The organism is Oceanobacillus bengalensis (assembly GCF_003628445.1).
Taxonomy (GTDB): Bacteria; Bacillota; Bacilli; order Bacillales; family Amphibacillaceae; genus Oceanobacillus; species Oceanobacillus bengalensis.
Genome location: NZ_RBZO01000006.1, coordinates 1 through 57,671, shown reverse-complemented (window position 1 = coordinate 57,671; position 57,671 = coordinate 1). Strand labels below are relative to the sequence as shown.

Below are 57,671 nucleotides of genomic sequence, written 5' to 3'. Positions count from 1 at the left end.
TATATAATAGTATAATTGTGCCGTATAGCTTTCTTTTGCACAGTGTTATTGTATCCAATTGATAGCTATTTACTAACGGTATGATACTCAGTATACTGGGTATGTTACTAAATTAAAAGTATGCACTTTTTTATCATATAGTAACAAAAAGTATACTATGGGACATAATAAGGGTTGGAGGTGAAATGAATGCCGAATCTTGGGGAAAAAGTGTTTAATTGTGAAAAAGAATTGACTCTTTCGATTATTGGTGGAAAATGGAAAATGTTGGTATTGTGGCATCTAGGAAAAGAAGGAACCAAACGTTTTGGTGAACTAAAGGCCCTCATGCCGGGTATCACTCAAAGAATGCTTGTTAATCAATTGCGCGAACTTGAAGACCATTTGATTCTTCATCGTGAAGTCTATCCTGTCGTTCCACCAAAAGTTGAATACTCACTCACTGAGTATGGAAGAAGTCTGATGCCTATTCTGGATGCTATGTATGAATGGGGTAAAGATTATATTGAGAATGTATTGGAAAAAGAAACAGAAAACAAATCGTCTATTCAGTAGAAAAAAGAGTTTCTCCTAGGGGTTCGAAAAAGTGTTAAAAAGTTCATATACTAACAAACCACGGTTAGCTATCTTAATAAAGATGCTGTCCGTGTTTTTTTATATCTCTACGTATTTAAAAGGTTGAAAAAACACAACATTTAAACACAACATTTAATAAAAGAATCAGTTACTAAAAAGCCAAGGGCAGCGAATCTTGTATAATCGCTGTCCTTGGCTTTTCACTCTTGGTATTGGATTCAAGTTTATAGTATTATTTTTAACACTATGTTATACCAATGTATCTATATGTTAATAAAGTGCGTACTTTCAAAAGTATAACATACGTAATATACTGATTTTGCTCAAGTAATAGCGAGCTTAAAGAATACTACCAAACCTTAAGGGAATACTGCTACAAGCATGGTGAGATGAAGTGAAACTTCATTTAATAATTTATACATGTTGTTGCTTTTTACGAAAGGAGAGATCCGCATGGAAAGGTTCAAAACTAAGCAGCGAAAAGTTTGTGAAAGATGTCTAATCATCACCATAAATAATGAAACCTGTCCAAAATGTGGACATTCTCAATTAAGAGATATCATTATTACCGGACAAGCTGGGAGAAATAAACGAAACTTACATCCAAAAGTAGGATAACGCAATAGCGAAAATCCTTGTTGTTTTGTAGGGGAAACGAAGAAAATCAGACATTTTTCTATTTGAAAATGCTTTGAAAAAGTGGAGGAATGAAAAGTGGATTCTATGACGTTTGTCTTATTTGGGGCAACTGGGGATTTAGCTAAGCGAAAAATCTACCCTGCCTTGTTTAATTTATATTTGAATCAAAAATTACCAGATTCTTTTTTGATCATTGGTGTAGGAATAGACGAAATGTCTGATGTTGATTTTCAAAACCATGTAACAGACTCGCTATACACTTTTTCTAGACACTTGATAAATGATAAATCCGAAAAACAAGAGTTTGTAAAGGCATTTCGTTATTGCCAGTTAGATTTCACGAATGCTGAAGGGTATAAGAAGTTAGTTGAAGTCGTTCAACAAAATGAAAAAGACCAGAGTATTGAAGAGAATCGAATGTTTTATCTTTCTGTTGCTCCTGAATTCTTTGATGTAATTGCTTTAAACATAAAGGAGAGTGGCTTAGGTTCGACAAAGGGATGGAAACGATTGATTATCGAAAAACCATTTGGGTATGACTTAAAATCTGCTGAAGATTTAAACGAAAAATTAAGCAAAGCTTTTGAAGAAGATGAAATTTTCCGGATTGACCATTATCTCGGAAAACCAATGGTTCAAAACCTTGAAGCCTTGGAATTTGCCAATCCTGTGCTGCAATCACTTTGGAACAATCGGTTTATTGCCAATGTGCAAATTACGGCTAGTGAAACGGTTGGTGTAGAAGAGAGGGCTGGTTATTATGACCAAGCAGGCGCTATTCGTGATATGGTTCAAAATCATATGCTACAGCTGTTGATGATGACAGCCATGCATCTCCCAAAACAGATTAGTGCAAAAGATATCCGTAATGAGAAAAGAAAAGTTATGGAATCTCTGCGACCATTACAGAAAAATACTGTAGGTATCCACGTCGTTCGTGGCCAATATGGATCAGGTGAAATAAACGGTACACCAGTAGTCAGATACTTAGAAGAACCTGGCGTTGATGCTTCTTCTAAAAACGATACATTCGTCGCTGCTCGTCTATGGATTGATAATTCCTTCTGGGACGGGGTCCCATTCTATATCCGGACAGGAAAAAGAATGACGGAAAAATTAACGCGGATTGTGATTGAATTCAAAAACCCATTAAAGAATTTGTATACCAATGAAATCCAAAATGCTGAACCCAATCTATTAGTTATTAATGTAAGTCCTAATGAAGGTGTTTCGTTGCAGTTAAATAGTAAAAACCCGATAAATGGAAAATTAGAACCTATTGTTGTTGATTTTTCAGCGAGTAAAAAAGACGTGCCCGAAGCATATGAACTCTTAATATTTGATGCTCTGCGTGGAGATTCTACCTTCTTTGCTCATTGGAACGAAGTGAAATTATCTTGGAAATGGGTACAGCCTATTTTAGAGACATTTGAGGAAAATATTGTTCCACTTCATTCATATCAATCTGGCTCGATGGGACCAGAAGCTGCTCATCAATTATTGGAAGAGGATGGTTATAGATGGTGGTAAAAGAAAGATTATGATTATACTTTGAATCCAATACGCTATAGATGAAAAACTCAAAAAATATAGAAATACTCAAGGAGGATTAATGATGAAGGTCGGATTAATTGGATTAGGAAAAATGGGGCTAAACTTAGGAAAGAACTTAATTGACCATAAACATGATGTAGTAGCATTTGATCTAAATACAAATGCTGTTGAAGAAATAAAGAAATACGGGGCTGAAGGTACATCTAGCTTACAAGATCTTGTTCAATCAATAGAAAAGCCACGAGTTTTTTGGATTATGGTTCCACACTCCGTTGTTGATTCCGTTATTAGTGAGATAACACCATTTCTGAGTGAGGGAGATATCGTGGTTGAAGCTGGTAATTCTCACTATAAGGAATCCATTCGTCGATACAACCAGCTAAAGGAAGTGGGAGTGAGCTTTATGGATGCCGGCACATCCGGGGGTATGGAAGGTGCTCGGGATGGAGCTTGTTATATGATTGGGGGAGAGCCTGAAGCATGGAGCATTGTCGAGCCCATTTTTCGAGATACAGCTGTCGAAAATGGGTATTTATATGCTGGAAAAGCAGGTAGTGGTCACTTCCTAAAAATGATTCACAATGGAATTGAATACGGAATGATGGCTGCGATTGGAGAAGGATTTGAAGTATTAGAAAAAAGTGAATTCGATTTTGATTATGAAAAGGTAGCAAAAGTTTGGAATAATGGTTCGGTTATTCGTTCTTGGCTCATGGATTTAACAGAACGCGCGTTTTCTAAAGATGCAAAATTAGATGAAATTAAAGGCATTATGCATTCATCTGGTGAAGGGAAATGGACAGTTGAAACAGCATTGGATCTTCAAGCTGCTACCCCTGTTATCGCTATGTCTTTATTAATGCGTTATTGTTCCTTAGACAATGATACCTTTACAGGTAAAGTGGTTGCTGCTTTGCGAAACGAATTTGGTGGACATGCTGTGGAAAAAAAATAAGAATAGAAGCAAATATAAAGGAGAAATTTATATGACCATTTCATTTGACATTTCGAACGCATTATCATTTATGAAAGAGAGTGAAGTAGATCATTTAAGTGAATTTGTACGAGTTGCTCATGGTTATCTTCATGAAAAGAAAGGTCCCGGATCGAATTATCTTGGTTGGGTTGATTTACCGTTAAACTATGATAAAGATGAATTTGTGCGCATTAAGCAAGCTGCAAAGAGAATTCAAAATCAATCAGATGCTTTGATTGTCATTGGCATCGGTGGTTCGTATTTGGGTGCAAGATCAGCTATAGAAGCTTTGTCCCATAGCTTTCATAACCAAATGAACGATAAGACAAAAGTGTATTTTGCCGGTCACAATATCAGTTCTACTTATATATCTCATTTATTTGAACTATTAGAGGGGAAAGATATCTCTGTTAACGTCATTTCCAAATCAGGAACAACGACAGAGCCGGCCCTTGCTTTCCGTATTTTTCGTGACTATATGGAGAAAAAATACGGAAAAGAAGAGGCGAGAAAACGTATTTTTGCCACTACAGATCAGGAAAAAGGCGTATTAAAAAAGCTCGCGGACAAAGAAGGATATGAAACGTTTGTTATTCCGGATGATGTAGGTGGAAGGTATTCTGTGCTAACAGCAGTTGGTCTCTTACCAATTGCCGTAGCAGGACTTGATATTGATCATATGATGGAAGGGGCAGCAGCAGCAGCCCGTAAATACAACAATCCTGATTTATTGACAAATGAGAGCTATCAGTATGCTGCAGTCCGAAATGTACTCTACAATAAGGGAAAAGCAATTGAAGTGCTTGTTAACTATGAGCCCTCCCTTCACTACGTATCGGAATGGTGGAAGCAGCTGTTTGGGGAAAGTGAAGGAAAAGATCAAAAGGGGTTATTCCCTGCTTCCGTCGATTTTTCAACGGATTTGCATTCCATGGGGCAATATGTACAAGAAGGTCGACGTAACCTTTTAGAAACGGTTTTACAGATTAAGAAACCTCGAATTGAAGTGACTATTCAGGAGGATCCAGAAAATATTGATGGATTAAACTTCCTGGCCGGTAAGACGATGGATGAAGTCAACAAAAGTGCATTTCAGGGTACCCTTATGGCCCATATAGACGGAGAAGTACCTAATCTCGTGATTGAACTGGATGAAATGAATGAATACACTTACGGTGAGATGGTTTACTTTTTTGAGAAGGCATGTGGGATTAGTGGCCATCTATTAGGAGTTAACCCATTTGACCAGCCTGGAGTCGAAGCATACAAGAAGAATATGTTTGCTTTACTTGACAAACCTGGTTTTGAAGCAGAAAAAGCTACTCTCATGGAGCGTTTATCAAAATAATTATATCTGATTGGTTTTGTATTAATAAAAAGATTGTTACCAAAAACCATATTTTTTGTAACAACGTTAATTAGAAATTCTGATGCTTGATTTTATTAGTTTTATAGGTTACCAAAAATAATTACCAAAAGTTTTACCAAATACTTTTACAAAAATGAAGTCTCTTGTACAATAAGATTATTAAATTGTGCAGGGGGCTTCTTTATGATAATCGGTTATGCCCGAGTTTCTACAGTTGACCAAAATTTAGACCGACAAATTAGATTACTTTCTGAGTATGGTTGTGAAAAAATGGTTCAAGAGAAATTTACTGGGACTATAAAGGATAGAGATGGACTTAATTCATTGTTAGATGTAATAAGGGAAGGTGATACCGTTGTAGTAGAAAGTATTTCACGCTTAGGGAGAAGAACACTTGATATTCTTTCTATTATTCAGCAATTCGAGGATACAGATGTAAAGTTCGTTTCTATTAAAGAGAACATGGATACAAGAACATCAACGGGAAAAGCCATGTTTCAAATGATGTGTGTCATCGCAGAGTTAGAAAGAAATTTAATTGTAGAAAGAGTTAAAGAAGGATTAGAAGCAAGTAAGAAAAGAGGAAAAAAACTTGGAAGACCTAAAGTGGATCAAGGGAAAATTGAAATAGCTTTGAGGATGTATGACAGCAAAGAATACTCGGTAAAAGAAATTGTAGAAGGTACAGGACTTTCACAGGGATCATTATATCGAGCGATTAATAAAAGGAAACTAGAAAAAACGAATTAATAACTTGTTAGATTTTTAGGGAATAATGTGACGGACTAGGGCAGCTATCCTGTCACTGCCCTAACTTACTGTGAATGGAGTTGGTAATTTGGCATCTATAGAACGTACGGCTTACCCCAGATTTAAAAAACGTCCTACTTCAAAAGAACTTCGTGATGTTTACTCCCCTACATCCGAAGAAAATCAATTTGCACATAAAGCTGCCAGAGGACCAGTTTCAGTTCTAAGTTTACTAGTTATGTTAAAATCTTTCCAACGTCTTGGTTATTTCCCTCGGCCGAAAGATATTCCTGTAGAGATTGTGATTCATATTCGGACTTGTTTGAATCTATCTACTAGTGTTGAACCGAATTACAATAGTAAATCAATTTACCGACATCAAAAAGCAATAAGAGAATACCTCAATGTACGTCCTTATGGAAAAGAAGTATTACATATTGCAACTACTTCAATTTATAAGGCCACTCAGGTAATGGACAATCCAGCTGATCTTATAAACGTATCCATTGAAGTATTAATAAAAGAAAGATGTGAGTTACCTGCTTTTAGTACATTAGATCGATTGGCTCGCCGTATAAGAACCTTAGTGAATCACCAGCTGTTTAATTCATTATTTTCAAAACTGACTCCTGAAGTTAAGCAAAAATTAGACCAATTACTTGTTACTACAGATGATAAACGGACTTCTGAATATAACTTTTTAAAAGAAGTTCCAAAAAGCGCAACACTTTCTCATATGAAGGAAATACAAAATAAATTACACTGGTTAACTAATTTTATAGGAGAAATTGATAGCTTACTAGAGGATATTCCAAATTCAAAAATTAAGCACTTCGCTTTAGAAGCAAAAGCGCTTGATGTATCTGAATTAAAAGACTTTAATTTGCCTAAGAGATATACACTGTTACTTTGTATGACTTATCGCTCAAAAATTTCAGCTATTGATAGTCTGGTAGAGATGTTTCTCAAAAGAGTCAGAACTATACATAATAAAGGAAAAGAGGAGCTTGAACTTTTTCGAGAAAAACATAGGTCAAAAACTGAAAATCTCATCTCTGTTTTGGCAGAAGTCTTGGATATCACAAGTATAAATGAGGACGATACCTTGACCGGTCCAAAAATAAAGGAGATATTGGGAAAAAGAGGTGGTATCGACTCATTAAAAGAAGATTGCGAATCCATTTCATCATATAATGGCAATAACTACCTTCCTCTTTTATGGAAATTCTATAAAAGTCACAGGAAAACTCTTTTTAGATTGATTAGTATGATTGAAATTGATTCAACCACTCAGGATCAATCACTTTTAGAAGCCTTGCGATTTTTACGTGATCATGAGAACCGAAAAATTGAAAATCTACAAATAGATTTTGATCTTTCATTTGCTAGTGAACAGTGGAAAAAAACGATTTATGTTCCTAAAGAAAATAATTTAATACATCGTAAACACCTTGAGATCTGTATTTTTTCCTATCTTGCGAGCGAGTTAAAAACGGGGGATCTTTGTGTGAAGGGATCAGAAAATTTCGCCGATTACCGTGAACAGCTCCTTTCTTGGGATGAGTGTAAGCCTATGGTAGCTGAATACTGTAAAGAACTCGGTTTTTCTTCAAATTCAGAAGATTTTGTTCAACAATTAAAGCACTGGCTAGAAGATACTGCACAAAAAGTAGATATAAGCTACCCAGATAACGGCCAAGTAATCATTAATGAAAATGGAGAACCCACGTTGAGAAAAATAATGAGAAAAGAACAACCTCAGACAAGTAAGGCGTTAGAGGCAGTCATTTCTCAACGGTTACCTGAACGAAATGTTTTAGATATTCTTTGTAATGTTGCACATTGGACAAAATGGACAAGGCATTTCGGACCATTATCTGGTTCAGATCCTAAGCTTGAAAATGCAATGGAACGTTATATCATTACTTCTTTTGGGTACGGATGTAATTTAGGACCAACACAGACTTCTAAGCATATGAAAAAGTTAGTAACCCCACACATGATTTCATTTGTAAATCGGCGACATATTAATGCATCTAAAATCGACGAAGCTATTCGTGATATTTTAAATCAATACAATCAATTTAGTTTACCTAAACTATGGGGTGATGGAAAATCGGCTGCTGCGGATGGAACAAAATTTGATCTCTATGAAGAAAACTTAATCTCTGAATACCACATAAGATATGGAGGTTATGGGGGGATTGCGTATCACCATGTTTCAGATACTTATATTGCACTCTTTAGCCACTTCATTCCTTGTGGGGTGTGGGAAGCAGTTTATATTATTGATGGTTTGCTAAAAAATAAATCAGACATTCAGCCCAATACATTACATGCTGATACTCAGGGTCAATCGACGCCTGTTTTTGCACTTGCACATTTATTGGGGATTAATTTAATGCCTCGTATTCGAAATTGGAAGGATTTAAAATTTTACAAGGCTGATAAGGACACACAATATCACCACATTGACCAATTGTTTAGTGATACCGTTGACTGGGAACTAATTGAAACACACTGGCAAGATCTGCTCCAAGTAGTTCTTTCTATCAAAGCCGGGAAAATATTACCTTCTACACTACTTAGAAAACTAAGTAACTATAGTAGAAAAAACAGATTATATCAAGCTTTTAGGGAATTAGGAAGGATTATAAGAACTGTATTTTTGCTTAAATATATATCTGATATAAAACTAAGAGAGCAAATTGGTGCTAGTACAAACAAAGTCGAAGCATATAACGGATTTTCTAAGTGGTTATTTTTTGGTGGCGATGGCATCATTTCAGAAAATGATCCAGAAGAACAAGAAAAGCGAATTAAATATAATGATTTAGTTGCCAACGCAGTAATATTCCAAAATGTATGTGACATAACACTTATTTTGTGGGAACTTTCTAAGGAAGGCTATGTATTTTCAAAAGAAGATATTGTCATGCTTAGCCCATATTTGACTAGGCATATAAAACGTTTCGGAGACTATATGATCGATTTAGAAAATGTCCCACAACCAATCGAGGGAGATATTCCTGTATAGTATATAAACGGGAAAAAGCAAAAAGGGTTGCAGATGGGAATTTATTCCATACTATGACCCTTTTTTACACGTATCTCGGTCGTACCCCAAATATAAATTAAGCATATCACAGAATGAAATCGGAAATAGCCTAAAAAACACTTGCGACATTCTATGCGAATGCGCAAGTGCTTCCTACTCTACCTATGTAACTAAACATATTCTATCTTTATCCATCCACAATGGTAATTTCTACTGTTCTTCTTCCCCACTTGAAAGCTTCATCCTTCGTTGGAACATGGATATCTATTTTATTCCCATTTATAACACCACCAGTATCACCTGCAACGGCATATCCATAGCCTTCTACATACACTTTTGAACCAAGTGGGATTATATTTGGGTCAACAGCAATTACTTTTGCTTTCGGATTTTCTCTTAAATTAATACCTGTTGCAGTAATACCTGAACATCCCGCGCAATATGCTGTGTATGCAGTTGCTTCAACAGAAAACGTTCTACCATTAGGAACTTCTGCTTCCACTGCTACTTCATTTTCTTTCGTTTCCACAGATTCTAACACTTCCTGATTTTCTTTGCCTTCATTAGGTTTTGTACTTGCCAACGTTTTCAACGTTTCAGATTTTTCCTCAGAGTCTATATTGGTATTCGATATTTTCTTCTCTGTTGTTCCATTTACAACAAGTTCCTGACCAGGGTTTATTCTATTAGAGCTGAGATTGTCCCAGGCATTTAGATTCGCCACTGTTCCGTCATGAACCTGTGCTTTACTAATAACGTTTAATGTATCTCCCTGTTTAACAGCGTAATATTCTAATTCTTTCTCTTCATTGAGCTTCAAAATTTGTTCAGGAAAAATTAAATCAGAATCCAAATTATTTATATCCATTAACGACTCCACAGTCGTATGATTATTCTCTGCTATCGTCCAGAGGTTGTCTCCAGTTTTTACTTCATATTTATCTGCTGATACCGTTGTGGCAGAAATGCCTATAATAATTAATCCTACAATTAGAGCTACTAACTTTTTCATTATGTAGTCCCCCTTTAATTATTGACAAGCTAATCGTACCACGGTATCACTGGATTGTTTTTTACAGCTTGTTTAAGAGTGTATGTCCTATATTACAATTTAATCATAATTGGTTTAATCGGTTCTATTTACTTCATTTCGCGCATAGACTTATAATTAGAGGATTTTGGTTTCTACTAAAATCGACAAAATATCAAATAATTCTAGAATTGACTTTCATAGATAAATTATTTTGAAAAAGGAAAAACAACTTACCTTCTTTCCTATTATTAAATTTTCCTTGATTTTATCTTGTATGTCTTTTATAAATAGTATTTTATATGGCATTAAAATGAATTTTCGATGAATGATAGGCGACTTTTCAATTTAGTCAAGTTCATTTATAATGTCCTTAGGGAGGTGACAATATGGAACAGAAAACGATTTTAAATGAAATTCTAGGTGCATTAAATCAACATTCAGTTCATGTTGATAATAAATTCGATCAGTTGAGAAATGATTTAGAGTCAAAAATGGACAACATGAGAAATGACCTAGAATCGAAAATGGATAACATGAGAAATGATATGGGAAACTTAGAACAAAAAATGGACAAAGGTTTTAGTCGTTTAGGAAAAAAGGTTGATGGAATACGTGTGGAATTAACAGAAACCAAGGAAACCACCGATTATGTATTAAGTAGAACCCTACAGCACGATAAGAAGCTTCGCCAGCTTTCCGAGCAGCAAAAGTAATTCCCCAAGCTGCATTATCTCAAAATACTTCAATACAAAAAGAGATATGACCGGAAATCATATCTCTTTTTAATCTACAACTATATAATTACTGACCCTGGAACACGGGTTTTCTTTTCTCGGTAAAGGCTTGAATTCCTTCCTGAACGTCTTTCGTTCCAAAACAATTTTTAATGGAAGCATACTCTTGCTTTAGAATCGTCCTTAAATCTGATTCTGGGCTTGCGGCTAGCAATCTTTTAGATAATGTCATTGCAACTGGTGGTCCTTCCGCGAGTTCACTTGCAAAAGCCATCACCCGTTCCTGAAATTCTTCATCTGGGAATATTCCGTTAACTAAACCAATCTGTTCTGCTTCTTCTGGATATATGTCCCTGCCTGTATAGATCAATTCTGTTGCTTTACCCTGCCCTACTAAACGTGGTAAAAAATAGGACATTCCCGCATCAGGGCTTAAGCCACGGCGAATATACCCAGTTGTTACCCTTGTATCTGCTGACATAAAGCGTAAATCACAGGCAAGGGCAAGAGCAAGTCCTGCACCAGCAGCAATCCCATTGATTGCTGCAATGACTGGTTTATCACAATCAACAATGCCTAATGCTTGATGACCAACCCAACCGAGGTCGTCTAAGCTTTCGTGACGTGATAAAGTAGATGGATTTTTTTTCGCATAATCTGATAGGTCAAGACCTGCACAAAAACCTCGTCCACTCCCTGTAATTACAATGACACGAACCCCATCATCAGCCGAAGCCTCCGTAATTGCCTGAATGATCTCATTACTAAGTGTATCATTGACCGCATTGAGACGCTCAGGTCTATTAAGTGTCAACGTACGGACTCCATTCTGTGTATTTACAATAATATGTTCCATTTAAGTTCCTCCTCAACGGATTGCTTTTTGTATGTTACCTTTCAAATCCCTTCATGTTCTATCGTTACTAACGAATTGTTCACTGATTTGATATATATGAATTTGCCAGTCTACTTTTTGCTTCCGTATACTCTTCATAGAGCTTATCTATGTATTGTGCTGCACTAGTTACTTCTTTTATAGTACCAATACCTTGTCCACTTCCCCAAATGTCTTTCCACGGCTTCACAGACTTTTCTCCAAAATTCATCGTAGACGGATCGCTTTCTGGTAGATTATCCGGATCCAATCCAGCTGCTCTAATAGAGGATTTCAAATAATTTCCGTGGACACCAGTGAAAAGACTGCTATAAATAATATCATCTGAATTACTGTCAACGATTGCCTGCTTGTAAGTTTCAGAAGCACGTGCTTCATGTGTTGCAATAAAAGGTGAACCAATATATGCGAAATCAGCTCCCATCGCTTGGGCAGCTAAGACTGCTCCTCCTGTAGAAATGGATCCAGATAATGCAAGCGGACCGTTGAACCATTGTCTAATCTCTTGAATCAAAGCAAACGGACTCTTCACACCAGCGTGTCCACCTGCACCAGTTGCAACAGCAATTAAGCCATCTGCACCTTTGTCAATTGCTTTGTGTGCGAAAGTGTTATTAATGACGTCATGGAGAACCATTCCCCCATAGCTATGTGCTGCATCAAATATTTCTTCACGGGCACCTAAGGATGTAATGATTATCGGAACCTTGTACTTCACACATAATTCCATATCATGTTCCAATCGTTCATTTGACCTGTGTACAATTTGATTAATCGCAAATGGCGCTGCGGGACGGTCTGGATTTTTTTCATTGTAATCTGCAAGCGCTTCCGTAATTTCTGACAACCATTCGTCAAGTAAGGAGGCTGGTCTAGCATTAAGTGCAGGCATTGATCCAACAATTCCTGCCTTACATTGCTCAATCACTAGCTTCGGATTACTAACAATAAATAATGGTGAACCAATTACAGGCATACGTAAATTCTGAATTATTGACATTTGTTATTCCTCCATTCAATGTATGTTAGACGTATCATTCCTCCAAAAAGAGTAGACGAGCAGAGGAAGAAATAATGGTATCTAACTTTTTCATATCACTACTCTATTTAAAATTTTCCAATTAATTAAAATATAACATGTATAATATGATTTGTATACTCATGCTTATGTTCATACATTTTTATCGTTAAGCTTTTTCGTATTCTTCCGCTTTTTTGGACCTGACGGCGAGTTGCTCGGGAAACATCGGAATTTAAAACCAACTGCATCTGAAAGACTGATCTGGGGTGAAGGTGATGGAAGTACGATGCCAGTCATTGATACACCTTTTGGCAAAATTGGTGCACTGATTTGTTGGGAGAATTATATGCCTCTCGCTCGAGCAAATATGTATGCAAAAGGGGTTCAGATTTATCTAGCCCCAACAGCTGATGCAAGAGATTCCTAGCAATCTACGCTTCGCCACATTGCGATGGATGGTCGCTGTTCTGTTATTGGTGTTAACCAATATGTAACAAAGTCTATGTATCCGAGTGATTTGGCATGTTATACTGAACTTGAAACATCACCAGAAGAAATGTGCCGCGGGGGAAGTGCGATTGTGAACCCATTAGGAGAATATGAAGTCGAACCAAGTTAGGGAAAGGAAGACATTCTTATAACAGAACTCGATTTGGATCAGATCACATGTGCAAAGTTTGATTTTAACCCAGTTGGGCACTATGCTCGTAATGATGTGTTTACGCTTCAAGTAAATAAAAATAAACAAAAACCGAGGGTGGAAATATGATTTGGATTGCAACAATCGTCATTGTAATAACGCTTGTCATCGCATTAATAGCTACTATTTACATCTTGAGGAATGAAGAAAATAAAGCAAATAAGTATGCAGACCATGACAATTTAGCTGAAATTGAATTAAAGCGTTCACATGAATATGAAACAAAATCCTTAACGAAAAACGTAAAAAATTTACTATGGATTTATGCCATTGTAATCGTCTTGTCGTTCGTAGCTTTAGCTATTTACATTTATCAGTTATGAACATCTAGGGGGACGGCTGGGAGTCAGTCCCCTACTGAAGCTTCCATTCTTGCATTGCTATATACATTCCCTTGTTAATTCTTGCTACTTGTTATCTTCTCTAAGTAAGAATGAATCTCTTGTTTACTCTTTAAGACGATAATCTCTTTGTTTGTACCTCGTTTCTGGAAAGACTGGAATCGTTCCTCCATTTTTTTCTTACGCGGATAATAAGTCGTCCAAATAAATTTTATGAAAGCCCAATCTAACTTTTCCTTGCATCCTTTACCCATATCGGATCGTGTTCTCCCTCTATTTTTTACGTATCTCTTCACAACACGATATAAACAAACATGGAGTGGTAGTTCCAAATAGATTATCGTATCGGCATGTTCTGCACGTATCTCGAATGTATTATTGTAATTCCCTTCAATAATCCATTGATTTTGATTAACGATATTCTGTTGTGCTTTTGAGAATTCTTCTAATGAAGCTTCTACCCAATTTGGCTTCCAATATAAAGAATCTAAATGATAAACATTTAGATGTAATAGCTTCCCTAATTTCCGAGCAAAGGTTGACTTCCCCACACCTGCTGATATTCCAATAACCATAATTCGATTCATCTCTAACACCTTCCTACACTAATGTCTCTAGCCTGGTACCTTTCTTCTAATCTAGTCTTTTACAGTGAGCATTTTATAATAGGTAAAGACAATCGTAGTTAGACCAATCGTAAAAAGGATGCTACCTATAGCGAAGAAATTATTCGTATTTGCTTTTAACTTAAATTCGTATAAGGAAGAGTCTGCATAATCACCTTGTGCTACGAGCCAACTATCCGCTAGAGCTGTACCTAAATTGGGACTGAAAAAAAGCGATAGTAATCCCAATACACCTAGTAAAGAACCTAAAGTCAGTAACCCTTTTAACTTTTCGTTTTCCATACCTACTCTACCCCCATTGATTTATCTTTATCCTATTCTAACATAAAATTCCAACAATTTTATTCGAGTAATTCCTTTATTTAATGAAGCAACTTCATACACGAAGAAACCGATTGAGTTAATAAAATCAATCGGCTTTGCAATTAAGATTTCAATCTGACATGCGTTGAGGAAGTGATTAGTTAAGAAGTTTTCACACTCGGTTTATTTAAATCCAAACTATCTAAAATCTTTGCCTTGTACTCTACTAATTGTTTACTTCCTCTGTCACGCGGGTGGGGTTCCTTAATTTCTATTTCTTTATCTATTTTACCAGGTTGTCCCCGCAAGATAATGATTCGATTACATAAATAGATCGCTTCATCAATATCATGTGTAACCAAAATAATGGTTGATTGATATGTTTTCCATATATTAAGTAATAAATCCTGTAACTGCATTTTAGTGAATGCGTCAAGTGCACTGAATGGCTCATCTAATAAAAGGATTTCCGGAGATGTAACCAAAGCTCTAGCAATAGCTACTCGTTGGGCCATTCCACCAGAAAGTTGTCTTGGATAAAGCTCACCACACTCTTTCAATCCAACATGTTCTAAGTATTGCTTTGCACGGATAATCTTATCCTGTTTATTCCCTTTTAACCCAAAGGTGATATTATCCAATACGGTTAGCCAAGGAAATAATCTTGATTCTTGGAATATAAATCCTGTCGTGTCACGAATCTCTTTCGTCGTATTTCCATTAATTGCAATTTCACCGTTATAGCTACTATCCAATCCGGAAATGGCACGTAATAATGTACTTTTCCCACAACCACTTGTTCCAAGAATACCAATAATTTCACCAGGCTGGGCAGAAAAAGAGATATTGCTCACTGCTTGCTTCCCATCAAATGATCGACTTATGTTTCTTAATTCCAGGCTCATCTTACAGATCCTCCCTAATTATGATTTAATAAGACTGTCTTGCCATTGTAATGTTCGTTTTTCAACTAGTTTCAGAACCCAATCTGATAATTTTCCGATAATCGCAAATAAAATAATACTTGCTATGATTATTTCAGGAGAAAGTGTATTTTGACCAAGCACAAGCAGGTAACCTAATCCTTGACTGGCACCCATCAACTCAGCAGCAACAACAAACATCCAGCCTAAGCCAAGTCCACTACGTAAACCGACAAGAAAAGAAGGTAAGGAGGCTGGTAAAATTACTTTTCTTATTAAATGAAACGTATTTAAGCCATACATTTTACCAACTTCGATTAATTTTCGGTCTACGCCCATAATTCCACTAACAATATTTAAGTAAACTGGGAAGAACACTCCAACAGCAATCATCGTTATTTTTGATGGTTCTCCAATCCCCATCCATAGTATAAATAATGGAACCCAGGCAAGGGATGGAATCGACCTGAAGGCCTGTATCATCGGATCAAATATCTGTTCCGCCTTTTTATAAAATCCAACAAAAGAGCCTAGAATAATTGCAACAATTGTGCCTAAAGCAAATCCTGCAAAGACACGGAATGTCGTAACACCAATATGCGTCCACAATGTCCCATCCTGAGCCATTTCCCTAATTGTTTCTATAATGGTTGTTGGTGCAGGGAGCTGATAAGCAGGAAACACACCCATTCTACTTAAAATCTCCCAAACGATAACAAGTAAGATAGGCAACACGCTTCCTAAAATAATGACCTTCCCACCACTGAAGTCCGTCTTTACCTGTCTTATTTTCTTTCCACGTGTTCGATTTGTAACAAGAGCGGATGATGCGATTTCCCCTTCATGCTTTGCCATTTTACTCTCTCCTCCAAACGTAACTATTCATTCTCAATTGTTTCTTCCGCGAAAGACGCTTCAATAAGTTCCGAAGTAAGTTCCTCGATATCAACTTCCCTATCAATAACGTCACCTTCCTGCAAAACCTTACCAGCTTCTACTATTGCATCATGGTGAACGTTACTTGGGACTGGTTCAGAGAAGTCATTACGTTCCAATTGTTTCTTGGCAACGTCTAGTTCAATACTTGCTTCCTCTGATAAGAGTTCTGCTGCTTCTTCTGGATGTTCGATGATCCATTGTCTTGCTTTTTCATAAACTTCAATCACACGATTGACATAGTCAGGGTAATTTTCAGCAAATTCTTCCCTTACATTTAAAAATCCGTATGTATTAAAGTCTATATTACGATAAAATAAATTAGCATCTGACTCTAGCTCTAATCTTGCCATATGTGGATCAAGCCCTGCCCATGCATCAACAGATTCAGATGTTAATGCTGTTGCTCCGTCTCCGTGCTGTAGGTTTACAATCTCTACATCGTCAGGTGACACACCTTCTGCATGTAATGAACGAAGTAAAAAGATATATGGATCCGTACCTATTGTTGCTGCAATCTTTTTCCCTTCTAAATCTTTAACCGTTTCAATTCCGGAATCTGGATTTGCTACAAGTGCTGTCCATTCTGGCTTAGAATAGATATACACATTTTTAATTGGTGCACCATTTGCTTTTGACATGAATGCAGCTGCACCAGCAGATGAGCCAAAATCTACACTATCACTGTTCAAAAATTCCAAGGCTTTATTACTTCCTTGACTTAATACCCACTCTATTTCGATTCCATCCTCGCTAAATTCCTCTTCCACCCAACCAAATTTCTTTAAAACTAAACTTGTAGGCGAATAATATGCATAATCAAGTCTTATTTTTTCTGGCTTCCCATCTGAACTTTCTGAAGAGCAGCCTGCTAGTATTAACATAAATCCAATAATCCCAATTACTAAATACGTTAATCTTTTCATTTTTCAATCCTCCTAAAATCGATATTGTCATCATTCACATAGCCCTTTAATCCCTATCCATTCATCGTATTTACCTTCCTTCTTCATTTAATCATCCCCATACAAAAACCCCCTTCATAAGAAGAGGGTTTATATTTCTATCTCTTCTTATCTCTCAGGATATTCTCCTGCAGGAATTAGCACCTTATTAAGCAATTTGAAAACTGCTTAATAGGTTGCCGGGCATCATCGGACCAGTCCCTCCGCCACTCTTGATAAGAAAATATTAAATTATTTGTTATTTTCATAATATTATGTTGAATATTATCATGGTGTTTTATTATTGTCAATACTTTTTATGGAAAAACAAAAAAGGTTTGTAACTTTATTTATGGACAAGAAATACCTCCTATTACGCATCGATCAGTTATAATATTCAATCAACCAACAATCTCGATATTCTCCTTCATGAAGCTCGTGGTTTGGAAGTATTCTAACCTTTTTAAATCCACATTTTTCATAGCATCTTATGGCCCATGTATTCCAGGTTTGTGGGTCCATCACTACTCGTTCTGCTTCCTTATGCTCGATTAAAAATGTAACCATTGATGAAACAAGTAGTGTTCCAATCCCCTTATTCCAATAACTTACTTCACCTATAAATTGGTCCATACCATAAATCGTTGCATCCTGGTATCCGTATTCTTTTTTTGTTTCATCATCTAAAGGGTAAAATTGGATATACCCTATTTCTTTACCATCAAACTCTACTACACATTTAACTTCATCATCATCAGAATCATAAAAAGCTTTATTAACTTTGTCTAAATCAAAAGGGTTATCCCTTCCTTCATAAAACGCAAGAACGGAAGGATCGGAAAGCCACTTTACTAATAAATAGTTATCCTTCACTTGTAATCTCCGGACTTTCAACTGTCCATTTTGGAACAACATAGCATCCCCACTTTCAGAACAAATAACAGAATGAATGTACCACCTACCAATAACTTGATCTAACGCTTCTACTCAAGTTAATGCAATTTTAACATAATCCCATCACTTTCCTTCATGAAAAATAATCATTTACTGAAATATCTTTTAAATGCAAGGATTGTTACAACGGAGGATGAGAAGAAATTCCTTGGTGTCATGTTTTTCCTATCTATTTAAAAATTATTCTTGACAACAAAAAACATTAAGCGTATCTTAGATATAATTTAATATTTAAAAATTTCTTATCTAGAGAGGTGGAGGGACTGGCCCTTTGAAGCCTCGGCAGCGGACTTATATAGTACTGTGCCAATTCCAGGAGCAAGAGCTTAGAAGATAAGAAGAGCGGATGTGTACATCTAACCCTCTTCTTATCATTGAAGAGGTTTTTTTGTATTTACAAAACGATAAAGAGGTGGATTAAATGTCAAATGTACAAACAGCTAATGAACTAACTAAAGCAATTGAAGTATTGAAAGAAAAACAATGGGTCGATTTAACGCATACGTTTGGACCTGAATCTCCACATTTTTCAGCATTTGATGATGCGGAGTTCAAGACACTTTTCACACACGAGGATGGATTTTTTGCACAACGATTTACATTTCCTGGACAATACGGGACACATATCGATGCACCCATTCACTTTGTTCGTGATCAAAGGTATTTAGAGGAACTAGGTTTAAAAGAACTTGTATTACCACTTGTCGTTATTGATAAATCGAAGGAAGCAGATGCCAACAATGATTTCAGCATTTCTGTAGCTGATATTTTAGACTTTGAAACAGAGCATGGCAAAATTGAGTCCGGTACTTTTGTTGCCTTACGTACAGATTGGAGTAAACGTTGGGCTGATAAAGCGTCCTTTGAGAACAAGGATAAAAACGGAGATAGTCATGTACCTGGTTGGGGAATTGATGCGTTAACATTTTTATTCGAGGAAAGAAAGATTAAAGCCGTTGGTCATGAAACATTTGATACGGATTCGGCAAGTGATTTTCGTAAAAACGGGTCACTAATTGGTGAGTATTATGTTTTGGAACAAGATACATACCAAATTGAGTTGTTAACGAATTTAGATCAACTCCCACCAAAAGGTTCAGTAATTTTTAATATCGTTCCAAAACCAGAAAGAGCAACAGGATTTCCAGTAAGATCATTCGCAATATTACCTTGATAAAAAAATAAGAAAGAGGGATTTATAATGACAAAAACATTAGTTAAAGCACCATTTAAAGCTGATCATGTAGGAAGTTTACTCAGGCCAGACAATTTACATCAAGCGAGAAAAGATTTTAAGGAAGGGAAAATTACAGCTTTAGAATTACGAGAAGTAGAAACACAAGAAATTAAACGAATTGTTGATAAACAAATTGAAATCGGCCTCAGGGCAGTTACGGATGGGGAATTTAGACGCAGATTTTGGCATACTGATTTCATGGAGCATTTAAATGGTGTAGAAGGCTATATGCCAGAAAATGGTTATAAATTTGTGGGCGTTGAAACAGAAGCATATGATGTGCGTGTCACTGGTAAAATTTCTTTTAATCCTGACCATCCACACCTAAACGATTTTATCGAGTTAAAAGAAATCGTCGGTGACCGGGCAGTTGCAAAAATGACGATTCCTAGTCCAAATCAATTTTTCAATGCTGGCATCCGCAATGAGGAAATTTATCCCGACATTGAAGATTTTGCCAAAGATATTATCCAAGCCTATCGCGACGCAATCCTGGCATTCTATGATGCTGGTTGCCGTTATCTGCAGCTAGATGATGTGTATATTGCAGGACTTTGTGCACCAGAGCTACCATTTGCGAAAAGTGACTTAGAAAGAGATAAATTGATAGACCTTGCTTTACGTGTAGTCAACGGTGTGTTGGATGGGAAACCAGAAGACCTAACTGTTACGACACACCTTTGCCGTGGAAACTATCAATCTACTCATGCGTTTGAAGGGCCATATGACCGAATTGCTCCTAACTTCTTAGCGAAGGAAAAGGTAGACGGGTTTTTCTTAGAATATGATGATGAACGATCCGGTGGTTTCAAACCTTTAGAACATATCCCGGCTGATGGAGCCCAAGTAGTACTAGGTGTCTTCACATCTAAAAGTGGCGAAATAGAAGATAAAGAATCGATCAAAGCCCGTGTCGAGGAAGCTTCAAAATATGTAGCCTTAGACCAACTTTGCATTAGCCCCCAATGCGGTTTTGCTTCTACGCATCACGGAAATATTTTAACAGAAGAGGAGCAATGGGCAAAATTGAAATTTATTGTAGATGTATCGAAAGAAATTTGGGGATAAAGTTTTTTTTCGTAACGATAGACGGTGCAACTGAGCTGGACTCCTCCATCTGACAAGAGATAAAATAACTAGAAAGCGGACAGCACAACCAAATCTGCTGTTCGCTTGTTTATTTTGCTTAAGTCCTATACATCATTTTTAGATGGACTAAAGAAGCACTGCATCCGTTCACGTGCTTATTCATTAGTTATATCTGAAAGAACTTATCCCTACCTTTCATACAATCCCCTTTCCATCTTCCATTTTCGCTTCTCCAGCTCATTCCCTCCCGAATCTTCACTACGAATCGATTAACGTAGGTTCTATTTAATATTACAAGTATATTCATATCAATTGTTCCACTGGGAAACAGATCACTTCCCCATCATTTTAACAGTAAGCTGTTTTCTAAAAGATCGTTGTTTTTTAAGCTATTGTAAATTTGATTCACAGTTGATATAAAGTGTGGAATTACTTAATTCAGATTATCTTAATTTTGAGCAACTCTCGCCGTCCGGGATCGCTCCGGGCGGATGCTTTCCGCGGGCACGGCCTCAGCCCTCCTCGGAAGAAAAGCCCTTCCTGCGGGGTCTTCGGACTCGTGCTATTCCCGCAGGAGTCACCGCCCTCCACTCACCCGGCCTAGTAAGGTAGTACAATGCTTTTTGACTTTCCGTATTGCAGGAGATAATGGTTATAACTTAAACTCAGTGGAGGAAACACACGAAGACTCCTACGGGAGGAAAGGCCTAGATGAGACACCGTAGTGCGTCAGCACGAAGGAGGCTCATCAGCCGCCCGTGGAAAGCGAAGTGTGTTTCCGGAACGGTGTATTTAGGAAAACTCTGAATTAAAGAAATCAACAATTTATACAAAATGTCAATTATAAAAAAGGCAACAAATTATGCGAAAAGAGCCTTAGAGAAAAACAAAACGATGCATTTCATCAAAGACATGCATCGTTTTGTTTATGATCCATAACGAAGATGAACCAGATTAGAACGATTACATCTTCTCATAAACGAATTATTATATTTAAAAAACCGCTATATCTAACAGATACCTTTCTAACTTAAGTTTTATATATGGTGGTGTTTTCATTGATTTTCTTCTCGGCCACCAAATCAAACGCTCTTTTCCTTTCGCTGCAACAGTACAGCAACAATGACGATAATTCCTTTAAATGCTTCTCGTAAAAATGGTGGTACGCCGAATAGATTTAGCAAGTTATTCATCACGGCAATAATGAGCATGCCGTAAACGGTACCGAGGATGAAGCCTCTTCCTCCTAGCATATTGGTACCTCCGACAACAGCTGCAGCAATTGCATCCATTTCCATGCCTCGTCCAGCGTTCGAGAAGTCCATGGAACCGATCCGGGATACTTGAATAATTGCCGCAATTGAAACGAGAAGTCCCATCAATGCATACACACGAAGCTTTACCTTATTGACATTAACACCAGATAGCTTTGCAGCTCTTTCATTCGATCCAACCGCAATAATCTGTCTTCCAAAGGTCGTTCGCTTCGACACATAGTACAGAATGAGAGCAATAACTGCCCAATAAATGATAGGCATAATCATTAAATTTCCTATTTTAAAGCTCGATATCTGTAAAAATTCCATTGGAACCGTTGTGTTGTACCCTTGCGCAAAATGCTGGGTTACACTTCGGAAAATCATCATCGCACCTAATGTTGCAATAAATGGAGGTACCATCCCTTTGGTGACAGTAACACCGATAAGTGCACCTAATAGATAGCCAAATCCTAACACTAAAATGATTGTAAGAATAATAGCAGGAACCCCATCAATACCGATCGCACCTAGGATTCCTGCACTTCCTGTATCTAGGAGATACATCGCAAAGGCTCCTGTAATAACCATCGTGGAACCTACAGCTAGGTCAATTCCCCCTGTCATAATGACAAAGGTCATCCCTAATGCAACAATTCCGACACCAGCATTATTTCGTAAAATATTAATCCAATTATTGATCCAAGCCTGGAACCATTCACCAACGGATCCATAATCAAAACCTAGCGTTAAGGTCTGCAAAATAACCATCACAATAAGTGCAATTAAAATACTGAAAAGTGGGTCATTTGACCATTTATGTTTAAAGCTTTCTAACAACGATTTCTTCTGCTTTACGGGAGGTGTGTTCTGAAATTCGGCTTTCATAATGGTTGTTCTCTCCTTTCTACATCAAGCTCCCCACCGGTTGCTAACCTCATAATGGTATGTTCGTTCATCAACTCATCACGAACCTCACCTTGGATAACGCCATGATACATGACGAGTGCCAGGTCACATAAGCGAATAATTTCTTGTGCTTCACTGGAGAGCACGATGATGGCAATATTTTGTTCGGCAAGCTTTAAAATAATGTCGTAAATATCTTCCTTTGCCCCTACATCGACTCCTTGGGTAGGATTATCTAGAACGAGGATTCTTGGATTCACAGCTAACCATTTGGACAAGACGACTTTTTGTTGGTTCCCGCCAGAGAGACTTGTAATACGATCTTGTAAGTCTCCCATTTTTAACCTTAACGTATCCCGTTGCTCAAAAAACGTCTGGCGATGCCTCTCTATGTTAATTATCCCACGCCTTGAAAATAGCGGCCACGTTACAATTGAGGCGTTTTCGATTATATCCATATCCTTAATAATTCCATTCTCTTTACGGTTACGTGGAAGATAGGCTATTCCTTCTTTAATGGCCTGATACGTATGATTAATTTCTACTTCCTTACCGTTTAAGTAAATTTTTCCAGATAAAAGCTTCTCCGCACCAAAGATTGCTTGGAAAAGTTCGCTTCGACCATCCCCTAGTAGACCTGTCACACCAACAATCTCACCTGCTTTAACAGAAAAGGATATATCCCTGAATGAAGCCCCATCTGTCAGTCCTTCCACTCTTAATACTTCTTCCCCATCTTCATTATCGGGCGTTTTCTCTCTTCTTAACGATTCTGTTCGCACATCATAGCCAACCATGTGGCTAGCTAGTACTTTCGTGGTTACATCACTTACATTGCCTTCTGCCACCAAGTTTCCATCACGAAGTACGAGGTATCGATTGCAAATCTGCTTTACTTCATTTAATTTATGCGATATAAAGATGATTCCAACGTCTTGCTCCTTCATCGTTTCCATCATCTTAAACACGCGCTTAATCTCGGTATCTGTTAACGATGTGGTCGGCTCATCCATAATGATAATGGAAGCGTTCGTCATCATCGCTCGACAAATTTCAACAATTTGTTTATAGGATGCATCCAGATCTCGCACCATTTTCCCTGGATCCAAATCTACATTCATTCGTTCAAATATTTCTGCTGTCTGCTGATACATTTGTTTAAGGTCCAGACTTCCCCGTTTCGTCTTTATTTCCCGACCAAGAAACATATTTTCATAAATTGGTAGATCATTGATTAAATTAAGCTCCTGATGAATAAAAGCAATACCTGCTTCTAGTGAACCGGCTGGTGTTTCAAAGTCTACTTTCTCTCCATCTACTAAAATAGAGCCCCCGTCCATTTGAAGCACCCCACCAAGGATGTTCATTAAGGTGGATTTCCCTGCTCCATTTTCTCCGAGCAATGCGGTGATCTCGCCGCCCTTGACAGAAAAGGACACGTCCTTGATAACATCATTACTCCCAAAGGACTTTCGAATATTCTTCATTTCGATTAACATGCAATCACTTCCATTATTAAAAGTAGGCATACCTATTCATTAGGCCTGCTTTTTCATACATTTGATCAGTAAGAAACCAGCGTTAAAAAAGAAGAGGATATAGCAAGAATAGCCATAACCCCTCTTTCAATTGATTTAATGAGAACTGGTACTCCGTTACAGTACCTTCCTGGGTCTGCAACTTCCAGATTAGTACGGGGAGCCGTCGTCTAAGAATTCTTCGTAATTATCTCTATCAACGATTGTTGTAGGGATAACTGTTTCCTCTGCAACTTCTTCTCCCTCAAGTAAATCAACTGCGATGTCAACTGCATCTTTAACCATAGCTGGGCTGTATAGTGCGGATTGAATCCAAATGTCTTCATTTTCTGGCATCATTTTGAAATATTCTTGCATCCCTCCACCGCCAGTTACCACTTGAATGTCTGTTCTTCCTGCTTCATTAATGGCTTGCAGGACACCAACTGATGTTTCGTCATCCAATGATAATACGGCATCAATATGATCCATGCTTGTTAAAATATCAGCAAAATCAGTTAAACCATCTTCTCTAGTAAATTGTGTCGCAAAGGTGTGAAGGTTCATGTCTGGTGCAATTTCTTCAATCGTGTCAAGAAATCCACCTTTTCGGAGTTCAGAGACAGAACCTGCTGATGGCACTTCTAAAATAACAACTTCCCCTTCCGTACCAATCTTGTCAACAATATAATTCGCTCCTTGAACACCCATATCATAGTTATCACCTGCAACACGGTACACGCCGTCGACATCAATTGCGATATCGAAGTTTACGACTTCAATTCCTTCATCTAACGCACGCTGAATTGGAACTTCCATCCCTTCCCATTGTGGGAACGCAACGATTGCTTCTGCTCCCCATGTGATTAAGTCATCTAGCTGGGCAGTCATTTCGGAAGCATCACTACTCGTATGGATTTGATAATCGATTGTATCTGATAATTCCTCTGCACGAGATTCTGCATGATAAGCAACTGCAGCAACCCATCCATGTGTCACAGCTGGTGCTAAAATACCTACTTTGTACTTTTCAGCTGAGTCTCCTGAATCTCCAGAGTCGACACTGTCTCCAGTATTTTCAGTGTTTTCAGCATCACCAGTATCACCAGTATCACCAGCATCATCAGAAGTATCATTTGAAGCACATGCGGCAAGCAACGGTACCAGAATCAATGCAAGTAAAACAAACAATTTTACGAACCTTTTCAATTAAAAAACCCCCTTAATTTTTTAAAATCTATATGGAAAATATTGTGAAACCAATCGTTAGAAATTCTGGTCCTAAACATCAACCATCATTAACAGTGACTTTTTATCTGATAAAGCGCTTCCAAATATTGTCAAAAGTATCCTTTTGGATATACCAATTACAAAACCTGTACTTCTTGCCCTGTTTTCAGTGATTTTTCAATGTCTTGGAGGACTTTAATTATGTATAGAACATCATCTAATGGTACAATGTCATTCTTTTGATCGTGCTCCAGGCAATCAATAAAATAAGTTAACTCATTTTGAAACGCATCTGCTTGTTGGGTATCATGCAACTCTGATAGCTGATTTTCTTCGTAATAAACCAAGTGACTATCATTGATATGCTCAATGTTCTCCCCAGCTGTCAATGTAAAATCTAACACACTGCTTCTTGACTGTGCGCGTAGTGACATTGTAAACGGATAACCCTTTGGCATTCGATGAGATGCCTCAACAAATGCCTTTGCCTGATTTTTAAAGGTGAGTGTTGTCATAATATGTTCCCATGCCCCGTATTGATTTTGCTGTCCGACTGCATAAACACTAGCTATTTTACCTAGCAAATAAGACACAAAATCAATATCATGTATATGAAGATCAAACAAGGCGCCTCCACCTTTTTCCGGATATTGAAACCATTCGCTCCAATTTGGAATTTGACCTAACCTCTTTGCGTGAACGACGTCAATATTCTTTATTTTTCCTGTTTCACTATATGCTTTTATTGTTTGGTATTCCGGCCAAAATCGTAGCAAATGTCCGACAAACAGCCTTACTCCATGCTTGTTGATAACCTGTTTTATTCTATTTGCTGCTTGCACCGTTAATGTCAACGGTTTTTCACAAATGATATGTTTCCCTGCCTCAGCAGCCTTCGTTATATATTCCTCATGTAAAAATGTCGGAACACAAAGATCAACTACATCAATATCCTTACGACGCAATAGCTCATCATAGTCAGAAACGATTGTCCCAACGAAATTAACTTCATCCTTTCTGCCTTGTCGATTGCAAATGACTGTAACTGTAGCATATGGGACCTTCCGATAGGCTTCCAAATGTGTTTTACCAATAAAGCCTAACCCTACAATTGCTACTCGTTGCATAATCCATCCACACCCCCAACTCGTTTAACCATATCCCTTAATAGCATCCTCTAACGATAATCCTTGATAGGTCTTCGAATTAATTGTAAGCTGATCGAACATCTTGTTCCCTCTCCCTCACTTGTAATCCATTACAAACATTATAAAAGTAATCAAATTATTCAGAATATAATTCTTGTATAACCTCTTCTATTTATTCGGAGCGAAGGATTTTTTCAACTACTTGCAAAGAGGCAATCGCCTCCCGACTTGTTACTGGTGGCGTTTCGTCGGCCACGATACACTTAATAAAAGCATCAATCACACCAGTATTGGTTTGGTTGTCATTCGTTTGCATTTGCTCTATTTCATATTTGATTATCTTTCCATCAATTTTCTCAACGATAAGCGGTGCATCAAGTTGTTGATAGATTTTGATAATCCCCTTTTGGCAGTAAATTGTTGTCGCGTTATCCTCGGATCCGTAATAAGTCCAAGAGAAGGATGCTGTACCCAATCTCCCTTTTTTCGTTCTTAATGCACAAACGACATTGTCACAAACCTCAATCGAATTTCCTTGTTCATCTACCTTATCAAGTGCTGCCGTAAATGCATGCACATCCTCGATTACGTCGTTTAATAAGTAGTGGATTAAATCGATTTTATGAATACCTAAATCACCGGCAACACCGTAGTGTGAACGTTCCTTTTTAAAAAACCAAGTCGCATTTGATTTCGTAGCTCCCCAGCCTTCTGGTCCCTTGTGTCCAAATGTTGTCTTAAAGGTAAGCACCTCGCCTAGCTCTTTTTTATCTAAAATTTCCCTAGCTTTTTGATGCGCTTTTGTAAAACGTTGATTGTGGTCAACCATTAATTTCTTTCCAGATTGGCGTTCTGCAAGGGCAATTTCCTCCGCATGCTTTACACTTATCGCTAATGGTTTTTCACATAACACATGCTTCCCACTTAATAATGCTTTCGATGTATTGATATGATGGGCTTCATTAGAGGAGCAATCACTAATCGCAACAATGGTCGGATCGTCTAGTAAGTCTTCTAACTTTTTAGCGACTCTTCCACCAAATTCTTTAGCTAACCGCTCTGCTCTTTCGATATTTCGATCATAGAAGATGATTTCCTCTACATGTGGATTTGCTTTGTACTCTGGTGCATGACGGAATCGTGTAATCGATCCACAGCCAATAATCCCTACATTAAACTTCATGGAACGATACCTACCTCCTCTTTGTTTGATTTGAAATCCTCCTATCCCATCGTAGACTCGCGAATAATTAACTCATGATCTAGAACAATGTTTTCTACCTTCTCCCCCTTAATACTGCTCATTAGCATGTTTGCTGCAAGACAACCCATTTTATACATTGGCTGTGAGACGGTCGTAAGGGTAGGGTTTGTCATATTGGAGAAACTTATATTGTCAAAGCCCACAACCGCAATAGATTCAAAGGCTTGCACGCCACTGTTTAAAGCTTTTAACGCCCCAATTGCTAATGTATCAGAAACAGCAAACACAGCTTGTGGCCTCTCTTCTAGCTGAAGGAGCATTCTCATCGCCTGCACACCGTCTTGGAATTCCAAGTCTTTCGTGTGATAGATCCATTGATCACGGATAGGAAGATTAAATTCTTTTAATGCTCTTTCATACCCAGCCCGGCGAAGTCTAGCATAAAGAAACTTTTCATCTGAATTAATAAGTGCAATCTTTTCATTCCCGAGTTGTATTAAATACTTAACCGCTTGATAAGCCGCTAACTCACTATCCGTCGTAATGTACGGAATGCTTCCCCCTTCTTCATACTCACTACAGAGAATAACTGGGTGATTTTCTGCTAACTCATTCAGCTTTTCCATGTTGATGGTCGGGTCCATCGAGATAACACCATCAGCGAGTTTATTTTTAATCATATTCAGATAAATGTTTTCCCGTTCGGCCTTGGAGTCTGTTTCGCATAGGAGGATATTGTAGTTATTTGCAATTGCAGTGTTTTGGATGCCATTAATAATCTCGTTGTAAAAGGGATTAGAAATACTAGGAAGTAGCACAAGCATTAGACGACTTTCTGAGTTTCGTAAATTTCTACCAAGCATACTTGGTTCATAATTTAATTCTTTTATCGCACTCTCTACTTTACTTCTTGTCTGGGGAGTTACTAAGTTTGCATTATTTAATACTCTTGAAACCGTTGCAACAGACACCCCTGCCTTCCTAGCAATCTGTTGGATATTAGCCATGATGATTCCTTCTTTCAAATAAAGCCATTTGTAATCGATTACAATTTGATTTTAAAATCTAACAACCCCTTTGTCAACACAATTTTAATAAAATTTAGAAAACAATGAATAAATGTGTTGATTTTACAAAATTTTATGTATAATGGATGTAACGGATTACAAAGGAGGAGGTTATTTCATGAAATTAGGAGTTTTTACTGTTTTATTTTCTGATAAAAATCTGGAAGATATGCTTGATCATGTAGCCGCTAAAGGAATAGAGGCGGTTGAAATTGGTACGGGTGGCTATCCTGGAGATGCCCATTGTAAGGTAGATGAATTACTAGCAGATGAACAGAAGCAGATGGATTTTATGGAGAAAATTACGAGTAGAGGATTAATTGTTAGTGCCTTAAGTTGCCATTCCAACCCACTTCATCCACAAAAGAAAATTGCTGAAGAAGCGGATACCTTATTCACCAAAACGGTGAAGCTAGCGAACAAACTTGGAATTCCTGTCGTAAATACGTTCTCTGGTTGCCCAGGAGATCATGAGGATGCTATACATCCCAACTGGCCTGTCGCACCGTGGCCAAATGACTTTCAGGATATTTTAAAATGGCAATGGGAAGAGAAAATCATTCCATACTGGAAGGAAAAAGCCGCTTTTGCTGAATCGCACAATGTAAAAATAGGCCTTGAGCTTCATGGAGGTTTCTCGGTACATACCCCAGCAACTTTGCTACGATTACGAGAAGCATGTGGTCCAGCAATCGGAGCCAACCTAGATCCGAGCCATATGTGGTGGCAAGGCATTGATCCTGTTGAGTCAATAAAAATATTGGGTCGTGAAAATGCGATTCATCACTTCCATGCGAAGGATACCATTATCGACCAACCAAATGTAAATCGAAATGGTTTAATCGACATGACATCCTATTCTGATATGCAAAATCGTGCCTGGTATTTCCGCACGGTTGGATTTGGCCATGATTCTAAAGAATGGATTGATATGCTCAGTACACTACGGCTTTATGGATATGATTATGTCGTTAGCATCGAACATGAGGATGGACTGATGTCTATAGATGAGGGATTTACCAAAGCGGTTAGTACACTCAAACCTATTATGGTTAAAGAATCTGTTGGAGATATGTGGTGGGCTTGAGTGTTTAGGGAAAAGCACTCCAGTCTTGGAACGTACTCGTGACCCAAGGACGGAGTGCCTCCCCTCTGTTTCACTACGAATCCACCAAACATCGGTGCCTGTCACTTGTCGTATGTATTAATATTATAGTCTTGTCTTGCTCACACCCTAAAACTAGGATAGGTACGAAAAAAAACACCTGCGAAATTCGTAATAAATTTCACAGGTGGTTTCTCATTTCTGCTACTAACCTTTTAATAGGTAGCCTACCTTTAATTATTGATAAGCTAATCTTACTATGGTATCGCGAATAGGAAACGATATAAAAGAATTAGAATCCAACATGAAAAGAAACTTTGCCAACTTACTGAATAGCGATAATTAATCATGTAAGACAACCCCAATCGTGTTATACCCGAAAAGAGATATGTAAAGACTTTAGAATTACCACACAAAAATCATAACCCTAATAATCATGCTTATCCTCCGCTTTTATCTTTTAAAGGAGTGATAGGCTATTTCTCCATGTGAACCATTACGTTTTCCTATTCCTTCAAAATGATAGAAAGCCTTCCAGTTTAAATCATAAAAAGCTACATGAAACAATACAATATTACTATTCTGTAAAACTAGAAAGAGGTGAAACATCATCGATTCAAATTCTCAAACAAAAATTTATTTGCAGGCTACTTTTCGGGCGCTTACTGATTCTTTAGTCCCGTCAACACGCAGGATTGGATACGAATCACCTATCAATATTACAGATATGGGGGTTCATGAATACCTCATCTATGGTTTGGATCATTATATTGCTATTCAAGAACAGTTGCATCACATTACCCTCCCCCTCGCTTACCCTACAGCAATCATGTTAGATGAGGCAGCAACACAGCTTGTGAATACTGGGCGAGCCCAAGCCTCTCCGCAAATCCAATTTCCTGGGGGAGGAATGTTTTCTCGCCTTTCCCGGGAAGACCGAATTCAAACATTATCTGCATTGGAAAATCTAGCGTTCGACCTTTACTTGTTGCCGTCTCCATTTCAAAATAATGGCGGTTTGATCAAACACGTTATCGATGCTCTAAATCGCTTCGCCATGTTCGGTTATTATTCTGAGTGGCCAGCTTATGGAACTACACGTTTGTATCCACCAGATGACCGACGCCTAGAATTTTTCCCTTGGGGTTGGCAACAAGTTGGTTATCCTGGGGTGTCATTGGGCTACCGTGATTTCCGTGGCATGTTAATAGAATATGAAGAAGTAAAAGCGAAAGAAGTAGATTAAGTCCTAAGAAAAACATCGACTTTCGCTATCATTGGCGTAAAGTCGTGTTTTTCGAGAACAGACAGAAAAGAGGGTGAAAATGAAGACAGATCCTGATGTGATTGTTATTGGAGCTGGTGGCGGCGGACCAGTTATTGCCAAAGAGCTTGGTGAACTTGGAATCCGTGTATTAGTACTTGAAGCAGGTCCTTGGTATGGAAATAAAAACTGGCCCAACCCTAATGAAAATCGTGGTGAGGAAAAAGAAAGTTCCAATCCAAATGATTTGGATGGGGCGCTTTATCGTAAACAGATAACAAGACTTGAAAATGATATGAATGATTTCGTTAGTGGTAAATTCCGATGGGGATCAGCCGACCGGAGGCGCGGACCATGGTACAGGAACATTCCTGACCCGACCATCCTATGGCAGACTGCTGGTATCGGGGGTGGCACGATTCATTACTATGCAAACTCACTAAGGGCTTTTCCCCATGCAATCGATAATGAGTGGCCAATTAATTACGCTGACCTTATCCCCTATTATGAAAAGGTGGAAAAAACATTACCAGTCGAATTTGCGCCAACAACATCGAAAGAGGCACTTTTTTATTATGCAGCTGAACAGTCAGGTTTTTCCTTAAATAAAACATTGGATGTAACGAGTAGTGGTTATCGGCCACAACCAAATGCAATTCTGCCACCAAATGAGCATCTAATGGATCCAAATTATTCTATGGAAGAAATAAGTCATATGGAAGGTTGTACACTAAGTGGGCATTGTGGGCAAGGCTGTCCATATGGGCCGACGTACGAAAAGATGGCGAAACGTTCAACAAATGTCAGTTATGTTCCTCTTGCAATGAAGACCGGAAATGTGACGTTCAGACCAAATACGTTTGTCACAAAAGTATTAACTGAAAATGATGTCAAACGAGGCAAACGTGCAGTAGGCATTCAAGTTCGTGATACGTGGACTGGTGAAACGGAAGAATTGCGTGCAAAAGTGGTTGTGATGGCAGCTGGTTGTATCGAAACACCACGACTTTGGTTGAACTCTGAATTGCCTCATAATCCTTGGGTAGGTCGTGGTCTGACAAACCATTATATGGACATGGTTACAGGAACTTTTGATGAGGAAACATTAACGGAAATTATCGGAAGTCCATCCATTAATCCATTCGTTGGTCATACATCAGGAGCACGGCTTGATTATCCTGGTCTCGGTATGATTGAAAATATTGGGGAAAGCCCTGGTATTTCCGCTCAGACTCTTTTTGCTTTTAGCGAGTACGGTTATAATAGCCTCGGGGAGTCCAATCAAGAGATGTGGGAAAGTCGAGGTAGACTCGTTGGTTCTGAACTGGAAGAAGCAATGAAGGGTTACAGAAGAACGCTCACACTTTCAGTCATTACAGATGACGAGGTACAATTTCACAATAGAGTGGAGTTAGATCCACATGTTAAAGATGAACATGGTGCAATACCACTTGTACATTATACACCAAGTGAAAAATCAAAAATGAGAAGAGAACAATTAGTAAAAATCGCCACAGATATGTTACGGAAAGCTGGTGCGAAAGAGATTCACCGAAGTGACCTTCCACCAAATTACTATATTCATTTACAAAGCACGATGCGGATGGGTTACGTCGTTGATACATCATGCGAAGCTTATCAGGTCGAACGTCTCTATATAGCCGACAATAGCGCAGATTATAATTCCTTGGGCGGCCCCAATCCAACCTTAACTACACAAGCATTAGCCACTAGAACAGCCGAACACTTAGCAAACAAATATTTCTGAGACGTGGGGACGTAATCACTGTCTAATTGGAACGGAGAGCTTGTCTCCCTATCTTGCAAGCTCAAACTGGAAAGGAGGAATCTGGTTGTCAATTGATGCAGACGTAATATTAATTGGAGCTGGAGCTGGAGGTGCGGTTGTTGCTAAGGAGTTAGGCGAACTAGGAGTCAAGGTCACAGTCCTTGAAGCCGGTCCTTGGTATGGAAATAAACAATGGAAAGAACCTAATCAGCATCGTGGCTCCGTCAGCAGTTCAAATCCATCCGACTTAGATGTTAACCTCTTACGTCATCAATATAACAGACAAGAAAATACAATGAATGATGTTGTTTCTGGCCGCTTCCGCTTTGGGCCAGCAGATCGCCGCCAGTCAGTATGGTATCGAAATATCCCTGAACATGGAATGGCTTGGCAAGCCTCTGGTGTAGGAGGGTCAACACAACATTACTGGGCAAACTCACCGCGAGCTTTTGCCTCAGCGGTTGATGACTGGCCAATTTCCTACTCGGAATTAATTCCCTATTATGAAAAGGTTGAACATACACTGCCAGTTCAATTTGCCCCTACCACGTCAAAAGAGGAATTGTTTTACTATGGAGCTGAAAAGGCTGGATGGTCATTAATAGATACCTTAAACCCTACTTCTCCTGGTTACCGACCGCAACCGAATGCCATTTTACCTCCTAATGAACGGTTGATGGATCCAAATACTAGCCTTCATCAATTGTCCCATATGGAGGGATGTACACTAGCCGGTCATTGTATCAATGGCTGTCCATATGGGCCATCAGTTGATAAAGTAGCCAAACGTTCGACCAACGTTAGTTATATCCCTCTAGCACTTAAGACAGGGAATGTAGAAATTCGGCCAAACACTTTTACAACAAAAATTTTAACCGAGAATCATCCAGAGGAAGGCGTAAAGGCGATTGGAGTCAAGTTCAGAGATACATGGACAGGTGAAGTCGGGGAATTGTACGGAAAAGCCATTGTCATGGCGGCAGGTAGTATAGAAAATCCAAGACTTTGGCTAAATTCAGATCTACCTTCTAATGAATGGGTTGGTAGAGGTTTAACGAATAATTATTGGGATTGGATGACAGGGGTTTTTGATGAAAAGGATCTCATGCGTATATTGGGTAATCAGAACGTAAATCCATTTGTTGGCCATACATCAGCTGCCAGGTTGGATTATCCGGGACTGGGAAGTATTCAACCATCTGGACTCAGCCCTGGGTTAACTTCTTTCTTAACTTTTGGTTTCAGTCAAAGTGGCTATGCTTCTAAGCTAAAGCAATCTCCTGATGTACCTTGGGATTTACAAGGAAGAGTTGTAGGGAATGAATTAAAAGAGTGGATGGATAGTTACCGAAACACGTTAAGCTTCTTGATCCTAACTGATGATCAGCCCAATAAAAGGGATGGTGTTACCGTTGATCCTTTCGTTAAAGATGAGCATGGAGCCGCTCCTGTGATCCAGTACACGCCTAGCAAGCAAGATACGAAGAAGAGAAATGAGTTAGCCAAAATCACTGCAGATATTTTACGTAAAGCTGGAGCGAAGAAAATTATCCGTACTGATTGGCCCGCTAACTTATTTGCCCATATCCTAACCACCATGCGTATGGGTTTTGTTGTAGATACCAATTGTGAAGCATACCAAGTAAAACGGCTTTTCATCGCTGACTCTAGTGTCGAGCCTAATAGTGGTGGAGGAGTGAACCCAACGTTGACTGCTCAAGCGTTAGCAACACGAACGGCAGAAAAATTGGCAAAGAAATACTTTAGTTAAGGGACAAGGGGACGTGTTCACTGTGCCATTAGGAAGGAAAGAATAACGTCCCAATGGCACACGCCCAACTCTGGGACAGAGAACCCGCCCCCACGTTTCAGCCCAAATCCACAAACCTCCCATACTCCTTCTCAAACTGAAGCTCCACTGTCCCGGTAGGCCCGTTTCGATGCTTGGAAAGGATAACCTCCACTCTATTCCCTTTCAGTGTATCTTTTTTATAATAATCCTCTCGATATAGAAAGGAAATGATATCTGCATCTTGCTCGATGTTACCGGATTCTCTAAGGTCTGACATGAGTGGTCGTTTATCATTTCGAGATTCCACTCCTCTTGATAGCTGGGAAAGGAGAACAATCGGGATATTTAGTTCAACAGCTAGCTGTTTTAATTCACGCGTTATCTCCCCCACTTCTAAATCACGTCTTTCCCGTCTTGCTGTCGGATTGATTAACTGCAAATAATCAATCATAACGAGATGATTTCCCTCTGGTTTATCATGGATTCTTCTGCGCATCGCTGACCTAATTTCTAGTAAACTTCTTTTCGAATCATAAATGTCTATATCCCAATTCGAAATCACACCAATTGCTCGCATCGCATTTCTGAAATCAGTATCAGAGAAAGTATTCGATCTCCACTTCCTTCCGTTAATTCGCCCTTCAGAAGAAATCATTCGATGTAGCAGTTGCTTTGTCCCCATTTCTAGACTGAATAGGCTTGCTAAGCCGTTATTCTTACAGTGGCCTGCAGCTAAATTCAGTGCAAAGGCTGTTTTCCCAACAGATGGTCTTGCAGCAACAATAATTAAGTCTCCTTTTTGTAATCCTCCCGTTAATGCATCAAAGTCATGATAAGACGTTAGACATCCAGCTTTTTCTCTTGGATTGCTTATGTCTTGACTAATTTCTAGCAAATAGTCGTATGTAGTCTTTTCTTGTTTACTCGTAGATAAATCACGATAGTGTTGCACGTTTTTTACGAGATTATTCAAGGCGTCCTCACTCGCATCATTGATAAAATCGATGGCACACTCTCTCGCTTTCCGTAGCCGATAGGCATCGAGAATCAGACGTTCATGCTGTTTCATACTAGCTGTTGATGCTACAGATTCCGTCATTTGGAGTAAATACATTGTTCCCCCCACCTGAGAAATGTCATCTCCCAGGTAGGTTGTAACAACAACCACATCAATAAATTCTCCTTTATCTGAAGCTTTCTTCATGGCGTGAAAAATCTTTTTGTGCGCCATGTATGAAAAGTGCTCTGCATTAACTTCCAATTCTTTAAAAAGCGTTCCATCTAAGAGCACGGAACCGAGTACGGATGCTTCTGCTTCATAATTTTCCAGATTCATGATTTGCTTTTCTCCTCGACAAGTTTAGCGAGTTCTGCTTTAAAACAATCCTTCACCTCTTTTGGTACTTTAGCTGCTTCTTCTTCCCATTTTTTCAAGTCTTCTAGATGTTTATTTGGCTCTGGTAAGTAAGCGGCAATCTCGGCAATTGTTGGCGGATAAGCGTATGTTGCAACATGATTAGATAAATTGTTCATTACACCCTCAAAGTCCATCTGTTCAAATTGTGGCAGCAGTATTCTAACTTTCCGCTTGGTCACTTCAAATTTCGGATACAACTCAGCAATGGTTTCGAGTACTTCTAGACCTTCTTTAGGAGTCATATCTTCAACTCCTCTCTTAACTCATCAAAGAGTATTTTATTATTTGCTTTATCTCGTTTCAGGTATGGTACAATATTCTTCTTGTCCATAGCCTTTTGCTTTTCATATGCTTTTACTTGCTCTACCGTTTCAAGCTTGGCATTTGCCCATTCTCTTAAAATTTCCTCCAGATAGCTAAACGTTCTCCCCCCACGTTTTACAGCAAACGCAATCGCATATATGATGACATCATCACCGAAATCCTCACACCAGGCAATAAAGGATTCCCTAGCAATTGGTCTCAAGATGCCAAAATTCTGTTCATAGATTGTAAAAGGATTTTGTTTCTCGTGCGTTCTACTACTACTCTTTTGTTTTTGTTTCTGTTTAAGTATGTTCCTAGAATTGGTATCATTTTGTTTACTGGAATGTTCAACAGATTGGTCAACGGATTTGTCTTGCAATTGAGATTGTTCATCAGATTCGATATGTGATGGTGTATCAAATGAATCATCAATTTGGGATGAAGATTGGCTTTTGTATGTTTGATTAAGCGTGTAGAAACTATTCAATTGATAAACAGGTGCTACTCCTTTTTTCCCAGCTTCATACTGAAGAATTCCTTCTTCAACCAATGTCTTACGTGCTCTCGATAACTGCTGGTTCGATAATCCAGACATTTGCCGTACCGTTACACTTGGCACGTTAAATTTCGTTTTCCACCCTGTTGCATTGTTTATGGAAAGCAGTGTATGCCATAAACAGATCGCATTTGATGGGAGTTGATTTAGCATAATCCACTCCCTAAATGAATTAAGTTCTTTAATGTAGTTCACTTTTCATTTCCCCTTCCAATTTATTGTTCCGACTTCGTACGTACTTGTTCAAGAACCCAGTTGTCGATTGTTTCTTTTGTAAAAAGAATCTTGCGGCCGATGCGAAAATGCGGAATCTTATTTTCACGTACCAAATCATAAATGGTGTCCGTGTGAAGCCCAATATAATCCGCTACTTCCTTTACAGTCATTGTGTATCGTTCCATGAATTATCCCTCCTTTCACTACTACAATCGAAACGAAAATGTATTTGGGGGGAGTTGGGTTAGATATGTTTTAATTTTTTATTGGGATAGAAAAGCGGTTAGTCTACGAACGTAATTAGTTGGTAAATCGCAGTTTCTTCACCGTTCATAAGGAAGCAGATGAACCCATACGCTTGTAATTCAAATCGCGCATTTTCAAGTTCTGCCTGTGGTAGACGGGACAGGTTACGAAGTACGTGATTGTGAGCTTGGAAATTATCCAACCAGCCAACCTCACATCGCATTAACAATAGGGCATACATAAGATTTCTAGCAGCTTCTGTTAATGGAATCCTTTCCTTACGTTCGTTAAATGCCTCGACTTCTCTTTCAAATTCGATTAGTATTGCTTTTGACCTTTCATCAACTGTTGTGTTCATTGTTTCCATCCTTTCATTTTTTTGTAGGGATTTTGAAGTTAGGTAGTTTTTTAAAATTATTTTTGCTAGCAGGACTACGAGTGGAAGTTCATTGTCACTCTTGGGAAATTGAACCTGCGTATCTCTTGTAAAAAATCTTGCGGCCAACTCGTAAATGCAGAATATTATTCGCGCGAATCCTGTCAAGCCCAATATAGCTAGCCACTTCCTTTACATTCATAGCGCAACATTCCATGGTAATTCCCTCCCTTCACTACTACAATCGAAAAGAAATTGTATTTGGGGGGAGTTGGGTTGGGAAGGTTTTGTTTTTTTCTTTTGGGGGTGGTTTGTTGTTTATAAAATTTATCAGAATGTATAATTATCAATCATAGAAAACTGAAGTATGAATTTGCATCGAATTCAATGATAAGCATGGAGTAACGAAAAAGGAGCTGAAACGTTTATGGATATAAGATTGAAGGCTGAAAAGTTACTTGGAGAAATTGGATATTTCAATTTAGAATTTCAAAATGAATCAAAAATAGATGATGGAATTTTTTTCTATTGGAATATTGGTTATCTAGACGCAGCGATGATCATTCAAGTTACTATTAATAATAATATTGTTGAAATAATGGATTGTTACGCTTATGAAGAAAACACGTTACTGCATTGAAAATGGATTTGGGTGAATTTTTTAGGAAGTATTAAATAGTACCTGTGCTCATTGACTCATTTGAACTCTTGTAATAAAAAACACTTAGAATCCTAAAAGGATACTAAGTGCATTCTCTATTAAATAGTACTACTTGCTTCCATCATTTCAACCAATATCCGGAAGATACCTGAAGGATTCCTCTCTAACTGATCAACAGAAATGACATTCGTCTTTTGTGCTGATACAAACACTACTTCATGTTCCTGTCTTTTCATTTGCACAGTAATGTCTTTAATTCGGTATTCCTTTATTTGTGAAGCTTGGTTCAATTCCGTATCATCTAGGTCCAATTTTATTCTGTCGGACACCCTTCTAAGCATTCTCCATATTTTCATTTCATTCTCCGACTTCATAAATAATTCAGGGAGCTCTATTGCAGTATTTAAATTGTTCATCGTGGTGAGTATATAACTAGAAATCCCATAATTTACTGGTTTAATAATCTTGGGAAGGTTTATCCAGATTTCGACTTTAAATTTCATAAGCATATTCCCTGGCTTTAACTCTGTAATTTTTCCATAGACTTTAACACCATGTTCTGGTAGTACACCCTTTTTCAAATAGAGAGCAACATATTTAGCTTTCTGCCAACCATTTTTCAATTTCTCAGTAGGGATAGAAAAATATCTATCTTTGATAAACTCATCATATTCCTTTTTACTAGAAACAAGACCTACAAACACTGCCTCACCAAAACTGGAGGTCCATTCTTCTTGTTTACCTCGTGGTAGGATTCCTTCCGACTGAATCTCCTCTGGACTCTTATCAATTAATCGTTCAATAAATTTTTCTACTAACGCTGTAGCATTTGGAAGAAATGGTAAGCCACCAATGTTTACTTTATCAATGCTATTGTAAAAATGATGTTTTTCATAGGATTGTTCGTCAAACCATGGAAACAAGACATATGCTCCAAAAGCTATTCTTTCATATGGTCCGTCAATTGACGCTACAATAGAATCGCGATAACGATGCATTGTATTGATATCATCCTCCATTGGCCCAGGCGTTTTGTAACGTTTTTCGTAATAACTATCTCTTTGAGCATAATCAATTCGATATTTGGCATCAAAAATATAGTTAAAGGTATAGTCTTTTCCTTTTTTCTCAATACTTAGCATGGTATCTGGTTTTTGTGGAATCGTAGGTAATCTACCTTCATATTTTTGGTAAGTTAAGACAATCTCCTCTTTTGTAATTGGATGCCGATAAACCCTTTTTGCCATTCTATTTGCCTCTAAATTGACAAAAAGCCCTTCATGATTTACTTGCACGATGTCCTGACTCATTAACGTATATTTTCGGCCCATTATCTGCCCTAATTTAAGAAAAGTCCAATATTCATATAGAGTTGCAACATCCTTAACGGACATTTGATATACTTTTCCTTGAAGTACTAGCCCTTTAGACACGGTTAGGTATATCTGAAATGCATCACGATATCCTGGTGCCATTTCTAGTACTAAACTCATCACCGATCGATCCAATTTACCAATATTTTTCCAAAAGGTTTGCTTTAATTTTGTTTGAAGCTGGTTTAACATCTTTTCAATTCTTTTAACCAAATCGGGATCAATAGGAGATCGTTTATTTATACTTCGAATTGAATTTAACAAATCTGTGAGCTTATGAATTAATCTTTGCATCATCCATTTCACGTAACGGTTTTCGTTTGTATCGTAGGTAAGCTCTTTTTTAATACGTAAACCTTTCATTGGCATCAGTTGTTTCGATTCAAACTTAATTCCTTTTTCAACCTCTACAAATAAATTTGCTCTTTTTCGTAAATAATTACGACTCTTGGAATCAAGCTTTCTAATTTGATCTCCTCTTGCCTTTTTATATGTCTTTTCTAGTTTGTGGTGAGGCTGCCGTTCTAAACGAGAGATCGCTTGCAAGAACTGTTGAAAATGATGACTAATCAAACGATAGAATTCACTTCTTGAAGGCTTTCCTTCGAGCTTTACCCTAGCACCTAAATATGTTTTACGAATAAAATGATATGCCAAATTGTATATTTCATCATTGACTTCCTCTAATAACTTTTTATAGTCATTTTTATAATCTAGCTTAGATGGAAATATCTCTAAGGTTACTTCTAATAATTTTTCATTACCAAAACGAATTTCAAATGTTGTAAAACCTACCTCATTTTGAAATTGCAGATTACCGGTCAATATATGCTGATTCCCAATTTTCATTGGAGAAACTGCTTGCCTTAACAGTGGGTGTTCATGATAGAAAGTTAACTCTTTATTGTTCTTAGGTATAACTAACAACTGATAGATCCCATTCTCAAAAAAGATAGGTCGTAATAATGATGGCTCCATAAGTTGTTGTTGATTGATATCATATACCTTCAATTCCTGAATGTTATCCCCGTTGGCAGCAAATTCCATCACATCATGGTAGTCCATGGATCGGTATTGCTTTAATCCTTCATAACGTTCATGAAATGGTTTACCTTTAATAACCAGGGAAAAATCTGTAGTTTCAATATGAACTAATTCCACATCCTCACGAAACCCAGAAGGAAGTAAAACCATCTTCTTTTAACCTCCTAAGCATTTCCGCAACTTTAGCAGCACTTTGAGGATATATAGCATTATTAGCATCGATTTCTATAGTATCCATTTCATCTTCAAATTGTTTATTAGTAAATAGTTGATATAAATTTCGTAATAACTGATCTACTCGTAGATCGCTACCGGATATACGGGGTAATACCTTCTGCAGGATACAATGATCCAATGCTTCTTCAAATTTCAATAAGTTTCCTTGATCGTTATAAGCCATATAAAAACAAATCTCATCTCGAACACGATAGCCAACATGTGCATTTGTTAATTGAAGAGCACTATTCATTTTAACTATCTCGTTCGTTACCTGTTCTACTAGTTCATTATTCTTTTTAAACACGTCTTTCAAATGTAGAAAACTGGAAGCAAAGACTTCTTGTCCAACTACAACTGGTTCTTTTTCTTCTAAATCTTTTAAAAAGGCAAGATTATCAAGTTTCACCCGATTAAATTCGATTGTGTTAGCTCGGTCTAATACTTTTTTACTAAATGGGTGAGTCGTTTCATCCATATTGACAGTCCCAATGATATAAAGATTATCAGGCAATTTAAGTTCAATTCCTGCTGTTTCCTTCGTTAATAAATTTGACGACACGATTTTTCCATCTTTCCATTTCCTACTTTCCATAACAGAGAGAATATCACTAAAATAATATTCTACGCGTGCTAAATTCATTTCATCTAATAAAACAAAGTATGGCATATCGGGGTGCGAATTTGCATCACGTATAACCTTCGTTAAGGGTCCTTCCTTAAATTCACCCTTAATATCAATGAACCCTAGTAAATCTGACCCATCATTCCAGTCGGGACGAATTGGAATCAAGGAAAACTGCCCATTTTCTTCTGTTGCACCGACACTTTCAGCAAACCATTGAGCCATTTTTGTTTTCCCTGTACCAGAAATACCTGAAAGAATAACAAAAGGTTTTGTTTTTAGAGATAAGAAGAGATTAATAACCTCCTCTTTTCTGTAGTAGAAGCCTTTTGATTTTATGTATGTATAAATATGATCAATAACTTCTCTATTTGAAAAGTATTTTATAGGATTTTCTTTTACTACTGGACCTTCGTGATTAGGCTGATACCCCTCCATTTTCAATTTAACCTCCGCAGCAAATCTTTCAGTAAATAAGCTATATATTTTTCCTGCAAAATCCTTTGACAGTTCAAAGAAATATCCTTGTTTTAGATTTCCGTTAATGTCAAATGGACCACTTTCTTTTAATCTCCACTCCTCAGGAATTTCATCTTTTCGAATGGTTGGCGATAAATCATAATAAGTCAATTCTAAAAAATAGCCGTCTCGCTGCCAATCATGACTTGCTATTGCTGTAGGCTTTGCAGCTTCATATGCTTCCTTTTTTACTACTCCAACCGATTTGACTTCTAATGACGAATAACAAAAAACAATATCTCCGACTTTTGGTTCTAAAAGTAATACGTGATGTGGCAATGCTCTTCCTTGTTTATTTTGTTGTGGTGCCCAAAGATAACCTCCACTCTTTTCCTGGTTATACGTTTGACCTTGATTAACCCACCAAAAAGTGGGTTTAGACTGTTCCATATTAGATTTAGTTTGAAACTCCATTTTATAAACAAATGGCTCACCTGTTTGATAAAAATCAATGTACTCTGTCAACTCTTCTGGAATAGGTGTTTGCTTTTTTATTTTTCCATCCCTATTTTCACTTAAATATTGATATGTAGTTGAAAAGGTTTTCTCTAATAATTCTCTTAAAGGTGCGTTATGATCATACCGAAGTTGTAAAACTCCACCACCATTAGATTCCTTTCTATTAACATGTCTTAAATAAACTTTATATGATTCATCGTTATAAATTAGTTCTATAGGAATATTTTCTCCAAGCTTAATCGAACGGTCACCATTAGCGGTTGTGAAATCTACTTGGAACTCCTTAGGAATAGTTGTGCCATATTTAAAAATAGACCAATCAACCTTTTTCCTCCCAATCAAATTTGTTAGGTATGGCTTTGACCAACTACGTACTTCTTTCATCAATTTTCCACCAACTCGTTTAAATTATGTCTTTATAAATATACTAGATATTTTTGTTTAAGCTATTTTAAAATTAATTTAGTTATAAATTAACTATCTAACATATGGTTTCCTATAAATGGGAAATTCCCACACTACATTATTTCAGCTTATTTCGACAAAAAATTATAAAATCCTGCATGATTTAAAAATAAGAACATAAGAGAGTAGCTCCTTTGCCACCTATATGTCAATTATACACTTATAAAATTAAGATTAGACTTGGGAGATATTAGTGTAGCAAGTGATTTTTAATCATCCAATTGATACTTCCGCAGAAGCCTTGCTATCTATGGAGTTATTCCTAATTTAACCATATTTCCTTCATCAACCCCATAATACCTCCTCAAATAACCATCAACCATCTCCTCAACTTCCTCAATCGTAAGTACATCTAATATCATTGCACCACCAACAACATTTAAATACTTATTCGCTTGAACAAAGTGATCACGTTTTATCGCAATTCCGTTTTCCTGCCATTTAGCTAATGTTCTTAGAACTCCTTTTGCAACGTTAGGGTTGGATGTTAGATTGCTAGAGAAAAATACTACACACCTTGCAGAGAAATCTTTTTCACAGAAAAAGTCAGTTAACCAATACGGATTCTCCTTATTTGTTTCGTCATGGGTCATGTATCCAACCCACCATAATCGAGCTATGATATGGACGAAGAGTGATCTCTTTTTCCCGTTTTTAAAGAACACTCCTGTATTTATCCGCTTATCATTCTTATCTTGCAATTCATTTCTTAATCGATAATACGCAAAATCCCTTAATTGCAAGTGTGCGAGACCTGTCCAAAGTCTTTCCTGTGTCGCTTGTGAAACGGTTAAATGCTTTAGAGATTCATAGATTCTTCTCACGTTTTCCCTATCACTAATTGTGTAGTCTTCATCGTAATTAAATTCGGGCATGTCAAATTCAATTTTTGACTCGATTACTCTACCTGGCTCCTTAAAATACGTATCAAACCAATCATTATCTTTTAAATAGTAATGTTCTTTGTATGCTTCATAATTCGTACGTAAATCCATCAACGTCTCATCTGAAATAAACGATAGCTTCATGGCATTAATCCTCCATTCTATTTCGTTTTTCAATTTCTTCAAAGCTAGCTTTCAGTGGTTTTCGGAGTACCATTTGTGCTGCTTTAAGTGCGGACAATGAATCACTACCAACGTCTTCTATTCGATGGTTATTATCAGCAAATATCTTATCTAGAACTTGGTACCACGTATATTCTTCTAAATCCTCTTGATTATCATTTAACTTCGTGAACACATAGACTAAGCTTGGCAAAATTACTGTTGCTAGAATCGTATCTTTTAAATTTGATTTCGCATTCATTGCGTACTGGCTATATTCATATGCTGGAAGCGAAATCGTAATAATATCTGAATTTAGTTCTACTTCCATAAATTCATTTTTCAATGATTTCGTTACCTTCGCAATAGATGGGAGATCTAACATCTCCAAGTTTTCCTCATATAGTGTGGTTTCAATCGCATCACCAATCGCAAGAATATTCCCTTTTTCAAACGTTAGGGCAATACCTTGGAACCATTCATTCAATGATGGATTCGTGTAGCCTTCGATTCGTTCATTTGCAATAACGAAAGAATGAATATCTATTTTCCCACGCAGCTTCTTGGTCGGAATAGAAACTTCCAACTCATTCTTTGTGGTCCGATAGACATTGCGAAAACTCGTCTGTGCACATTCCACATGAATCAAATAAACACTTCGCTCTTTCTCTATCAATCTTTCCATCACTTCATTTTCTAAGTTATACTGTACATGAATCTTCACTTCACCAAAAGCTTCATGAATGGCGATATCTGTTCGAAAAGCCGAACGGACATAGTCGTCATTATTCATATAAAGTACTGGATATGGATAGGAAGTATTAATTTTCATAGAGTTCAACCTCCATTACACAATAGTCGGAGTAATCGATATCCACATTCAGCATGAAACGCTCATTTTTCTTTAGGGAATGTAAATAAACAGTATTTAAGCTACATTTTTCAACCGTAACATTCCTATCGTCTGTTTCTGCTTGTTTGATTGGTAAATCATAATTACTCTGTTCTCCAACAACACGAAATACTAAGCGCGCACTTTCAAGATTCTTTTTCGGTGAAATGACAAATCGATATTTTCCATTGCCTTTATCAATGCATACATATCTTTGATCCATCTGAACGGGGTATTTGCTTGGTTTCCGTTCTCGTTTTTTATCTGTATTTCCTACTTCATTTGGATTTAATTCATTATTACCAGCACCATCTACACCCGAACCAGCACTGGCATCTCCACCGCTACTCTGCGTTTCACCTATACTACCACCTTCGTTACCCGATGGTGTGATTCCAAACTCTCCTACAAGCTGTTCTTCTATTTCTTTGGTATCTTTTCCTTTTCGTCGAGGTTTTGGCTCTGTTTCTTGCTTAACCTCTTTGGTAACAATAGATTTAATTGTCGAGTTAAGTGACTCCGTCTTATTCACTGACTGACCAGAGTCAAGACTCGTATTTGGCAAGAAATCACTTAAACCAACTGCATCCATTTCATCTGTTATTTGCTCTTGAAACCGGCTCTTAACAGTATCACGAATAAACTTCCTTAATTCAGTATATATTTTCTTCGCTAACTTTGGATCTTTTTCATATCGTTCAGGCGACCATTCATTATGTGCGGGGTTTTCCATTTGTTTGAATATGTTATTCATATTTGTTCCAGTAATCATCAATATTCCGGTAAAAGAAATACTTCCGCTAATATTTTTCTGTTCAAAGATACGCATTCCTGTCTTTCTGGTCATCAATACACGTCTATTTAAATCCTCACCATTGCACAACAGCAATTCTGCTTCGCCTTCTTCAAAGGAGGGCCCCTTCTTATAACGCTTGGCAGGATAAGGAATCTTAACCGTATTGCTGGATGTCAGTAGTTCAAAATAGTTCTTTAAGATTTGGTTCTCATCATTGTCTTCGAGTTCTGAAATAAGCTTTACAATATTACGATCGTTTACCTCTAAATCATTAATACGAACTACTAGTTTCTTTTGAAAAACAGTAATAAAGAAGTTAAATAGAATTGACTTTTTCACTTCTTCTTCCCAAACATCTTTCGGTTCAAAGGCCGAAACATAAATATCTGTTCCTGTACTTTCTCTATGAAACTCCTGATCTAGTTGTAATTGACCTTGTATTGCAGTCGAGTTCTCATTATCTGTATAATAACCATTTCCTAAAGTAATTTGATCATCACTTTTTTGAAATGACATAATATTTGCCACACCAATATGAGATTTATAGCCAGTAACATCATACGAAGAGTAAAATAATGTTCGCAGATTCGAGTTTAGGAATGGAGCTGATTTTCCAATTCCGAAGCTCCCACCTGAACTTTCATCTTTATTGGAAGAACCCGCTTCTTTTACTAACGAAGACCATGGTGATCCAAGTTTTCCTTCCCTTGCTCCTTCTAATCCTTTTGTATTAAAGTCGCTGATTCGCAAAAAGCTCATTTCTGGTTGACTCATAACTTTCAATGCTTCTTTAATGAAATCTTCACTTTTCTTATTATGGCCACGCCAAGTATCTTCACATAACCCGAAGACTTGAATTAATTCTTCCTTATTTGGAAACTGATTAATATTAGTAGTAAAACGCTTAAATTCAACGACAACTGGTTTAGTCGTGTCCTTCACGGCATCTAGCGAATTCTGACATATCTCTCTCGTTAAAGAATCCAGCGCATTTCCTCTAAATGTTTCAAGTCCTGCATTATTTATAGAATTAATCATTCCACCCGTTGCAGCAGGAAAGTTCCAGTATCTCCTCATTCTTATCCCCCAAATGTATTTCTGTAATTATTTCTGTGTGATTATTTATATTATTAAATAATATATTAATATTATAGTTCTATATTACCATAAATACTTTACAAAAAAACTTCCACCTTCTAGGAAATACGGTGGAAGTCTTTTTGGTTGTCAAATAATTTAAGGGGGTGGAATAATGCGCTTTTTTTACGCTAAATATATTATAATTTCATCATTGGCCTTCATTAATAATGGTAGTCAATTGTGTTACCAAAATAATATTTTTCTCCTTGTCTTAAATATCTTACAAAATCATCGAGAATTTCTGGATACATAGCCTCTCCATAAATATAAGTTCAGTATAACATTTGCCTCCCCCTATAAAACCCTCTCTACATAATTCCCAAATCCCCTAACAATCGCAAGTCCTTGATTTTCTAATTCTGTCCAAATTTCCTGATTAAGTGCATATGGGCTTTTTCCCTGAAGTAACCGGATTTCCTCGATGGTAAGCTGCATATGATAATATTTTTCTTCCCCTATTACAACAAATTCATAATTAGCAAGCTTCATAATATTTACCTCATACCTGTCGTCCCATTCCTTTAGTTGGCGCTCAGCACATTTTCCAACATGCAGTAGGAAATCTTCTCCACTCTTATTTTTAGACATATAGCCTCTTGCTAATCCATTCGTATTCATCATCCTAATTCCCTTCGTTTTTATTTTTTTATTGCTCAAGAAACGAATCAAAAAAAGACTCCCTATTGCATATGATTGCAACAAAGAGCCTTTAGCCGTTCGTTATCATTCAAAGCAATGCTTTGCTGGTGGGAGCACCTTACCAATTGGCAGGTTGCTGTGAAGTCAATGAGCCAGTACTCTCGTTCACTCTTGATAACCTATATTTAATGAATACTATTATATCAATTTTCATTGAAAAGTAAAGGTGGTTATTCATTTTGAAAAAAACGATCCTATGAACCTACAATCCTTTGAACAAAATTCTTCCGGAACTTCCTAATATTATTTAAACCTATCACCTATTTTCTTCACCTCAATCCCTGAATCTCTTAATGCTTGTGGAATTGATTTGGCAAAATCTAGAGCCTTTGGTCCATCTCCATGAATACAAATAGTATGTGCTTGTATAGGGATTTCTGTCCCCTGAACAGTTGACACTATATTCTCTTTCACCATACGAATCACTTGGTTAATTGCCTGTTGCTCATCGGTTATTAACGCATTGTCCTTACGACGCGATGTAAGTGTTCCGTCAGTCTGATAGGTACGATCTGCAAACACTTCATGTGCCGTACGTAGTCCAATAGTCTCCCCTGATTTAACTAATTCGGAACCAGCGAGCCCGAATAAAATCAAATTCGAATCGACTTTGTATACAGCTTTAGCGATTGCTCCAGACAATGACGCGCTTTTTGCTGCCATATTATACAATGCTCCATGTGGTTTTACGTGTTGAAGTTTTCCTCCTTCAGCTTTCACAAATGCAGAGAGAGCACCAATTTGATAAACAACGAGGTCATAGGCCTCTTCTGGAGAGATTGCTACTTCTCTTCTCCCAAAACCTACAAGGTCCTGTAGGCCTGGGTGGACACCAATTCCTATATTTTTTTCAAGCGCAAGTTCGACTGTTTTACGCATTGTTCCAGGGTCCCCAGCGTGGAATCCACAGGCAATATTCGCCGAAGTGACGTAATCTAAAATCGCTTCATCATTTCCCATATTATACGCACCGAAACTTTCTCCTATATCACAATTCAAATCAACCGCATATGTCATGTTCATCGCCTCGCTTTTAATAAAATGCCTTGTCTTAGTTGTTGAATCGACTCTTCCTGTTCCAAATAAAGCACTTGTGCTTCTTCATGGGTAATCTTTTTAAAGCGTAGTTTATCTCCTGGTTTCATCTGTGCAAGTTTTGAAAAATCAACTGTAGCAACTTGACCTATTTTTGGATATCCACCCGTTGTTTGGCGGTCAGCAAGTAATATAATTGGATTACCATCTGATGGAACTTGGACAGATCCAAATGCTACCGCTTCAGAAATAAGCTCACCTGCTTCTGCTACATGCAAATTTGCCCCTTTTAATCGATAACCCATTCGATCAGATTGTGTAGTTACTTTGAATTCGTTTTCAAAAAATACTTGTCTGCTAGTTTCATCAAACAAATCAAATTGGCGCCCTTCCATTGTTCGTATCAAGTACCGTTCGCTGGAATATGTAGAAATAAAGCTTGTTGCAATCGACCAATCCAATTCACTTGCCTCATCATCCACTTCCTCAGTAATAATGCTAGTTATGTCTTTTGAAAGCCGACTCAATTCACCTGTTACCAACCGGTCATCTGCTTCGAGTGCTCTTCCCTCGAAGCCACCAATACCGGCACGTAAATAGGTCGATTGACTATTCATTACTTTTGGTACATTAATTCCACCAGCAATTGCTATATATGTGCGACAACCCTGCCTGCATCTACCAAATTTCAACTTACTCCCTTTTTTTACAAATAGTGTACGCCACATTCGAACAGGCTTACCATTAATCGTTGGTGATAAATCTGCCCCACTAAGAGCGATCAGTGCATCCTTTTCAAATTGAATAACAGGACCTACTAACGTTACTTCTAGTGTCGCTTTCTTTTCTTCATTTCCTACTAATAAATTCGCAATCCGATGTGCCAAGTGATCCATTACTCCACTCGTAATAACCCCGTATTTCTGGTAGCCATACCTACCTAAGTCTTGTACAGTCGTTAAAAGACCAGGTTTGATTATATGTATCATGTATTCTACTCCTTCCAGTTGAGATATTCCTTTTGATTAATGGAAAAGAATACAACGTTATCCCCAGCCCGGAGCAGACTTGGGATCTTATTTTCGGCTTGAAACAGTCGAATTGGCGTACGGCCAATTAACTGCCAGCCACCAGGTGTTTCAATCGGGTATACACCCGTTTGCATTCCTGCAATACCAACGGATCTTTCAGGAATCGATAATCTGGGTGATTCTCGCCTAGGTGTAGCAATCCTCTCTGACATGCCTCCGAGAAAAGGAAATCCAGGAGCAAACCCAATCATGTACACCGTGTATTCACCCGACGTATGTATATCAATCACATCTTGATTGGACAAGCCATTATGTTTCGCCACAAAATCCAAATCCGGTCCAAATGTCCCGCCGTAACAGACTGGAATTTTGATTGTACGAGATACAGGATCTTCATAGCCTTTCAGTGTGTTACACATTTTTCTAATTTCTTTACATACGATTTCATATGGCAGTGTATTATTTCTAGTTATTTTCAAAGGGTCATAGAATACAGTTACCGATGTATATGCTGGAACGTATTCAAGCATCCACTCAGGAGAATTTAGATCCAAACAAGCAGATAGAATTTGTACATCACTTTTCGCCTTTGGTGTGATAGCATCCGCAACTTCTATCACCACAGCTGTGTCACCTAAAGGAGAGAAAGAAACCTCCACTTACTCATCTCCTTTCTTTGTTGATAGATAAAAGACAAATATTCAAATAGTTTGTATTATGGTAAAATAATAACAATATTATAAATAATAAAAGTGGATAAATCAATACAAAACCCTCTCAATATAATTCCCAACCCCTCTAACAATCACAAGTCCCTGATTCTCTAATTCTTTCCAAATTTCGCGGTCAAGTGCGTACGGGCTTTGCTTCTGAAGTAATTCTATCTCCTCTTTGGTAAGTTGCACATGATAATATTTTTCTTCGTATATTACAACAAATTCATAGTCTGCAAGCTTCATAATATTTACCTTATACCTATCGTTCCATTCCTTTAATTGCCGCTCCACACATTCTCCAACATGTAGCAGGAAATCTTCTCCACCCAGTTTTTTTGCCATATAACCTCTTGCCATTCCATTAATGTTCATCATCCTAATCTCCTTCATTTTTGTTTTTTATTGCTCAAGAAACGAATCAAAAAAAAGACTCCCTATTGCACATGAATACAACAAAGAGCCTTTAGCCGTTCGTCATCATTCAAAGCAATGCTTTGCTGGTTGTAGCACCTTACCACATGGCAGGTTGCTGTGAAGTCAATGAGCCAGTACTCTCGTTCACTCTTGATAACCTATATTTAATTAATACTATTATAGCACTTTTTATTGAAAAGTAAAGGTGAGTTTCTAATAGACTCGGACCAAGGGAACAGGTACTATGGTTCATTATTAAGCAGAATTTGGACCAGTGTACCTGTTCCTTTGGTTCTTAGTCTTGTGTAAAGTTGTCATTAAATTCACTATATATTTTGCATTATAGCTTTGAAAGAATTATACGTTTCAAAGTTCGACAAAGCCATTTATAACCAAAAAACCTTTGCATCCAAAATAGACGCAAAGGTTTTATAACAGGTGCCTGTCACTCGTAGAACTTGACACAAGTACTCAAGAGAAACTGAGGATTACCAGTATATTTGCCCAAATAATTGTAAAATAGGAAACTATTAGTTATTATAGTTTTAGGCACAATTGTATAGGTAGGGTAGCGTTCAAAATCCCCCATCAGCAAAGGGGGTGATGAACGTGAATAATGGCTTTGATTTGGCAACAGCCACATTCATTGTACTATTCATCACACTAATAGTTACTTAAATTGACATGAAAAAGTAACCTACCCTGCCACCCAAGCTTGCGTAGGTTACTGCATATTGTACCACCATGCTGATGGTTGACCGCTTACCACAGTCTATACAAAAATAATAATTCAAAGATTATTTATATTCAAGTAATAACTGGTATATCAAAGTCTTCTACACAATCTAAACCAAAACATTCCTAGTCTTGATAACTCTGAATCATATTGATCATATGAGCATAAGCTCCACCAGCTCTTAAAGCAGATGATACCATAATACCTTCCGCTAATTCTTCACCTGTAGCTCCGTTTTTTTCTGCATTTCTAGTTGAAAGACTCGACAGCAAAGCCTTAATTAACTATATTTTTAATAATTCTGCATGAAAATTTTTAGGGCTAGGGGATATTTCTCCCCCACTACCCTAAAAGTTACTCTACTTCCCGTGCTTTCTTTTCTTTCGTCAAGAACCATCCAGCTGCAGCTATTCCAATTAGAACGGTGTAGAAGAATAGTTTCCACTCAGTAGAATGTGCAAAGTCATAAGGTAGAACACCAATATCTGGGTGTCCTAGCGTTAATACAGCAAGTTTGACACCAACCCAGCCTACAATAGCAAATGCTGCAATTTCAAGACCTGGTCTCGATTGAAGCAATGTTACAAATAAGTTAGCAGCGAATCGCATAATGATTAATCCAATCACCCCACCGGTAAGAATAACAAGGAACTTGCCTCCATCCATCCCACCAATCTGCGGGAGATTCGTGTTTGGAAGCGTCATTGCCAAGGCTACCGCTGCAAGAATCGAGTCTACCGCAAAAGCAATATCGGCAAGCTCAACCTTAATAACAGTTCCCCAAAAACCAGATTTTTTCTTTGGTTTTTGTTCAATATTGTCTACCTTCTTTTTAAAGAAAAGTTTCCTAACAATATGATTAATGGCGATGAATAGAAGGTACAAGGCTCCAATCGCCTGTACTTGCCAAACATCGACAAGGAAAGAAATGATAAATAGTGAACCAAAACGGAAAACAAATGCACCAGCCAACCCATAGAAGAGTGCCTTCTTCCTTTCTTCTTCTGGTAGGTGCTTCACCATAATCGCTAAAACAAGCGCATTATCGGCTGCAAGCAAGCCTTCGAGACCAATTAATAGTAGCAAAACCCATCCATATTCAATTAAAATTGTCAGTTCCATTATTTTTTCCTCCATTAATTTCTATATTATCTTCATTCAAGCTTGTTCCTAACGTTTTCTATATAAATTACTTTGCTACATTCAAGAGACTTCTATGCTTTTTCACTCCTTTGCCGAAAAAAATTTATATTATTTGAAAGTTCATTTCGTCTGAATCAGGCCATCAATACAAAAAGACCTTTACCAGACATGGTAAAGGTCTTCAAAAAAAGATAAAGGACCCTTACCAAAATAGGTAAAGGTCTTGCTAACAACAATCGTTGCCAACAAAGCCGGGAGAATGAAACCCTCCGAAATGACGACTCTGTTGTAAAAGCTACTCCCCTTTAGGAGAACTATTCAATTAATTATTTACAGTATAAGTTACCAGTAATCTATTTGTCAATGCCCATCTTCAGAAGCCTAATTGGACCAACCAGGGTAGCGCGTTCAAAATCCCCCATCAGCAAAGGGGGTGATGAACGTGAATAATGACTTTGATTTGGCAACAACCACATTCATTGTACTATTCATCACACTAGTGGTTACGTTGATAGACATGAAAAAGTAACCTACCCTGCCGACCAAACTTGTGTAGGTTACTCCCTGTAGTACCACCACGCTGATGGTTGACCGCTTTCCACGGTCTATACAAAAATTATAATTCAAAGATTATTTATTTTCAAGTAATAACTAGTAGATCAGAGTCTTCTACACAATCTAAACCAAAACCATTCCTAGTCTTGATAACTCTGAATCATATTAATCATATGAGCATAAGCTCCACCAGCTCTTAAAGCAGATGATACCATAATACCTTCCGCTAATTCTTCACTTGTTGCTCCATTTTTCTCTGCATTTTTCGAATGGACGTCAATGCAATACGGACATTGTGTGGCGGTTGCAACGGCAACAGCAATAATTTCTTTAAACTTCGCACTTAGCTTTCCTGCTTTTGTTGCAGCGGCACTAAATGCAGCATAGCCCTTAAAGCCTTCTTTCGCATACTTGCCTAATTGACCCAAATGTTTCAAATTAGAGCGGGCATATAGCACATCTGAAGCATCTGTTTCTTTTGCATTGTGTACATGTGTACTATGAGTAACTGCACCACCCGCTTCGATTGCTGCTGTGACAAATACAGCTTCTGCTAATTCTTCCAATGCTGCTCCTGCTTTTTTCGCCTTTTTGGTATGGCTGTCAATGCAGTAAGCACACTCTGTTACATGTGCAATGGCAACTGCAATGATTTCCTTTTCCTTAATGGATAGTGCTCCATCTTTAAAAACAGCTGCATTAAAATCTGTAAAAGCTTGTAATTGTTCTGGTGCAAGATCTTTTAATTGTGACAAATTTTTTGTGTTTTCTTTTGCATAAAAATTGTCTGACATAATAAGAACCCCTTTTCAAATTATATTTCGACTGATCCTGTTATTCTGTACAAGTATCGTAGCATTTATATCAGTGGGTTTTCAAAGATTGTGACTCCAAATGGAGGATGCAGGAATGATTATTGTAAATTTTTCAATAATATGGTAAAAAGAGGTAGAGTCATTACTTTAGAAGGTGTTGTTTATGCCAGATTGGTCCTATCATCCACTAAAAAAACTTCTCCTAGATAAAATGAGGCCGAAAAAAAGTCGCGAGTTTATTCATGAATCGATGAATACTATCGCATCCATTCCTGGTGGTCGGGGTCTTGTTGGTTTTTTAGGACATATGGCTCCCCCACAGGAGTTACACAAGGAAATTAATCATATGAAGTTTCCCTCTCCTACTGGGTTAAGCGGCCATATTGATCCTAATTTATCAGGTATGAACGCCTTCCAAGAGTTAGGCTTCGGATTTATAGAAATTGGTCCAATCGTGTTAAACGAACCAAAAGAACAAACTGAACCAAAAAGGGAAAACAATCACATTCTGTTTGCTAATCATCAAGAAAAGGTTCCTCTTAAACTAGCAATTAAAAAATTAACAAACCTGCATATCCAGATTCCTATTTTTGCTAGGATAGACACACATGTAAAAAGAAACGAATGGGACATGATTGTCGATCATTTAACACCTTTTGTCGACGCTTTTATCGTAACAAGTGAGCAAATTTATTTAGCGAAAAGTGAAAGACATTTGGAAAATTCCTTCTATGTATCTTTTCACGCTGATGAAATGAATGAAAAAGTACGTGAATTGGAGAAGTTTATTGAGCATACATGTTTTGGTGGTATTGTCATAAATGCCCCTCGAAGGACAGTGGACAGCTATTGGCATGAAGCAGCAAATGCTAATGAATACCTTGCTAAAACGGTAAAACAGGTTAAAAACCTGAACCCTGAGCTCACCGTCATAACCTCTGGTGGAGTGGAGACACCAAATGAGGCTTGTACTTTAGTTCATACTGGAGCAGATTTGCTCATATTAACAGAAGGCTATGTAAAAGCGGGGCCTGGATTACCAAAGCGAATTCATGAACGATTATTATTTGAAGAAGTTCGGCCTATTGAAAAACAAAAAAGCCACGGCTCATTTCTGTTTGGTCTCGCGATACTAATTGGAGGCATCATTGCCTTATATTTTGCATTGACGAGTATAATCCTCCCTTATGACGAGGCTTTTATCGGACTAACAAGCGCTGACATCATACAAATCAATCCACTGATTCTATCATTCATGTCACATGATAGGATGGCGCTAGCTGGAACAATGATATCTGGAGGAATCTTGTATATCCAGCTTGCAAGGCACGGAATTAAATATGGCATGCATTGGGCGAAAATTGCTTTTCACAGTGCAGCAATCGTTGGTTTTCTCGGTATTTTACTTTTCATCGGCTTCGGTTACTTTGATTGGCTACACGCTTTATTTTGGCTTATCTTACTGCCAATCTATTTTTATAGCATTAAGGAAGGGAAAACAGCCACATACACCCCATATTCCAGTCATGGAAAGAATGACAGGGCGTGGCAATACGGACTTTACGGACAGCTCATGTTTATTACACTAGGATTTTTGTTAGTAGTAGGTGGTATCGTTATTTCCACAATAGGTGTAACTAACGTTTTTGTATCAACTGACTTAAGCTTCCTATGTATGTCACCGCAAATGTTAGATAATATTAGTAGCAATTTGATTCCTGTTATCGCACATGACCGGGCAGGATTTGGCAGTGCACTTGTGAGTGTTGGTTTACTTGTTCTAATGCTTTCTTTGTGGGGATTTAGACAAGGGGAACGATGGGTTTGGAATACACTAGCTTTAGGAGCATTGCCTGCATTTATAGCAGGGATTGGAACACATTTTTATATTGGCTATACAACTTTTACACATTTACTTCCCGTTTACTTTTTAGTCATTGTATATCTGTTAGGATTAGTATTTTCATATCCTTTCTTGAAAAAGAAATAAGGAAGCCGTATCATATATGATACGGCTTCTGGATGAGATGCTGTCATGTAGCAGACTTAATTAAGTATTCCATCGGATACAACCCTTTTGTACCAAAGAAATTATCCTCTTAATACAGAAATTCTTATCGTTACATCATTTACAGCAATGGTTGCAGAAAGAAATGCAACAAATAATGTTAGCTTCTCCTTCTTTTAATTCCACTCTTCTGCTAAGTTAGTTCATTTACGAATGTTCATCTTCTTCTAACGCAATCCGTTAATTGAATAGTGGAAACAAAGGATAGAATAACAAGTTACCTACAAAAATCACGATAAGAAATCCTTCCTCCGATTGCATATGCTTCATAAATCGTATCGCCATTTTCATAGTTAACTCCAATACTTTCTAATACATCTGATGAAATAACAGTATGTATCTTTTCCTAGTCATCCTAGTTTTTTCTTATGTTTTGAAACCAGATAATGCTTTACCTGTTCTACATCTTGTTTAGTAGGTTGCCATCCTTCAATCATATTCGAACTAATTGCGTATAGCGCTCCTCTAAAGTCTTTCTGATTGTTAAATCTAACACCCATGATGGTTAATTGAGGTTTATTTACGTCTAACTTCACTTAATCCACCTCCAAGTATTTATTCATGGTCAAATCCAATAGGAAAGGCGTTGTCACTTCCCTAATTAAATAGGACGTTTCATTAAGAAAAAGTGCTTAGCCTTCTTTTAGAAAGGACCGTTGCTTTTATTCGTATTATACTTTTCTTATCTTTTGGCATGCTCGGCTTCAAATTTAACATACAACTCAGGAAATTGTTTTCAAAAGATTTTACTATCTTTGTAATTTTACTAAATACGTATTTTCTAACTTCATCATATGGAATCCAAATTTCTTTCCTTTCTATCTGATCGTAGAGAGATAAAATAACTATCTCTCTCTGTTCAAGAGGCAGTTTTCTTGTTGTACGTCTTTCTTTCATTTTATTGTGATAAAGTTTATAAAGTTCTTTCACAATCCAATCCTTTTGACTATTTTTCAATTGTGAAAAACGTTTATTTGTTTGAAGAAGCTTTCCGTTTACAATGCTGCCTTTTAAATATTCTACAAAAAATGTGCTTATCCGTCTTTATACAGATAGGTAAGGGTTTGAAGTTATCGCTCCCTTTTCCCCCTGTTCACACCGTACGTGCGACTTTCACCGCATACGGCGTTCCAACTAATCCAATTCATTCAATTCTATGTAATAAAT

The 57,671-nt window shown here is 37.6% G+C and carries 50 protein-coding genes, 1 pseudogene and 4 riboswitches; of the genes and pseudogenes, 18 read left to right on the top strand and 33 right to left on the bottom strand.

The genetic code is table 11. The features are described 5' to 3' along the window. The first annotated feature begins 189 nt into the window (after positions 1–189). From D8M05_RS05360 to D8M05_RS05335, 7 genes are all read left to right on the top strand, one after another. Complete coding sequence (locus D8M05_RS05360; RefSeq protein WP_121129408.1) at positions 190–555, top strand: winged helix-turn-helix transcriptional regulator; 366 nt, start codon at positions 190–192, stop codon at positions 553–555. 474 nt (positions 556–1,029) lie between these two features. Next, on the top strand, positions 1,030–1,194 hold the full coding sequence (locus D8M05_RS20095; protein WP_155986760.1) for a hypothetical protein: 165 nt from the start codon (positions 1,030–1,032) through the stop codon (positions 1,192–1,194). 96 nt (positions 1,195–1,290) lie between these two features. Then, positions 1,291–2,745, top strand: a complete 1,455-nt coding sequence (gene zwf / locus D8M05_RS05355) for a glucose-6-phosphate dehydrogenase (RefSeq protein WP_056519808.1) — start codon at positions 1,291–1,293, stop codon at positions 2,743–2,745. Positions 2,746–2,830: 85 nt separating this feature from the next. Then, on the top strand, positions 2,831–3,724 hold the full coding sequence (gnd, locus tag D8M05_RS05350; protein WP_121129407.1) for a phosphogluconate dehydrogenase (NAD(+)-dependent, decarboxylating): 894 nt from the start codon (positions 2,831–2,833) through the stop codon (positions 3,722–3,724). Positions 3,725–3,755: 31 nt separating this feature from the next. Next, on the top strand, positions 3,756–5,093 hold the full coding sequence (locus D8M05_RS05345; RefSeq protein ID WP_121129405.1) for a glucose-6-phosphate isomerase: 1,338 nt from the start codon (positions 3,756–3,758) through the stop codon (positions 5,091–5,093). A 204-nt stretch (positions 5,094–5,297) separates the two neighbouring features. Further along, positions 5,298–5,864 (top strand): recombinase family protein, encoded by a 567-nt coding sequence (locus D8M05_RS05340; RefSeq protein ID WP_121129403.1) that lies wholly within the window; start codon positions 5,298–5,300, stop codon positions 5,862–5,864. An 88-nt stretch (positions 5,865–5,952) separates the two neighbouring features. Next, complete coding sequence (locus D8M05_RS05335) at positions 5,953–8,901, top strand: Tn3 family transposase (RefSeq protein WP_121129401.1); 2,949 nt, start codon at positions 5,953–5,955, stop codon at positions 8,899–8,901. Positions 8,902–9,109: 208 nt separating this feature from the next. On the opposite strand, the gene D8M05_RS05330 is transcribed toward D8M05_RS05335, so the two are convergent. Further along, positions 9,110–9,934 (bottom strand): 3D domain-containing protein, encoded by an 825-nt coding sequence (locus tag D8M05_RS05330; RefSeq protein ID WP_121129399.1) that lies wholly within the window; start codon positions 9,932–9,934, stop codon positions 9,110–9,112. Between the two features lie 407 nt (positions 9,935–10,341). On the opposite strand from D8M05_RS05330, the gene D8M05_RS05325 reads away from it, so the two are divergent. Continuing rightward, complete coding sequence (locus D8M05_RS05325) at positions 10,342–10,668, top strand: hypothetical protein (protein WP_121129397.1); 327 nt, start codon at positions 10,342–10,344, stop codon at positions 10,666–10,668. Between the two features lie 88 nt (positions 10,669–10,756). On the opposite strand, the gene D8M05_RS05320 is transcribed toward D8M05_RS05325, so the two are convergent. Both D8M05_RS05320 and D8M05_RS05315 read right to left on the bottom strand, forming a co-directional pair. Next, positions 10,757–11,545 carry an enoyl-CoA hydratase/isomerase family protein gene (locus D8M05_RS05320; protein ID WP_121129395.1) on the bottom strand — a complete coding sequence of 263 codons (789 nt, stop codon included), beginning with the start codon at positions 11,543–11,545 and terminating at the stop codon, positions 10,757–10,759. A 79-nt stretch (positions 11,546–11,624) separates the two neighbouring features. Further along, positions 11,625–12,584 (bottom strand): NAD(P)H-dependent flavin oxidoreductase, encoded by a 960-nt coding sequence (locus D8M05_RS05315; protein ID WP_121129393.1) that lies wholly within the window; start codon positions 12,582–12,584, stop codon positions 11,625–11,627. A gap of 211 nt (positions 12,585–12,795) precedes the next feature. Here D8M05_RS05315 and D8M05_RS05310 point away from each other — a divergent pair. Then, positions 12,796–13,374 (top strand): annotated as a pseudogene (locus tag D8M05_RS05310) (nitrilase-related carbon-nitrogen hydrolase); the annotation flags it as partial. After that, positions 13,371–13,628: a hypothetical protein gene (locus D8M05_RS05305; protein ID WP_121129392.1), complete on the top strand. Its 258-nt coding sequence runs from the start codon at positions 13,371–13,373 to the stop codon at positions 13,626–13,628. The pseudogene D8M05_RS05310 and the gene D8M05_RS05305, both read left to right, overlap by 4 nt. 74 nt (positions 13,629–13,702) lie before the next feature. On the opposite strand, the gene D8M05_RS05300 is transcribed toward D8M05_RS05305, so the two are convergent. The 6 genes from D8M05_RS05300 to D8M05_RS05275 form a co-directional block, all read right to left on the bottom strand. Then, the gene (locus tag D8M05_RS05300; protein WP_121129389.1) at positions 13,703–14,233 is read right to left on the bottom strand and encodes a DNA topology modulation protein; all 531 of its coding nucleotides are present in this window, start codon (positions 14,231–14,233) and stop codon (positions 13,703–13,705) included. Between the two features lie 51 nt (positions 14,234–14,284). Next, entirely contained in the window at positions 14,285–14,554 is a 270-nt protein-coding gene (locus tag D8M05_RS05295; RefSeq protein ID WP_121129387.1) for a hypothetical protein, read from the bottom strand. A 182-nt stretch (positions 14,555–14,736) separates the two neighbouring features. Then, entirely contained in the window at positions 14,737–15,480 is a 744-nt protein-coding gene (locus D8M05_RS05290) for an ABC transporter ATP-binding protein (RefSeq protein WP_121129385.1), read from the bottom strand. 18 nt (positions 15,481–15,498) lie between these two features. Then, positions 15,499–16,353: an ABC transporter permease gene (locus tag D8M05_RS05285; RefSeq protein ID WP_121129383.1), complete on the bottom strand. Its 855-nt coding sequence runs from the start codon at positions 16,351–16,353 to the stop codon at positions 15,499–15,501. A gap of 23 nt (positions 16,354–16,376) precedes the next feature. Continuing rightward, complete coding sequence (locus D8M05_RS05280; RefSeq protein WP_121129381.1) at positions 16,377–17,360, bottom strand: aliphatic sulfonate ABC transporter substrate-binding protein; 984 nt, start codon at positions 17,358–17,360, stop codon at positions 16,377–16,379. A 144-nt stretch (positions 17,361–17,504) separates the two neighbouring features. Beyond that, positions 17,505–17,621, bottom strand: a riboswitch (SAM riboswitch). A gap of 141 nt (positions 17,622–17,762) precedes the next feature. Next, on the bottom strand, positions 17,763–18,293 hold the full coding sequence (locus D8M05_RS05275; RefSeq protein ID WP_121129379.1) for a GNAT family N-acetyltransferase: 531 nt from the start codon (positions 18,291–18,293) through the stop codon (positions 17,763–17,765). Positions 18,294–18,571: 278 nt separating this feature from the next. Beyond that, positions 18,572–18,672, top strand: a riboswitch (SAM riboswitch). Between the two features lie 81 nt (positions 18,673–18,753). On the opposite strand from D8M05_RS05275, the gene D8M05_RS05270 reads away from it, so the two are divergent. Both D8M05_RS05270 and D8M05_RS05265 read left to right on the top strand, forming a co-directional pair. Continuing rightward, the gene (locus D8M05_RS05270; RefSeq protein WP_121129377.1) at positions 18,754–19,506 is read left to right on the top strand and encodes a cyclase family protein; all 753 of its coding nucleotides are present in this window, start codon (positions 18,754–18,756) and stop codon (positions 19,504–19,506) included. A gap of 27 nt (positions 19,507–19,533) precedes the next feature. Next, positions 19,534–20,637, top strand: a complete 1,104-nt coding sequence (locus D8M05_RS05265) for a 5-methyltetrahydropteroyltriglutamate--homocysteine S-methyltransferase (RefSeq protein WP_121129375.1) — start codon at positions 19,534–19,536, stop codon at positions 20,635–20,637. A 1,103-nt stretch (positions 20,638–21,740) separates the two neighbouring features. On the opposite strand, the gene D8M05_RS05260 is transcribed toward D8M05_RS05265, so the two are convergent. The 6 genes from D8M05_RS05260 to D8M05_RS05235 form a co-directional block, all read right to left on the bottom strand. After that, positions 21,741–22,802: an ABC transporter permease gene (locus D8M05_RS05260; RefSeq protein ID WP_121129373.1), complete on the bottom strand. Its 1,062-nt coding sequence runs from the start codon at positions 22,800–22,802 to the stop codon at positions 21,741–21,743. After that, on the bottom strand, positions 22,799–24,322 hold the full coding sequence (locus D8M05_RS05255; RefSeq protein WP_121129371.1) for a sugar ABC transporter ATP-binding protein: 1,524 nt from the start codon (positions 24,320–24,322) through the stop codon (positions 22,799–22,801). The genes D8M05_RS05260 and D8M05_RS05255 overlap by 4 nt, the downstream gene beginning before the upstream one ends. A 189-nt stretch (positions 24,323–24,511) precedes the next feature. Continuing rightward, positions 24,512–25,549 carry an ABC transporter substrate-binding protein gene (locus tag D8M05_RS05250; protein WP_121129369.1) on the bottom strand — a complete coding sequence of 346 codons (1,038 nt, stop codon included), beginning with the start codon at positions 25,547–25,549 and terminating at the stop codon, positions 24,512–24,514. 158 nt (positions 25,550–25,707) lie between these two features. Next, positions 25,708–26,697: a Gfo/Idh/MocA family protein gene (locus D8M05_RS05245; protein WP_121129367.1), complete on the bottom strand. Its 990-nt coding sequence runs from the start codon at positions 26,695–26,697 to the stop codon at positions 25,708–25,710. A 193-nt stretch (positions 26,698–26,890) separates the two neighbouring features. Next, positions 26,891–27,901: a Gfo/Idh/MocA family protein gene (locus D8M05_RS05240; protein ID WP_121129365.1), complete on the bottom strand. Its 1,011-nt coding sequence runs from the start codon at positions 27,899–27,901 to the stop codon at positions 26,891–26,893. A 41-nt stretch (positions 27,902–27,942) separates the two neighbouring features. Then, on the bottom strand, positions 27,943–28,929 hold the full coding sequence (locus tag D8M05_RS05235; protein ID WP_121129363.1) for a LacI family DNA-binding transcriptional regulator: 987 nt from the start codon (positions 28,927–28,929) through the stop codon (positions 27,943–27,945). A 178-nt stretch (positions 28,930–29,107) separates the two neighbouring features. Here D8M05_RS05235 and D8M05_RS05230 point away from each other — a divergent pair, with 178 nt between their 5' ends. The 4 genes from D8M05_RS05230 (at position 29,108) to D8M05_RS05215 (ending at position 34,918) form a co-directional block, all read left to right on the top strand. Further along, on the top strand, positions 29,108–30,076 hold the full coding sequence (locus D8M05_RS05230) for a sugar phosphate isomerase/epimerase family protein (protein ID WP_121129361.1): 969 nt from the start codon (positions 29,108–29,110) through the stop codon (positions 30,074–30,076). A 658-nt stretch (positions 30,077–30,734) separates the two neighbouring features. Next, complete coding sequence (locus D8M05_RS05225; protein ID WP_147405157.1) at positions 30,735–31,340, top strand: gluconate 2-dehydrogenase subunit 3 family protein; 606 nt, start codon at positions 30,735–30,737, stop codon at positions 31,338–31,340. 79 nt (positions 31,341–31,419) lie between these two features. Beyond that, positions 31,420–33,126, top strand: a complete 1,707-nt coding sequence (locus D8M05_RS05220) for a GMC family oxidoreductase N-terminal domain-containing protein (protein ID WP_121129357.1) — start codon at positions 31,420–31,422, stop codon at positions 33,124–33,126. Positions 33,127–33,211: 85 nt separating this feature from the next. Then, positions 33,212–34,918 carry a GMC family oxidoreductase N-terminal domain-containing protein gene (locus tag D8M05_RS05215; RefSeq protein WP_121129355.1) on the top strand — a complete coding sequence of 569 codons (1,707 nt, stop codon included), beginning with the start codon at positions 33,212–33,214 and terminating at the stop codon, positions 34,916–34,918. Between the two features lie 97 nt (positions 34,919–35,015). Here the strand turns inward: D8M05_RS05215 and dnaB are convergent, their stop codons facing one another. From dnaB to D8M05_RS05190, 5 genes are all read right to left on the bottom strand, one after another. Further along, positions 35,016–36,275, bottom strand: coding sequence for a replicative DNA helicase (gene dnaB, locus D8M05_RS05210; RefSeq protein ID WP_121129353.1), 1,260 nt, complete (start codon positions 36,273–36,275; stop codon positions 35,016–35,018). Then, on the bottom strand, positions 36,272–36,598 hold the full coding sequence (locus D8M05_RS05205) for a hypothetical protein (protein WP_121129352.1): 327 nt from the start codon (positions 36,596–36,598) through the stop codon (positions 36,272–36,274). Before D8M05_RS05205 ends, dnaB begins: the two co-directional genes overlap by 4 nt. Continuing rightward, the gene (locus tag D8M05_RS05200) at positions 36,595–37,413 is read right to left on the bottom strand and encodes a DnaD domain-containing protein (RefSeq protein ID WP_121129350.1); all 819 of its coding nucleotides are present in this window, start codon (positions 37,411–37,413) and stop codon (positions 36,595–36,597) included. Before D8M05_RS05200 ends, D8M05_RS05205 begins: the two co-directional genes overlap by 4 nt. A 20-nt stretch (positions 37,414–37,433) precedes the next feature. Further along, the gene (locus tag D8M05_RS05195) at positions 37,434–37,619 is read right to left on the bottom strand and encodes a helix-turn-helix domain-containing protein (protein ID WP_121129348.1); all 186 of its coding nucleotides are present in this window, start codon (positions 37,617–37,619) and stop codon (positions 37,434–37,436) included. 98 nt (positions 37,620–37,717) lie between these two features. Further along, entirely contained in the window at positions 37,718–38,038 is a 321-nt protein-coding gene (locus D8M05_RS05190; protein WP_121129346.1) for a hypothetical protein, read from the bottom strand. A 445-nt stretch (positions 38,039–38,483) separates the two neighbouring features. Between D8M05_RS05190 and D8M05_RS05185 the strand changes: the two genes are divergently transcribed. Continuing rightward, a complete protein-coding gene (locus D8M05_RS05185; RefSeq protein WP_121129344.1) occupies positions 38,484–38,696 on the top strand; it encodes a hypothetical protein in 213 nt (70 codons plus the stop codon). Positions 38,697–38,815: 119 nt separating this feature from the next. Here D8M05_RS05185 and D8M05_RS05180 read toward each other — a convergent pair whose 3' ends face one another. The 12 genes from D8M05_RS05180 to D8M05_RS05120 all read right to left on the bottom strand — a co-directional run bounded on the left by D8M05_RS05180 (position 38,816) and on the right by D8M05_RS05120 (position 54,415). Next, the gene (locus tag D8M05_RS05180; protein WP_121129342.1) at positions 38,816–41,284 is read right to left on the bottom strand and encodes a restriction endonuclease-like protein; all 2,469 of its coding nucleotides are present in this window, start codon (positions 41,282–41,284) and stop codon (positions 38,816–38,818) included. Further along, positions 41,256–43,337, bottom strand: a complete 2,082-nt coding sequence (locus tag D8M05_RS05175; protein WP_183072704.1) for an McrB family protein — start codon at positions 43,335–43,337, stop codon at positions 41,256–41,258. Before D8M05_RS05175 ends, D8M05_RS05180 begins: the two co-directional genes overlap by 29 nt. A gap of 329 nt (positions 43,338–43,666) precedes the next feature. Then, positions 43,667–44,446, bottom strand: coding sequence for a DUF6339 family protein (locus D8M05_RS20380; RefSeq protein ID WP_245985201.1), 780 nt, complete (start codon positions 44,444–44,446; stop codon positions 43,667–43,669). Positions 44,447–44,450: 4 nt separating this feature from the next. Then, on the bottom strand, positions 44,451–45,296 hold the full coding sequence (locus tag D8M05_RS05160) for a hypothetical protein (protein ID WP_121129339.1): 846 nt from the start codon (positions 45,294–45,296) through the stop codon (positions 44,451–44,453). Further along, positions 45,286–47,229 carry a hypothetical protein gene (locus tag D8M05_RS05155; protein ID WP_121129337.1) on the bottom strand — a complete coding sequence of 648 codons (1,944 nt, stop codon included), beginning with the start codon at positions 47,227–47,229 and terminating at the stop codon, positions 45,286–45,288. The genes D8M05_RS05160 and D8M05_RS05155 overlap by 11 nt, the downstream gene beginning before the upstream one ends. A 357-nt stretch (positions 47,230–47,586) precedes the next feature. Next, positions 47,587–47,913: a hypothetical protein gene (locus D8M05_RS05150; RefSeq protein WP_147405156.1), complete on the bottom strand. Its 327-nt coding sequence runs from the start codon at positions 47,911–47,913 to the stop codon at positions 47,587–47,589. A 96-nt stretch (positions 47,914–48,009) separates the two neighbouring features. Next, a riboswitch (SAM riboswitch) is annotated at positions 48,010–48,112 on the bottom strand. 122 nt (positions 48,113–48,234) lie between these two features. Next, on the bottom strand, positions 48,235–49,008 hold the full coding sequence (locus D8M05_RS05145) for a LamB/YcsF family protein (RefSeq protein WP_121129333.1): 774 nt from the start codon (positions 49,006–49,008) through the stop codon (positions 48,235–48,237). A 2-nt stretch (positions 49,009–49,010) separates the two neighbouring features. Continuing rightward, a complete protein-coding gene (locus tag D8M05_RS05140; RefSeq protein ID WP_121129331.1) occupies positions 49,011–50,015 on the bottom strand; it encodes a 5-oxoprolinase subunit C family protein in 1,005 nt (334 codons plus the stop codon). Positions 50,016–50,020: 5 nt separating this feature from the next. Further along, entirely contained in the window at positions 50,021–50,716 is a 696-nt protein-coding gene (gene pxpB / locus D8M05_RS05135) for a 5-oxoprolinase subunit PxpB (RefSeq protein ID WP_121129329.1), read from the bottom strand. A gap of 102 nt (positions 50,717–50,818) precedes the next feature. After that, positions 50,819–51,148 carry a hypothetical protein gene (locus tag D8M05_RS05130; RefSeq protein WP_183072703.1) on the bottom strand — a complete coding sequence of 110 codons (330 nt, stop codon included), beginning with the start codon at positions 51,146–51,148 and terminating at the stop codon, positions 50,819–50,821. 96 nt (positions 51,149–51,244) lie between these two features. Then, positions 51,245–51,347: riboswitch (SAM riboswitch) on the bottom strand. A gap of 930 nt (positions 51,348–52,277) precedes the next feature. Next, a complete protein-coding gene (locus D8M05_RS05125) occupies positions 52,278–53,045 on the bottom strand; it encodes a TerC family protein (protein WP_121129325.1) in 768 nt (255 codons plus the stop codon). A gap of 716 nt (positions 53,046–53,761) precedes the next feature. After that, positions 53,762–54,415: a carboxymuconolactone decarboxylase family protein gene (locus D8M05_RS05120; protein ID WP_121129322.1), complete on the bottom strand. Its 654-nt coding sequence runs from the start codon at positions 54,413–54,415 to the stop codon at positions 53,762–53,764. Positions 54,416–54,599: 184 nt separating this feature from the next. On the opposite strand from D8M05_RS05120, the gene D8M05_RS05115 reads away from it, so the two are divergent. Next, positions 54,600–56,426: a dihydroorotate dehydrogenase gene (locus D8M05_RS05115; protein ID WP_121129320.1), complete on the top strand. Its 1,827-nt coding sequence runs from the start codon at positions 54,600–54,602 to the stop codon at positions 56,424–56,426. Positions 56,427–56,854: 428 nt separating this feature from the next. Here D8M05_RS05115 and D8M05_RS05110 read toward each other — a convergent pair whose 3' ends face one another. Further along, positions 56,855–57,040 (bottom strand): hypothetical protein, encoded by a 186-nt coding sequence (locus D8M05_RS05110; protein WP_121129318.1) that lies wholly within the window; start codon positions 57,038–57,040, stop codon positions 56,855–56,857. Between the last annotated feature and the right edge of the window lie 631 nt (positions 57,041–57,671).

Excerpts from the sequence above, each read along its gene's own strand:
- D8M05_RS05150 (WP_147405156.1), bottom strand. The coding sequence starts at position 47,913 with ATGATGAATACGAATGGATTAGCAAGAGGCTATATGTCTAAAAATAAG.
- D8M05_RS05330 (WP_121129399.1), bottom strand. The coding sequence starts at position 9,934 with ATGAAAAAGTTAGTAGCTCTAATTGTAGGATTAATTATTATAGGCATT.
- D8M05_RS05345 (WP_121129405.1), top strand. The coding sequence starts at position 3,756 with ATGACCATTTCATTTGACATTTCGAACGCATTATCATTTATGAAAGAG.
- D8M05_RS05265 (WP_121129375.1), top strand. The coding sequence starts at position 19,534 with ATGACAAAAACATTAGTTAAAGCACCATTTAAAGCTGATCATGTAGGA.
- D8M05_RS05260 (WP_121129373.1), bottom strand. The coding sequence starts at position 22,802 with ATGAAAGCCGAATTTCAGAACACACCTCCCGTAAAGCAGAAGAAATCG.
- D8M05_RS05240 (WP_121129365.1), bottom strand. The coding sequence starts at position 27,901 with ATGAAGTTTAATGTAGGGATTATTGGCTGTGGATCGATTACACGATTC.
- D8M05_RS05145 (WP_121129333.1), bottom strand. The coding sequence starts at position 49,008 with ATGACATATGCGGTTGATTTGAATTGTGATATAGGAGAAAGTTTCGGT.
- D8M05_RS05190 (WP_121129346.1), bottom strand. The coding sequence starts at position 38,038 with ATGAACACAACAGTTGATGAAAGGTCAAAAGCAATACTAATCGAATTT.
- D8M05_RS05140 (WP_121129331.1), bottom strand. The coding sequence starts at position 50,015 with ATGATACATATAATCAAACCTGGTCTTTTAACGACTGTACAAGACTTA.
- dnaB (WP_121129353.1), bottom strand. The coding sequence starts at position 36,275 with ATGAATCTGGAAAATTATGAAGCAGAAGCATCCGTACTCGGTTCCGTG.
- D8M05_RS05205 (WP_121129352.1), bottom strand. The coding sequence starts at position 36,598 with ATGACTCCTAAAGAAGGTCTAGAAGTACTCGAAACCATTGCTGAGTTG.
- D8M05_RS05160 (WP_121129339.1), bottom strand. The coding sequence starts at position 45,296 with ATGAAAATTAATACTTCCTATCCATATCCAGTACTTTATATGAATAAT.
- D8M05_RS05115 (WP_121129320.1), top strand. The coding sequence starts at position 54,600 with ATGCCAGATTGGTCCTATCATCCACTAAAAAAACTTCTCCTAGATAAA.
- D8M05_RS05195 (WP_121129348.1), bottom strand. The coding sequence starts at position 37,619 with ATGGAACGATACACAATGACTGTAAAGGAAGTAGCGGATTATATTGGG.
- D8M05_RS05285 (WP_121129383.1), bottom strand. The coding sequence starts at position 16,353 with ATGGCAAAGCATGAAGGGGAAATCGCATCATCCGCTCTTGTTACAAAT.
- D8M05_RS05180 (WP_121129342.1), bottom strand. The coding sequence starts at position 41,284 with ATGGTTTTACTTCCTTCTGGGTTTCGTGAGGATGTGGAATTAGTTCAT.
- D8M05_RS05300 (WP_121129389.1), bottom strand. The coding sequence starts at position 14,233 with ATGAATCGAATTATGGTTATTGGAATATCAGCAGGTGTGGGGAAGTCA.
- D8M05_RS05175 (WP_183072704.1), bottom strand. The coding sequence starts at position 43,337 with ATGAAAGAAGTACGTAGTTGGTCAAAGCCATACCTAACAAATTTGATT.
- D8M05_RS05120 (WP_121129322.1), bottom strand. The coding sequence starts at position 54,415 with ATGTCAGACAATTTTTATGCAAAAGAAAACACAAAAAATTTGTCACAA.
- D8M05_RS05130 (WP_183072703.1), bottom strand. The coding sequence starts at position 51,148 with ATGATGAACATTAATGGAATGGCAAGAGGTTATATGGCAAAAAAACTG.
- D8M05_RS05320 (WP_121129395.1), bottom strand. The coding sequence starts at position 11,545 with ATGGAACATATTATTGTAAATACACAGAATGGAGTCCGTACGTTGACA.
- D8M05_RS05230 (WP_121129361.1), top strand. The coding sequence starts at position 29,108 with ATGAAATTAGGAGTTTTTACTGTTTTATTTTCTGATAAAAATCTGGAA.
- D8M05_RS05270 (WP_121129377.1), top strand. The coding sequence starts at position 18,754 with ATGTCAAATGTACAAACAGCTAATGAACTAACTAAAGCAATTGAAGTA.
- D8M05_RS20380 (WP_245985201.1), bottom strand. The coding sequence starts at position 44,446 with ATGAAGCTATCGTTTATTTCAGATGAGACGTTGATGGATTTACGTACG.
- D8M05_RS05155 (WP_121129337.1), bottom strand. The coding sequence starts at position 47,229 with ATGAGGAGATACTGGAACTTTCCTGCTGCAACGGGTGGAATGATTAAT.
- D8M05_RS05305 (WP_121129392.1), top strand. The coding sequence starts at position 13,371 with ATGATTTGGATTGCAACAATCGTCATTGTAATAACGCTTGTCATCGCA.
- D8M05_RS05360 (WP_121129408.1), top strand. The coding sequence starts at position 190 with ATGCCGAATCTTGGGGAAAAAGTGTTTAATTGTGAAAAAGAATTGACT.
- D8M05_RS05235 (WP_121129363.1), bottom strand. The coding sequence starts at position 28,929 with ATGGCTAATATCCAACAGATTGCTAGGAAGGCAGGGGTGTCTGTTGCA.
- D8M05_RS05185 (WP_121129344.1), top strand. The coding sequence starts at position 38,484 with ATGGATATAAGATTGAAGGCTGAAAAGTTACTTGGAGAAATTGGATAT.
- D8M05_RS05315 (WP_121129393.1), bottom strand. The coding sequence starts at position 12,584 with ATGTCAATAATTCAGAATTTACGTATGCCTGTAATTGGTTCACCATTA.
- D8M05_RS05245 (WP_121129367.1), bottom strand. The coding sequence starts at position 26,697 with ATGCAACGAGTAGCAATTGTAGGGTTAGGCTTTATTGGTAAAACACAT.
- D8M05_RS05255 (WP_121129371.1), bottom strand. The coding sequence starts at position 24,322 with ATGTTAATCGAAATGAAGAATATTCGAAAGTCCTTTGGGAGTAATGAT.
- D8M05_RS05125 (WP_121129325.1), bottom strand. The coding sequence starts at position 53,045 with ATGGAACTGACAATTTTAATTGAATATGGATGGGTTTTGCTACTATTA.
- D8M05_RS05340 (WP_121129403.1), top strand. The coding sequence starts at position 5,298 with ATGATAATCGGTTATGCCCGAGTTTCTACAGTTGACCAAAATTTAGAC.
- D8M05_RS05220 (WP_121129357.1), top strand. The coding sequence starts at position 31,420 with ATGAAGACAGATCCTGATGTGATTGTTATTGGAGCTGGTGGCGGCGGA.
- D8M05_RS05290 (WP_121129385.1), bottom strand. The coding sequence starts at position 15,480 with ATGAGCCTGGAATTAAGAAACATAAGTCGATCATTTGATGGGAAGCAA.
- D8M05_RS05325 (WP_121129397.1), top strand. The coding sequence starts at position 10,342 with ATGGAACAGAAAACGATTTTAAATGAAATTCTAGGTGCATTAAATCAA.
- gnd (WP_121129407.1), top strand. The coding sequence starts at position 2,831 with ATGAAGGTCGGATTAATTGGATTAGGAAAAATGGGGCTAAACTTAGGA.
- D8M05_RS05275 (WP_121129379.1), bottom strand. The coding sequence starts at position 18,293 with ATGTTGTTCCAAAATGGACAGTTGAAAGTCCGGAGATTACAAGTGAAG.
- D8M05_RS20095 (WP_155986760.1), top strand. The coding sequence starts at position 1,030 with ATGGAAAGGTTCAAAACTAAGCAGCGAAAAGTTTGTGAAAGATGTCTA.
- D8M05_RS05280 (WP_121129381.1), bottom strand. The coding sequence starts at position 17,360 with ATGAAAAGATTAACGTATTTAGTAATTGGGATTATTGGATTTATGTTA.
- D8M05_RS05295 (WP_121129387.1), bottom strand. The coding sequence starts at position 14,554 with ATGGAAAACGAAAAGTTAAAAGGGTTACTGACTTTAGGTTCTTTACTA.